Below are 56065 nucleotides of genomic sequence, written 5' to 3' on the forward strand. Positions count from 1 at the left end.
GTTGAGGGTGGTGGCACCGGTCGACAGCGGAATGCCGGCGGCGATCGCCGCCGGCATTCCGCTGTCGACCGGTGCCACCACCCTCAACAAGGTGTGCGGCTCGGGCATGAAGACCATCATGCTCGGCCATGACCTGATCAAGGCCGGTTCGGCCAGCATCGTGGTTGCCGGTGGCATGGAATCGATGTCCAACGCCCCGCACCTGCTGCCCAACTCGCGTACCGGCAACCGCTTCGGCAACTTCCAGGCGATCGACCACATGGCCCACGACGGCCTGGTCAACGCCTACGACGGCAAGGCCATGGGTGAATTCGCCGAATGCGCCGTGGACAAGTACCAGTTCAGCCGCGAGGAACAGGACGCCTATGCGATCGAATCGGTCAAGCGCGCACAGGCCGCACAGGCCAATGGGGCATTCGCCGACGAGATCGTCGCGGTGAAGGTCGCCACCCGCAAGGGTGAGGTCGAGGTCGCCACCGACGAGCAACCCGGCCGCTCCGACATCGCCAAGATCCCGACCCTGCGCCCGGCCTTCAAGAAAGACGGCAGCGTCACCGCCGCCAGCTCCTCCAGCATCTCCGACGGCGCCGCTGCGGTGGTCCTGCTGACCGAGGAAGACGCCAACGCACGTGGCATTACCCCGCTGGCGCGCATCGTCGGCCACGCCACCCATTCGCAGGAACCGGAGTGGTTCACCACCGCCCCGATCGGCGCGATCCGCACGCTGCTGGCCAAGACCGGATGGTCGCTGGACCAGATCGACCTGTTCGAAATCAATGAGGCCTTCGCCGTGGTGGCGATGGCACCGATGCGTGAACTGGGCATCCCGCACGACAAGCTCAACGTGAATGGCGGGGCCTGCGCACTGGGCCATCCCATCGGTGCCTCCGGTGCACGCCTGGTGGTGACCTTGGTCAACGCCCTGCGCACGCGCGGTGGCAAGCGCGGCATTGCCACCCTGTGCATCGGTGGCGGTGAAGCAACAGCCATCGCCATCGAATTGATTTAAAAAGATTTAACGACGATTTCGCAAAAATGAATGCGGGATCGCTTGACACCCAATCTTGGCTTGTCATCATGTTGTCGGCGCGCAGCATGCGCGTTGCCTAATTCTAACGACGAGGATTTACACAATGAGCATCAACAAGCTGCTGGTCGCGATGTCCCTGGCTCTGGCCCTGGCCGCCTGCTCGAAGCAGGAAGCTGCCCAGGACGCCGCTGCTTCGGCCAACGAAGCCGCCACCGAAGCCCAGGCTGCTGCCGACCAGGCCGCCGCTGCCGGCGCCCAGACCGCCGACGCTGCCCAGCAGGCTGCCAACACCGCCGCCACCGCTGCTGACGCTGCGACCGACGCTGCTGCCAACACCGCTGCTGCCGCGACCGACGCTGCTGCTGGCGAAGCCAAGGACGCTGCCAAGGCTGCCGAAGCTACCGCTGAGCAGGCCAAGGACGCTGCTGAAGAAGCCAAGAAGTAATAACTTCTTTCTTCAGGCTGTTCTGGAAAAGCCGCTGGTTCGCCAGCGGCTTTTTCTTTGGCCTGCTGCCTGCGCGCGCCTCGGATCGCGACCCCGTCTTCACAACGGCATGAATAGGCTGGCGTCCCCATCCATTGCAGTACCGGAGACCGCCATGAAGATTCGCCCGATCACCACCACGCTGCTGGCCGCCTCCCTGCTGCTGGCCCTGGCCGCCTGCAAGGGTCCGGAAGCCGAACAGGCCAAGCAGGACGCGCAGCAGGCCGCCGACAGCGCCGGCGCTGCCGCCCGTGACGCCGTGGACAGGGCCGCCGAAGCCACCCGCAACGCTGCCGACAAGACCGCTGCCGCTTCCGAGCAGGCCGCCGCCGATACCCAACAGGCACTGGACAAGGCCGCAGACGCCACCGCAAACGCCGCAGACAAGGCCAAGGTTGCGGCCACCGACGCCGCTGCACATGCCAGCGACGCCACTGCGGACGCCGCACAGAAGGTTGCTGACAAGGCCCGTGATGTCGCCAATGACGCCAAGGCCAACGCCGCCAGGGAAGAAGCCAAGCACTAAGGCGTACCGGCAGCCGGGCATCGGCTCGGCGCCACAGGAAAAGCCGCGGCACTGCCGCGGCTTTTCTGCTTTTCGCTCTCTGCTCTTTCTGTTGATTCCGTGCTGGACGCGTACGGAAAGTGTCCAAGGACGCGCGGGTAGGTTGCGCAGGGGCGTAAGCGCCATGGATGGCGCGCCCGAGCCTACAAGAACGTATTCACGGCGTCCCCTGCGCGACCTACCCGCGCGGCCCACCCATCAGTATCAGCGCCCACCACGAGGGGCTTCGCCGTTGGCCGCCCTACGGCAGCGCGCGCGCCAGCATTGCCGACAGATCCACACCCGCCGGCAGCGTCCCGAACACCAGCCCATGCTGCCCTTCCAGCCGGCTGCGCACGAACGCTTCAGCCATTGGACTGCCCGCCCGCAACATCAACGCTGCCTGCAGCAGCAGCGCAGTGCGCTCGCAGAAAAGCCTCGCCTGCGACTCATCCGGTGCCGGTGCCGCTGCCCAACGCTGCAATGCCGCTGCGTAGCGCGCATCACGATCGGCCACCGCTGCCAGCTCGGCGCGCAGCGCCGCCAGTGCCTCCGGTTCACGTGCCAGCGCGCGCAGTACGTCCAGGCACTGGATGTTGCCACTGCCTTCCCAGATCGAATTCAACGGCGCCTGCCGGTACAGCCGCGGCAGCATCGATTCCTCCACATAGCCTGCGCCGCCGAGGCATTCCTGCGCTTCGTTGACGAAGGCCGGTGCGCGCTTGCACAGCCAGTACTTGCCCAGTGCCGTTCCCAGTCGCGCCAGCGCGGCCTCGTTGGCATCCACGCCTGCGCGATCCACCGCGCGTGCGATGCGCATCGAAAGTACCGTGGCCGCTTCCGATTCCAGTGCCAGGTCGGCCAGCACATTGGTCATCAACGGGTGCTCGACCAGCAGCTTGCCGAAGGTGCGGCGATGGCGTGCGTGGTGCAACGCCTGCGCCAACGCCATGCGCATTTCCGCCGCTGCGCCCAGCATGCAATCCAGGCGGGTCATCATCACCATGCCGATGATGGTGGCCACGCCACGCCCCTCCTCGCCCACCCGCCATGCCTGCGCGCCGCAGAACTCGACTTCGCTGGAGGCATTGGCCCAATCGCCGAGCTTGTCCTTCAATCGCATCAGGCGGAACGCGTTGCGGTCACCGTCGGCCAGCCGGCGCGGCATCAGCAGGCAGGTCAGTCCTCCCGGCGCCTGCGCCAGCACCAGGAAGCCATCGCACATCGGTGCGGAAAAGAACCACTTGTGGCCGACAAGGCGATAGCGCTCACCATCGATCGGTTCGGCGCGCGTGCTGTTGGCGCGCTCATCCGAGCCGCCCTGCTTCTCGGTCATGCCCATGCCCAGGGTGATGCCGGCCTTGTCAGCCACCGGCACGTCGCGCGGGTCATAGACCGGCGCTGCGGCCTTGCGTGCCCACTCGGCCAGATGCGACTGCGCGTGCAGCACCGCTACTGCTGCATGGGTCATCGTCAAAGGGCAACTGGTGCCGGCCTCGGCCTGGTGGTGCAGGTAGCTCAACACCGCACGCGCGACGTGCGCGCCGGGTTGCGGTTCGTGCCAGGACAAGCCGGCGACACCGTGCGATTTCGCCGTTTCCATCAACTGGTGATAGGCCGGGTGGAACTCCACCGTATCGATGCGATGACCCTGCGCATCATGCGTGCGCAGGCGTGGGCGGTCGCGGTTGGCATCAAAGCCGAGCCGGTACAGCTCGTCGCCGGCCAGCGCGCCATAGACCGCCAGGCGTGGCGCGAAGCTGCCAGCGCCTTCGCGCTGCACAGCTTCCATCAGCGCCACGTCGTCAGTCCACAACTGGCGCCCCGCGAACGGTGGCGGCTGGTTCAACACAACATGGGTCTCGTAGGGCGCGTCGCTGCTGAAGCTCGGTCCACTCATCCGGTCCATCCTGGCGGCAAGAGGTATGCGGTCCGATTGTGCCGCATGACTTGCCAAGCCCGTGTTCAGGCCGGTTCTCACCCTGTGCACGAGCGGCAGGCCACAGTGACCGCATGGCAGCCAACGACGATCTGGTGGTGTTGCGCCCGGAAGGGCTGTACTGCGCCGCCGGCGATTTCCACATTGATCCCTGGCGACCGGTAGCGCGCGCGGTCATCACCCATGGCCACGGCGATCACGCCCGCCCGGGCATGGGCGAGTACCACTGCAGCGAAGGCAGCCTGCCGATCCTGCGCTGGCGCCTGGGCGATGTGCCGGTGCAGGCGCACGTCGAGGGCGTGCCGTTCCGCCTGGGCCGGGTACAGGTATCGCTGCATCCAGCCGGTCACGTCCTGGGATCTTCGCAGGTGCGCGTCGACGACGGGCGGCAGGTCTGGGTCGCCTCCGGCGACTACAAGCGGCAGCCTGACCCAACCTGTGCGCCGTTCGAAGTGGTGCCCTGCGATACCTTCATCACCGAAGCCACCTTCGCCCTGCCGATCTACCGCTGGCCGGACACGCCGGCCGTCGCTGCCGAAATCGTGGCGTGGCGCCGCGAATGCGAACAACGCGGCGAGGCTGCGATCCTGCTGTGCTATGCACTCGGCAAGGCACAACGGGTGCTGGCCGAGCTGCGGCCGCTGGACGATCGGCCGGCCTGGCTGCATGGCGCCATCGCCAATGGCGTGGCGGTGTACCGGCAGGCCGGCGTACCGATGCTGGAGACGCTCACCGTGGCCGAACAGGGCCGCCAGCCCGATGCCGCCGGCCAGTTGATCCTCGCCCCGCCCTCGGCTGCGGGCACGCCCTGGATGCGCCGCTTCGGCCGTCACCAGCTGGGCTTCGCCTCGGGCTGGATGCAACTGCGCGGCAACCGCCGCCGCCGCAACGTTGATCGTGGCTTCGTCATTTCCGACCACGCCGATTGGCCCGCACTGCTGCAGACGATCGAACAGACCGGCGCGCAGCGGGTGATCGCCACCCATGGCAATACCGATGCGTTGATTCCGTTCCTGCGCGAGCGCGGCGTGGCTGCCGAAGCCTTCCGTACCGATTTCGGGAGCGAGGAATGAAGGCCTTCGCAGCACTCTACCAACGCCTGGACCGCAGCACTGCCACGCTGGACAAGCGAGCGGCACTGGTCGATTACTTCGGCCAGGCAGGCGCGCACGATGCGGCGTGGGCGCTGTACCTGCTCAGTGGTGGCAAGGTGGGCGGCGCGCGCAGGAAGATCGCCGCCAGTGGCGAACTGCGCGCCTGGATTGCCGAGGAATCAGGGTTGCCACCGTGGCTGGTGGAGGACAGCTATGCGCAGGTGGGTGACCTGGCCGAAACGCTGACCCTGCTGCTGGACGACCCACCGAACCCCTCGCCTGACCGGCCCCTGGCCGAATGGATCGAACAGCACCTGCTGGCGGTGGCCAACCAACCCGAGGCGATGCGCCGTGCGGCAGTCGTGGCCGGCTGGCAGCAGCTGTGCAGCAGCGAACGCCTGGTGTTCAACAAGCTGCTGACCGGCGCCCTGCGCGTTGGCGTCTCGCAACGACTGGTGCAGCAGGCGCTGGCCGAATGGTCCGGCCTGGACATCGCACGCATCGCCCAGCGCATGCTGGGCGAGTGGGTGCCCTCGCCCGGGCTGCTGGCCCAGCTGCTGTCGCCGGATGAGCTGCCGCTGGACCGGCAGCAGCCCTACCCGTTCTTCCTCGCCTCGCCACTGGAGGGCAACCCTGCCGAACGACTCGGCGCGATCGATGACTGGCTGCTGGAATGGAAGTGGGATGGCATCCGCCTGCAGCTGCTGCGCCGGCGCGGCGAGGTCGCCTTGTGGTCACGCGGCGAAGAGCGGCTGGATGGCCGCTTCCCCGAGATCGAACAGGCGGCGATGGCGCTTCCCGATGGCTGCGTGCTGGACGGCGAGCTGCTGGCCTGGGACGAAGCCGCGGACCTGCCGCGTGCCTTCACCGCGCTGCAGACGCGTATCCAGCGCCGAAAGCCCGGTGCGGCCACCCTGCGCAACACGCCAGTGCGGGTGCTCGCCTATGACCTGCTTGAACTCGATGGCGTGGACCTGCGCGAACGTCCGCTGCAGCAGCGGCGCGCGCGTCTCGCCGAGGTCGTCGGTGCACTGAACGATGCAGGGATCCAGCTCTCACCCGGCGTTGACGCCGACGACTGGCTTCAGGCGGCGGCAATGCGCGACGTGGCACGCGAACGCGGCGTGGAAGGGCTGATGCTGAAGCGGCATGCCTCGCCCTACCAGGCCGGACGCCGCCGTGGTGACTGGTGGAAATGGAAGGTCGATCCGCTCACCATCGATGCGGTGCTCCTGTACGCGCAGGCCGGCCATGGGCGGCGCAGCACGCTGTACACCGACTACACTTTCGGCGTCTGGGACGGCGACACGCTGGTGCCGGTGGCCAAGGCCTATTCGGGCCTGGATGACAAGGAAATCCTCGCGCTCGATCGCTGGATCCGCGCCAACACCCGCGAGCGCTTCGGCCCGGTGCGCAGCGTTCGCGCCGAACACGTCTTCGAGCTGGGCTTCGAGGCGGTCAACCGCAGCAGCCGGCACAAGTCGGGCATCGCCGTGCGCTTTCCGCGCATCCTGCGCTGGCGCCACGACAAGCCCGCCAGCGAAGCCGATCAGTTGGCCACGCTGCAGGCGTTGGCACGATGAACCGCAGCCAGGCACTGCGCCGGCTTGAAGACTGGTTCGCGTCCAGAGGCTGGCGCTCACTGCCGTTCCAGCGCGCGATGTGGCGTCACTATCTCGCCGGCGAATCCGGACTGCTGCACACACCCACAGGCAGTGGCAAGACACTGGCGATGTTCGGAGGGCCGCTGCTGCAGGCCATGATCAACCCGCCGACCTCCCCCCGCCGCGCCAGCGCGGTACGCCCGCTGCAGGTGCTGTGGGTGACCCCCTTGCGCGCCTTGGCCAGCGACACTGCACGCGCGCTGCAGACCGTGGTCGATGGGCTGGGGCTGGGTTGGCGTGTCGGCCTGCGCAGTGGTGACGCCAGCAACCGAGAGCGGCGCCAGGCGCGCGAAGGCCGCATCGACGTACTGGTGACGACGCCGGAATCACTGGCGCTGCTGCTGAGCTATCCAGATACGCTGCCGCGCATGCAGCGGCTGCGCTGCGTGGTGGTGGACGAATGGCACGAACTGCTGGGAAACAAGCGCGGCGTCCTGCTGCAGTTGAACCTGGCGGTGTTGCGCGATGCCACGCCGGCATTGCAGCTGTGGGGACTGTCAGCCACCCTGGGCAATCTGCACGAGGCGCGCGACGTGCTGCTGCCCGGGCGACCGGAAGCACCGATCGTGCAGGGCGTACGGCCGCGCCCACTGAGCGTGCGCAGCCTGCTGCCAGACCCCGGCGAGCGCTTCCCATGGGCGGGGCATCTGGGCCTGGCACAGCTGCCACGCGTGCTGGAGGCGCTGATGCAGGCACGCAGCAGCCTGCTGTTCACCAACACCCGTGCACAGGCGGAACTGTGGCATCAGGCGCTGGCGGCGGTCTGGCCGGAAGAACCGGACACGCTTGCACTGCACCACGGCTCGCTGGATCCGGCACTGCGCCAGCAGGTGGAGGACGGCCTGCGCGCGGGTGCGCTGCGCTGCGTGGTTGCCACCTCCAGCCTCGACCTGGGCGTCGACTTCCCCGAGGTTGAGCAGGTCCTGCAGCTGGGCAGCCCGAAGGGCGTGGCGCGCCTGCGCCAGCGCGCCGGACGCGCACGCCACCGCCCGGGTGCCAGCGGCGCCATCCTGTGCGTGCCCAGCCATGCGCTGGAACTGGCCGAGTACGCTGCGGTGCGCCGTGCCTTGGCTGAAGGTGTGGTCGAAGCGCGCAGGCCGCCGACGCTGTCGCTGGATGTGCTGGCCCAGCACGCGGTCAGCCGCGCACTGGCGGGCGGCTTCGACAGCACTGCGCTGCTGGCACAGGTCCGGCGTACCCATGCCTTCGCGTCGCTCGGCGACGACCAGTGGCAGGCCGTGCTCACGTTCATTGTGCAGGGCGGGCAGGCGTTGGCCCAGTACCCCGATTTCCACAAGGTCGTGCGAGATGCCGATGGGTGGTACCGCATGCACGACCGCCGCCAGGCGCTGCGTCATCGGCTGTCGATCGGCACCATCAGCAGCGATGGCAGCGTGCGCGTGCAGTTCCTGCGCGGCGGCGGCCTGGGCGCCGTGGAGGAGCAGTTCGCCAGCCGCCTGCGCCGTGGCGACCGCTTCCAGTTCGCCGGGCGCCTGCTGGAGCTGGTGCAGCTGCGCGACATGACCGCCTTCGTGCGGTTGGCACGAGGGCGCGGAGACGGTGTCGTGCCACGCTGGCAGGGAGGCCAGTTGCCGCTGTCGATGCCACTCGGACGCGAGCTGGAGTGGGTACTGTCCGGTGCTGACGACAGCGCCGAATCACGCTGGCTGTCGCCCTTGCTGGCACTGCAGCAACAGTTGTCGGCGCTTCCCGGCCCGGACCACCTGCTGGTGGAAGAGGTGCGGCGTCGCGAAGGCCAGTTCCTGTTCGTCTATCCCTTTGCCGGCCGCCACGTGCATGAGGCGCTGGCCGCCCTGCTCGCGCTGCGCTGTACCCGCCGGCAGCGCAACAGCATCGGCTATGCGGTGAACGATCACGGCCTGGTGCTGGCACCGGCACAGGCCATCGATCTGGACGCGGCGCAATGGCGGGCGCTGTTCGCCACCGGTCAGCTGCTGGATGACCTGCGTGCTGCGGTGAACCTGGGCGAGCTGGCGCGTCGCCAGTTCCGCGGCATCGCACGCGTCGCCGGCCTGCTGATCCCCAGCCTGCCCGGTGGCATGCCACGGGCACTGCGCCAGCTGCAGGCGTCCGCGGGACTGCTCTACGACGTACTGCGCGAGCACGACCCGGATCACCTGCTGCTGGCGCTGGCGGAACAGGAAGTGCTGAATGACAGCCTCGACATGCCGGGGCTGCAACAGGTACTGGCCAGGATTCGGATGCAGACCCTCTCGGTGCAGCGCCCGGCGTCACTGACGCCGTTGGGTTTCCCGCTGTGGGCCGAACGCCTGCGCGGGCAGTTCAGCAACGAAGACTGGCGTACCCGGGTGCAACGCGTGGCCCAGCAGCTGGAGCGTCGGCATGGCCGATGAACTGCCGCTGCTGCGCGCAGGCGAGCCGCTGGTGCTGCTTGGCGCGCGTGCACTGTACTGGCCCGCGCGGCAGGCACTGCTGCTCGCCGACCTGCACCTGGGCAAGGCCGATGTCTTCCGCCGCGCAGGCATCGCGCTGCCCGGCGGCGGTACCGGCAAGGACCTGCAACGCCTGCAGGGGCTGCTGGACGCGCGTGCCTGCCGCGAGGTGTGGATCCTGGGCGACATCCTGCACGGCCCGGCGCATCGTGCTGCGTGGTACCAGCAATGGCTGGGATGGCGCGAACGCAATGCCGCACTGGACGTGCATGTCCTGCGCGGAAATCATGACCGGCAGCTGCCGCGTGCCGAGCTGCAGGTGCAGATCCACGACGAAGTACGGTTGCCACCGTTCCTGCTTCGGCATGAGCCGGTGCCCGATGCGGAGCTGCATGTGATCGCCGGGCATCTGCATCCACAGATCGCTTTGCCTCCGTTGCGGCGGCGCTTCCCCGCATTCTGGCTGCGTGACAGGATGACACTCCTGCCGGCCTTCTCCGCGTTCACCGCCGGAATCGTTCCTGTTCCCGCTGCCGGCGAACAGATGGTCGCCTGCGTGGACAACGGCCTGGTGGCACTGCCCCTGGCTTGAATCAGGCCGGACGGATATCCAGCTGCGGCATCAGCTGGAACTCAGGCGTGTCCTCTTCCCGTCGCCGCGGCAAGGCCTGGATCGCCGCCAGCATCTCCTGCGCGCAGGCGCGGATGCGCGTGTGGTGCTCCGGCGACGCATGACTGATCAGGCTGCCGACATGAAACTCGAACACGTCCTCCAGTACGTCGGGCTGGTCCTCGTGCAGCATCTGCAACAGACCGCGCAGCTTGCAGATTTCCGATTCCAGCTCCTCGACCGCGAACAACATGGCATCCTCCTCTTCGACAACAGGCGGCACATCCGGGCCGCAACAGGCCGCGACGGCAGCGCCTCCCGGGCCACGCGCGATGTTGATCACGGAAAGGAAAACGGGCGACGCGTAATCGCGTGCAACCTACTTCTCGCATATGCGCAGTGAGGCAACCGTTAATTCACGTGACGATGCGTTTCACGCAGTGGCTGTGATCGCGTTGATGCGAGGCACCTGCGCCGCAGTGGCCAGCGCGTCGACGAAAGCAGGATCCAGCGCGAGCGAACCGAACCAGCCATGCTGGGTACCGCTGAGCACACGCAGCATGTGACCACGTCCACCCGGCAGGCGCCCCATCGGGCCGAGCAGCACGTCGCGCGCTTTGGCCCAGGCATCGCGATCGGACTGGAACAGCGGCGTCAGCCAACGGCTCCAGCGCTGGTAGACCGCAACGTGTGCCCTGCGCTGCGCCTGGTAGGCCTGCAATGCCGCGGCACCGCCACCATGCGCGCGCAAGGCATCGCGCAGCGCCAGCGCATCGAGCAGCGCCATGTTCACGCCCTGGCCCAGCTGTGGGCTCATCGCATGCGCGGCATCGCCGGCCAGCACCATGCGGCCGTGATGCCAGCGCGTCATCACCGCGTCGCGGTAGACGGCCCGTGCCAGCTGGCCGGCGTCACGCAGATGCGCGAAGCGTGCACTGGCCTGCGGCCACAGCGCATGCAGTTCGTCCAGCCAGGGCATCATGCCGTCGGCCTGCCAACGTTCGAAATCGGCGCGTGGCAGGCTCCAGAAAAAGCTCAGGCGCGGCGTGTCATCACCGGGCCGCGTACCGACCGGCAACAGCCCGATCATCTTGCGAGCGGCCACGTAGCGCTGCCGCAGCTCCTGCAGGTGTGGCCAGTCTTCGGCCGGCAACAGGCACCACAGCGCACCCCACGGATACACGCGATCCAGTCCGTTACCGTCTTTGATCGTGCCGCGCAGCGTCGAGGCCGCACCATCGGCGGCCACCACCAGGTCGAACGCACCGTGCAGGCGCCCTTCGCTGTCACGCAGGCGGCCGTGCTCGGCATCCACTGCAGCGATGCTGACGCCGGCATGCAGCTGGCCCGCACCAGCACGCGCATCATCCAGCAACGAGAACAGGGCGCCGCGCTGCATGCCAAGGCCGTGCAGGCGCGCGTCCAGGCCGGCGTAGCGCATGTCCATCACTGCGCGTTCGCACGGCGTATCGCCGTACAGGCGATGCACCGGCGCGGCATGCGCGCGCACGGCGTCAAGCAGGCCCATCTGCCACAGCACCTGCAGGCCGCTGGGCTGCAGCAGGAAACCGGCGCCAACCGGTCCCGGCGTGGGCACACGTTCGAAGATCTCCACCTCGTGGCCATCACGGGAGAGCAGGATGGACAATGCCTGTCCAGCGGTGCCGTAGCCGATCACGGCGATGCGCAGTCGTTCCTTCATGGGCGCATTGTGCCCGAGCGCAAATCCGGATGCCCAGCGGGGCCCCGCCCACGGCAGCGCAATTCTTGTCGCAGCGCAAAAAAAACCCCGCCGGAGCGGGGTTTTCAACGCACTGTCGAGTGGATCACTCGGCCGGCGTGATGTTCGAAGCCTGGGCGCCCTTCGGGCCCTGGGTCACGTCATAGGTGACACGCTGGCCTTCCTGCAGGCTGCGGAAGCCCTTGGAGTTGATGGCGGAGAAGTGCGCGAACACGTCGGCGCTGCCATCCTCCGGCGAGATGAAGCCAAATCCCTTGGCGTCGTTGAACCACTTGACGGTACCGTTCGGCATGGTGATGCGAGACCTTATGCAATGAATGGGTGGTGTACGCTGAACCCGCGCACAAGCTGAGTATGCAAAGCTTGCTCGGGGAAGACAATCACCCCCGCGCCAATTCGCCCACCAGTTCCGGAAGTCCGTTGCTGGCCGCCTGCACATTGGCCAGCACTTCGGCCATCGTAATCTCCTCGCCATCACCGCAGCCGGCGGCCCAGTTGGCGATGATCGCCAGGCAGGCATAATCCAGCCCCAGCTCCCGCGCCAGTGCGGCTTCCGGCATGCCGGTCATGCCCACCAGATCGCAACCGTCGCGGCGCATGCGGGCGATTTCGGCGATCGTTTCCAGGCGCGGGCCCTGCGTTGCGCCATAGCAGCCACCGTCATGGACCGTGACACCGGTCACTTTGGCTGCCGCCAGGATCTTGCTGCGCAGCATCGGCGTGTACGGATGGCCGAAATCGACGTGGACCACGTCGGAGCCTTCTTCTTCACAGATCGTGCTGATGCGGCCCCAGGTGTAGTCGATGATCTGGTCCGGGCAGGCGAGCACGCGCGGACCGAAGTTCTCGGTGATGCCACCCACCGTGTTCAATGCCAGCACCCGCTGCGCGCCCAGCTGCTGCAGCGCAGCCAAATTGGCTCGGTAGTTGATCTTGTGCGGCGGCAGCGAATGCCCCTCGCCATGCCGCGCCAGGAACGCCACGCGATGGCCGAGCAGCGTGCCCACGCGCACCGGGCCCGATGGGCGGCCGAAGCGGGTGTCGACCTCGTGGGTCTGCACGTCGTCAAGCTTGGCCAGGTTGTAGACACCGGTACCGCCGATCACGGCCAGGGCGATCTGTTGCATTCGAAGCACTCCATGAAAAGACGAACGCCGGCACCCGAGGATGCCGGCGGCAGAAGAAGACGCGCCGCGGGCGGCTGCGCCGTTATTCCTTCATCGCGTAGATGGCCGGCACGCAGCGCAGGGTCTCGTTGACGTCCATGCCGAAGCCGAACACATAGCGGTCCGGCAGCTCGATGCCCGCGTAATCGGCGGTCACGTCAGGCAGCGCACGGTCGTGCTTCTTCACGGTCATCGCAGCGATGCGCACATCGGTCGCGCCCTGCTCCAGGCACCAGGTGCGAACGCCCTGCAGGGTGTAGCCCTCGTCGAGGATGTCGTCGACCAGCAGCACGCGGCGGCCGAACAGCGAGGTGGCCGGCTTGTGCTTCCAGACCAGGTCACCGCCGGTGGTTTCGCCGCGGTAGCGGGTGGCGTGCAGGTAATCGAACTGCACGTCCTGGCCGCGCGCGCCCAGTTCCAGCGCCAGCTGGCCGGCGAACGGCAGCGCACCATGCATGATCGACAGGAACAACGGCACCTCGCCCTTGTAATCGCGCGCGATGGCGTCGGCGATAGCAGCGATGGCCTTGTCGATGGTGGGGCGGTCGACCAGCAGGTCAGCCTGGGCCAGGGCCTGGGAAATGGTGAGGTTGGGCATCAGACGGTTCTTCCAAGGGTTTCAAGCAGACGGGATTGGGTGTCGCCATGGCGGGCATCGGCCAGCAGGCCGTCCCAGCCGAGCGCGCCGCGGCCGAGCAGGCCCAGCAGCGCAGCAGTATTGAGGGAGCGTCCCTGCACCGCATGCAGGGCTTCATCGACCAGTTCCGGATGGCAGACCAGCACCACGTCGCAACCGGCGTCCAGGTGCGCGTGCACGCGCGCCGGCACGCCGCCGGCGCTGTGCGAGGCGGCCATGCCGATGTCATCGGAGAACACCACGCCGCGGAAGCCGAGTTCGCCGCGCAGGATGTCCTGGATCCAGCGTGGGGAATAGCCGGCGGGCTCCGGTGCCACCTGCGGATAGATCACGTGCGCCATCATCACCGCATCGGCACCGGCGGCGATGCCGGCCTGGAACGGCACCAGGTCCTGCGCGCGCAGTTCGTCCAGCGCGCGTGGATCGATCGCGGTATCCACGTGGGTGTCTTCCAGCACGGTGCCGTGGCCAGGGAAATGCTTGAGCGTGGCGGCCATGCCGACCGCGTGCATGCCGCGCACATAGGCTGCGGTGAACGCGGCCACGACCTGCGGGTCTTCACTGAAGGCGCGGTTGCCGATGGCGCGGTTGCCGCGGCCAAGGTCGACCACCGGGGCGAAGCTGAGATCCAGGCCGCTGGCGCGGACTTCACTGGCCATCAGCCAGGCATGCTGCTCGGCCAGCGCCAGGGCCTGCTGCGGGTCGGTGGCGTACAAGGCACCAATGTCCTGCAGCGGCGGAAGATCGCTGTAACCCTCGCGGAAGCGCTGTACGCGGCCGCCCTCCTGGTCCACGCAGATCAGCTGCGGGCGCGGGGCAGCGGCACGGATGGCCGCGCTCAGATCGGTCACCTGCTGGCGCGAGGCGAAGTTGCGCTTGAACAGCACCACTCCGGCCACGGCGTCGTGCTGCAGCCAGTCACGTTCCTGGGCGGTCAGTTCGGTGCCGGCAACGCCGATCAGCAGCATGGTCGATCTCCACAACGCGCGCCCGCATGGCGCAGTGCCGCATTGTCGCAGAACCGGCCGACAGGCGCAGTGGTCAGAAAAAGGGGACGGAGGGGATTAAGGCGCAATCGGCCCCAAGAGGCTGGATACGTCTTAATCCCCTCCGTCCCCTTTTGAGGAGCCGGTCAGACCTTGCAGCCGTCCGGGCCGCAGGCCTCGTCGCCGTCAGCCGGGGTGGCCGGGGCGCCCTGTTCGGCCGCGATCTGCTGCAGGGCCTGGGCGAACGCCTCGGGTGGTTGGGCCCCGGAAATCGCCCACTTCCCATCGATGACGAAGGTCGGCACCGAAGAAATGCCCAGTGCATGGGCCTGCGCCAGCTTGGCTTCGACCTCGGCCAGCCCGCGGTCGGAGGCCAGCATCTGCGCGATTTCGCCACCGTCCAGGCCGCCCGCCACGCCGGCCTTCACCAGTACAGCGTTGTCAGCCAGGTTCTGGCCATGCTCGAAGTGGGCGCGGAACAGCGATTCACCCACCGCATCCTGCACGCCATGCTGGCCGGCCAGCCACAACACCCGATGCGCCGGCAGCGTGGTCACCCGCACCTGGCCCTGGTTGAAATCCATCGGCAGCCCCTCCGCGCGTGCGGTGGTCTGGGTCTGGCCGAGGATCTGCTCGGTGCGCTCGACGCCCCCGAACTTGCGCGCATAGGCCTCGCGCAGCGGCACCGGGGTGTCGTCCGCATCCGGGTCCAGCTGGAACGGCTGCCAGTGGATATCGAGGTCAGGCGCGTTCGGGCCCAGCAACTGCACGCCCTGCTGGAAACGATGCTTGCCGATCCAGCACGAGGGGCAGACCACGTCGGAGTAGATGTCGATTCTCATCCGAACGACATGGGGACCGCCTTCCTCGATAAAAGGGGACGGAGGGGATTAAGTCGCTTTCCGCACAGGCGGGGTAAAGCCGACTTAATCCCCTCCGTCCCCTTTTTGGGGGCTCACCACTGTGAATACGGGCGGCTGGCCAGGGCAACGTTGTAGTAGCGGGCGTCATCGGTCACTTCGGCGCCGACCCAGTCCGGCAGGTCGATGGCCTGGTCCGCGCTTTCCAGCTCGACTTCGGCCACCACCAGGCCGGCGTTGTCACCGAGGAACTCGTCCACTTCCCAGGTCAGGCCGGCGTGTTCGACCAGATGGCGGCGCTTGTCGATCAGGCCGCCGACACACAGCGCCAGCAGTGCGCGCGCGTCCTCCACGGGGATCGGGTAGTCGAACTCCTGCCGGGTGTGGCCGAGGGTGCGCGACTTCAGGTTCAGCGCGGCGTGGTCGCCTTCGATGCGCACGCGCACCGAGGCGTTCTGGGTGCCGCGGTCGAGCGCGCCCATGTCGTTGATGTAGCCCTGCGCCATCGGGATCACCCGATGCGCGGCGGTGCGCCAGCCATCGCTGCTGACCAGGAATTTGCGTTCGATTTCGATGCCCATGGCGCAATTATGCGCCACGGGTGATGACAGCTGCTCAGCGCTTTTCGAATACCGCGATGCTTTCCACGTGCGCGGTGTGCGGGAACATGTCCATGGCACCGGCGCTGACCAGGGTAAAGCCCTGTTCGTTGACCAGATAGCCGGCATCGCGCGCCAGCGAGCCCGGGTGGCAGCTGACGTAGACGATGCGCTTGAACTGCTTCAGCGGCAGCTGCTGCAGCACTTCGATCGCGCCCGAGCGCGGCGGATCCAGCAGCAGCTTGTCGAAGCCCTGGCGCATCCACGCCGTGCTGCGCTGGTCCTGGGTCAGGTCGGCGCTGAAGAACTGCGCGTTCGCCAGGCCGTTGCGCTCGGCGTTCTCACGCGCACGCGCGACGAGGCCGGCATCGCCTTCCACACCCACCACTTCACGCACACGGCGGGCCAACGGCAGGGTGAAGTTGCCCAGGCCGCAGAACAGGTCCAGCACGCGCTCGTCCTTACCCGGCTGCAGCAGGTCCAGGGCGTGGGCGATCATCTTCTCGTTGAGCTTGGCGTTGACCTGGATGAAATCCAACGGGCGGAACGCCAGCTCGACATCCCACGGCGCCAGCCGGAACGACAGCGGCACGCCCTGCCCGTCCAGCGGCTGCACGGTGTCCACGCCGCCGGACTGCAGGTAGATCACGAACCCATGCTGCTGGCCGAAGGCAGCCCAGGCCGCGCGGTCCGCATCGCTGAGCGGTTGCAGGTGGCGCACGGTCAGCACCACCGCCTGGTCACCGGCGATGAACTCGATCTGCGGGATGTCGCGCTTGCCATCGAGCGTTTCAATGAAGGTGGACAGCGCCTCGACCTGGGTGCCGATTTCCGGAATCACCGTCAGGCATTGGCTGAGGTCGGCGACGAAACGCGGATCCTGTTCACGGAAGCCGACCAGGGTCTTGTCCTTCTTCTCGACCCGGCGCACCGAGAAGCGGCCCTTGCGGCGGTAACCCCAGCTCTCGCCGACCAGCGGCGGCAGCACGGTGCCCGGCTTCACATGGCCGATCCGCTCCAGGTTGTCCATCAGCACGCGCTGCTTGGCGACGATCTGCTGGGCCTCGTCCAGGTGCTGCAGTACGCAGCCGGCACAGGTGCCGAAATGGGGGCACTTGGGGGTCACCCGCTGCGGCGAGGCCTGCAGCACCTCCAGCGTGCGCGCCTCGTCGAAATGGCGGCTGCGGGCTGTCTGTTCGGCCATCACCACCTCACCGGGCAGGGCGCCGCTGACGAAGGTAACCTTGCCGCCCTCGCCTTCACGGCGGGCGACACCGCGACCATCATGGCTGAGGTCGAGGATCTCGGTCTGGAACGGGGTACGGTCGGTGCGGGAGCGGGATCGGGCCACGTGGCAACAGGCTGCGGGCAAAAATGGGGGCGTATTGTCGCAGATCCTGACCGATGGGGCCCGGACCCGCTTGCGCCCGTGGCCGTCGTGCATGATGATTGGGACAGCTGACATGGAGGCAGCCCTGATGCAGATGACCCCGCGGGCCGCACGGCCCCGCTTCCTGCTTGTCGAGGACGACATCATCAGCCGCGGTTTTTTCAAGGCGGCGTTGGAAACGTTACCGGCGGATGTGGACACCGCAGATTCGCTGGCCAGTGCCCTGGCCAGTGCCGAGCCCGGCTCGCATGACCTGTGGCTGATCGACGTCAACCTGCCGGACGGCAATGGCGCGCAGCTGTTGCGTGAGTTGCGCCGTTCACATCCCGACACGCCGGCGCTGGCACATACCGCCGACGGCGATGCCTCCATTCACGCCCGCCTGCGCGAAGCTGGTTTCAGCGACACGCTGGTCAAGCCACTGGGCCGCGACCAGCTGCTGAAGGCCGTGCGCCGAGCGCTGGTCAACAGCCCGGCGGGGATCTTCGTGGCACAGGCCCCGGCCGCGGTCGAACTGGCCGTACAGGACTGGGACGAGACCGCAGCCCTGGCAGCGCTCAATGGCCAGCGCAACCACCTGATCGCACTGCGCGAACTGTTCCTGGCCGAGTTGCCGGGCGTGCGCGACGCGGTCGAGCAGGCGGTCGACCAGCACGACGAGCGCCAGTTGCGCAGCCAGTTGCACCGATTGCAGGCCAGCTGTGGCTTCGTGGGGGCGGCACGGTTGGGACGGGCGGTGCGCCAGCTGCATCATGCGCCCGATTCCGGGCAGGCCCAGGCGGGGTTCCGCGACGCGGTGGCTGCCCTGCTGCACTGAGGGTTGCTCGGCAGGGCTGCGCCCCTGCAACTGCCGAGGCTTCAAACCAAGGCAACAGCAAAGGCCAGAGCCAGAGCGGCTCTGGCCTTTGCTTGTTGGGCGGGCCGGTGTGGGTGGGCAGGACACGCCGTAAACTCCGCTCCGCGGTCCGGCCCAGCCGCTGGCGGCTGGGCGTTCGGGCGCTTGCGAAGCAGTGCTTCGCAAGCAAAGCGCCCTCACCCTTGGGGGCTCGATGCGCCATCCATGGCGCCAACGGTCCTGCCCACCCACACCGCCCCACCTCTGACAAATTCCTTCGGCTGTTGGTAGGTGTCGACCTTGGTCGACAGGTAGATCCACGCGTGGATGACGTTTCCGGCGGCGGCGATGGGGTCAGATCCCCTTTCCGTCGGAAAAGGGATCTGACCCCAGGGCCGTCAACCGACTTCGTACAGTTCCAGCGGCAGGCCGTCGGGGTCGGCGAAGAAGGTGAAGCGGCGGCCGGTGTATTCGTCCACGCGGATCGGTTCGCAGTCCACGCCGTGGCTGGCCAGGCGTTCGATGAACGGCTCCAGCGCAGCGACCCGGAACGCGAGGTGGCGCAGGCCCTGGGCCTCCGGGCGGCTGGGGCGGGGCGGTGGCGAGGGGAACGAGAACAGTTCCAGCTGTCCGCCGTCGGGCAGGGCCAGGTCCAGTTTCCAGGAATCGCGCGCAGCGCGGTGGTTCTCGGCCAGTACGCGCAGGCCGAGGATACGGACGTAGAAGTCTTTTGAACGCGCGTAATCGCTGCAGATCAGTGCCGCATGGTGGATGCCCAGCAGGGCGTCGGAACCAGTGTTCATTGCAGGGTGTCCAGCCAGCGCTGGGCGATCTTCAGTGCCAGCGGATAAGGTTCGGGGGCGTTGCGGTTGGTCAGCACGATCACGGTCAGGTGCTTTTCCGGGTGTCGCACGACGACATTGCGGAAGCCGATGCTTTCGCCACTGTGCCATTGCACCGGGCCGTTCAGGCGCCAGCCGAAGCCGTAGTGCGGCACATCCGGTTCGGATGTCGATGTGGCCGGGCTGAACATCGCGCGGCGCGAGGCCTTCGACAGCAGGCGGTCGTCGTACAGCGCCGCATCCCAGCGGGCGAGGTCGTCCAGCGAGGAGTAGATCCCGCCATCGCCGAGCACGGCACTGGTGGCGCTCTGGTCGGTGCGCTGCCAGCGGCCATCGATCCAGCTGTAGCCATAGGCGCGTGCGGCGATGGTATCCATGCCGTCCTGATGGGCCACAGTGTGGGCCATGCCTAGCGGGCGGAAGATGCGCTGTTGCAGGAAGGCTGCGAAATCCAGGCCGGAGGCACGGCCGACGATCAGTGCCAGCAGCGCATAGCCGCTGTTGCTGTAGTGGTACTGCGTGCCCGGCGCGAACTTCAGCCGGTCCTGGCGTGACAGCAGGGTCAGCACATCGGCGTCATGCACCTGCCGAGTGTCAGCCGGATCCATCAGGTCTTCGTAGTCGAGCAGGCCGCCGGTGTGCGAGAGCAGCTGGCGGATCGTGATGGCCGCGGCAGCCGGTGGCAGTTCGGGCAGCCACTGCCGGGCGGGTTGATCCAGCCCAAGCCGGCCATCCTCCACCAGCAGCAGCACCGCCGCAGCGGTGAACTGCTTGCTGACCGAGGCCAGCCGGAAGTTGCTGGCCGGGGTGACCGCAGTGCCGTCCTCCACCACCGCCAGGCCGTAGCCACGGCGGAACACCGCTTGCCCGTCGTGCAGCACCAGGACTGCAGCACCGGGTACCTGGCCGTCGTAGGCCTGCATCAGCCCGTCGATGCCCGCATCCGGTGGCGTCAGCACCGGTGCGGCGATACCCGTTGAAGGCAGCAGGCCCAGCACGACGGCGAACAGGGCGACGGCAGGGCGCATGGTGGCTCCGGAGGGGTCAAGGAGAAGGCGTGGGCGTAGTGCTGGCCGGCTGAACCATCCAGCGTTCCATCTTGCGGTCAAGCACGTCCAGCGGCATCGAGCCGTCCTTCAGCAGTTCGGCGTGGAAGCGGCGCAGGTCGAAGGCGGCGCCCTGGCGTGCCTTGGCCTTGTCGCGCAGGGCAACGATGGTGGTCAGGCCGGCGACATTCGACAGCGCCTGGCCGGGCTGGGCCATGATCCGCTCGACTTCGGCGTTGGCATCGTCGCTGCTCATGTCCACGGTCTTCTGCAGGTAGGTGACAGCCTGCTGCTTGCTCCAGCCCTGGGCGTTCACGCCGGTGTCGGCCACCACGCGGGCGGCGCGCAGCAGGCGCGAGTACAGGTAGCCGATGCGGTCGTAGGGATCGGTGTAGATGCCCAGATCCTCGCCCAGCGTTTCTGCGTACAGGCCCCAGCCTTCGACGAAGGCGAGATCGCCACCGAGGCGGCGGAAGCGTGGCAGCTTGGCCAGCTCCTGCTGCAGGCCCAGCTGCACGTGGTGGCCCGGGATCGCTTCATGCAGGTACTGCACCGGCACGTTCCAGCGCTTTCGGCTGGGCAGGTCGCGGGTGTTGATGTACAGCACGCCCGGTTGACCGGCCGCCGACGGCTGATAGGCGGCAGCGGCGGCGGTCAGTGCACGTTCCGGTTCCACCGCACGGACCTCCAGCGGTGCCTGCGGCAAGGTATCCAGCACCTGCGGCAGGCGTGCGCTGACCTGTTGCTGCACCTGGCGGTAGCGGTTGATCAGCGCGTTGGCGTCGCCGTACTGGAACTGGCGGTCGTTGCGCATGCTGCGCAGCAGCTTGGTGGGAGAGCCGCGCAGCTTGGCGTCCTTCATCACCGTGGCGATCTGCGCCTGCAGTTCCTGCACGCGCTGTTCGCCCAGCGCATGCAGTTGTGCGGCGGTCTGGTCGCTGGCGGTGGTCTGCACGATCAGGTTGGCGTACCAGGCCTGGCCATCGGGCAATGCGCCCAGGCCGCTGCTGGTGCGTGTGGCCGGCAGGTATTCGGTGGCGATGAAGCCGCGCAGGGCACGGTAGGCCGGCATGATGCGCAGCTCGATCATGCGCTTGTATTCGGCGCTGATGCGCGCCTTGTCCTCAGCCGGGATGGTGTTCGGCATGGTGCGGATCGGCGACCAGAAAATGCTTTCCTCGGCGGTGGGCTTGATCACCGCATCCAGCTGCGGCAGCACTTTTTCCATCAGGTCGCGTGGTTGCACCACGCCGGCCTTCATGCCCTGGCGCATGTTGTCGATGGCCTGGTCGAACAGCTCGGGAATGCCCAGCGAACGGCGTGACCAGGTGTCGTAGTCCTGCACGGTGTTGAATGGCTGTGCGCCCGCACCGGAGCCGAGGATCGCCATGATGCTGCCGATGTTGTAGTACTGGCTGATCGGCATCATCCAGCTCGGGTAGCGCTCGGCGGCCAGTGATGCGCGCGCGTCGCGCACGAAGATCTCGTAGCTGAGCAGGTCCTGGCCCTGCAGGCCGTCACTGCCGAGCTTCTCGACCTTGCCCAGCCATTGCGTGGTGAAGTCGTGCGACTGCTGGCGCCAGGCGGCGGACAGGATGTTGGGCAGCTGGTCGTTGTAGCGGGCCTCGCCCTGGAATGTGGCCTGCAGCGGGTTCAACCGCATCGAGGCATCCCAGTACTCGTCGTACAGGCGCTCCAGCTGCACCTGCTTGGGTACGGCCCGGGCCGGGGCGACCGGGCGCGGCGCGGCGCGGCGCGCCGAGCTGCCACGCGCCGGCGCGGTGACGCGGGCGGGCCTGGCCTTGGGCTTGGCAGCCTGGCGGGTCTGCGCGGCGGCAGGGCGGCTGGCCTTTTTCTTCGCTGCTTCGGCCGACGGTACGGCACTGAACAGGAACAACGCGGCAATGGCGGCGGCCAGGGCGCGGGTGCGATGCGGCATCAGGAGCTTCCGTGGAACACAGACCGTGGAGCTTGCACGATCCGGCCGCGTACGGCCAGCGTGAAGGCGCAGTCAGCTTGCCGTCGCTGGGGCTTCAGTCAGCCGCGGCGGCGGCGCGCAGCGCGGCGGCCCTGTCTGCGCCCAGGTAGCGGGTGATCGCACGCCGCATCAGGTACAGCAGTGGAATCAAGGCAACCGCAAAGCCCATCTTGTAGATGTAGTTGACGCTGCTGACGGCCAGGAACAGTGAGGTCGGCCAGTGCTGCGGGCCGAGCACGAAGGCGATCCAGATCACTACAAAGCTGTCCACCACCTGGGAGATCGCGGTGGATCCGGTCGCACGCAGCCACACGTGGCGCTCGCCGGTGGCCTGGCGGATGCGGTGGAACACGGCCACGTCGATCAGCTGGCCGAGCAGGAAGGCCACCAGCGAACCGGCGATGGTCCACATGCCCTGGCCGAACACCGCTGCGAATGCCGCCTGGTAGTCCGGCACGCCGTGGCCGTCCATCGAGGTGACCCACCAGCTGGCCGGCGCCAGCGAGATCGCTGCGAAGGCGAACAGGAAGCCATAGGCGATCAGCACCACGGCCAACCACGAGATGAAGCGCACGCCGCGCTTGCCGAAAAATTCGTTGATCGTGTCGGTCATGATGAACACCACCGGCCACAGCAGGGTACCGGCGGTGAAGCTGAGCGAACCGGTCTGGCCAAACAGGTTCCAGTTCAGCGGATCAATGCCGAGGGTGTCTTCCAGCGCGAAGATCCTCACCCCGATCAGTTCGGCCAGCACGGCGTTGCCGCAGAAGAACGCGGCCAGCACGATGAACAGCAGGACCGCGCGGTCCTGCAGCGGGCGCTCGATTGGCGCCGCGGTGGTCATTGGCTGCGTTCGCCTGCGCGCGTGAACGGAACGCTGGACGGTGCGACGGCACCGCCGGAAATGATGAAGCTCATGGCCTGGTCGACGGTCCAGTCGGTCGGGGTCAGCAGCTCCACCGGCACGATCTCCAGGTAACCCGAGGTCGGGTTCGGCGTGGTTGGCACGTACACCGCGGCCAGTTCACGGTCGGTGCCCTGTTCCTTGATCACGCGGGTGACCAGCCCGACCGACTTCATGTCGCGGTGCGGGAAATCGATCAGCACCACGCGCTGGGTGCTGCCCGGCTCGGTCTGCAGCATGTCCAGCAGCTTCTTGGCGCTGTCGTAGATGATGCTGGCCAGCGGAATGCGCTTGATCACCGCGCCGACCCAGCGCAGCAGGCGCTGGCCGAGCACGCGGCGGCTGGCCACGCCCACCGCCAGGATCACCAGCAGGGTGGCGAGCAGGGCGATGGTGTTCTGGATCCACTCGGCACGGACCCAGCCGAGGTAATGCGGGAAGCTTGTCGCGATCTGCTCGGAAAGCGGCACCACCAATGGGCTGGAAATGCCCGACAGCAGCACGAACACGAACTTGACCACGACCCAGGTCAGCCAGATCGGCAGCAGGGTCAGCAGGCCGGTCAGGAACAGGCGCTGCAGGGAGGGGCGGGGGACCAGGGCGGGGGCTTCGAGCGACATGCGCGCATTGTAGCGGCCACAGCCGGTCGATTACGCTGGGGGATCGACTGCGGCAACGATGCATGGAAGGGAAGCTGTGTTGAAGATTCTGCGCGGACTGGGCTGGGCCCTGGCAGGACTGCTGGTGCTGGCCATCGTGGCGTGGTGTGCCTCGCGCATGTGGCCCGTGCCGGAATCACGGCTGCAGGCCCAGCAGCGGTTGCAGGCCCGCCTGCCCGCTGATGGCCGCAACGGCTTTGCGCTGCTGTGGACACTCGCGTTCGACGATCTCGACCCGGGCCAGCGCGATCAGGCGCTGGTCCGGGACGTACAGCGCTGGGAGGCGGATCCGCGCGGCAATGGCGGCGCCCGTCCGCAGCTGGCAGAGGACCACGTCGAGCTGCAATCACGGCCTTCGGCCAGCTGCGGACCGACCGCCAGTGACTGCCTCGCCCAGGTGCGCGCGGACCCGCAGCGCTTCGTCGATGCCCACGCTGGCCACCAGCAGCTGCATGCGCGCCTGGACCAGCTGGCCGATGCGGATCACTTCGTGTCGCCGTTCCGGCCCAAAGGGGAAGGCATCCTCGTGCCGATGCCGACCTATGGCTTGGTGATCGACGCCACCAGCGCACGCGCGCTGGCCTATGTGCAGGGTGATATCGACGGTGCGCTGCGTGGCAGTTGCCGCGGGCTGCAGCTGGGCCGCCGGCTGGTGACGGGCGGCAGCTACCTGGTGGAGAGCATCATCGGTGCCAGCCTGGTGCAGGCCAATGCCCAGCTGCTGGCCGACATGCTGGTTGAACTGCCGGCCGACCAGCCGCTGCCTGCGGAATGCGAGCAGGCGATGAAGCCGATGCGGGCCGCCGAACAGAGCCTGTGCCGTGCGATGCAGGGCGAGTATGCGATGAGCAGGGCTGCGATCGAAACCTCGGCGCAGGAGTTCGGTGGTGTGCTGGTACTCGATCGCAGCAGCACCCTGGCGCGTGTGGCGGGCAACCTGGGCTGGGCCTGTGGCGCGGCGGCGATGACCGCGCTGGAGGCGGATCGCCCGCTGCCGGTGCCGGCACCGCCGCAGCATGACTTCGGCTGCCTGTCGAACATCATGGGGTGCGTGCTGGCCGATATCGCGGGCCCGGCCTATCCGGCCTATTCGTCACGGCCCCAGGATGCTGCCGCGATGGTGCGGCTGATCGGTGCGCAACGCTGGCTGCGACAGCAGGCCGAGGACCCTGTGGATGCGCTGAAGCGCTTGCCTGCCCAGTTCCGCTCGCAGGTGCGGACACCGCAGTTGTCGGCCGATGGCCGCCGCCTGCAGGTACCGCGGCGCTCAGCGCCGCGCAGCACCGACGAGAGCCCATGGTTGTCGGTACCGATGGTGGCGGGGGACGCCCCGGCCGCCGCCGCGCGCGACTGAGCAGCGGCGGCCAGTGCGCGCTGTCCCCGTCATCCTCGCGGCTGCCTTCGCTCCGCAGGTGCACACGCGCATACGGGCGCATCGGAGCCTCCCTGGCAGGGCAGCAGAGGACAGCGCCCGCGCCGGATCAGCGCGCGTGTGGCTTCAACCGCAGATAGACCTGCTTGCGCACCTGGGCGACCACCTCGCCGCTGTCGTCGACGACGTCGTTGCTGAACCAGCGCAGCACCTTCTCGCCGCCCGCTGCTTCGGCACGCAGTTCGGCCAGCAGCGCATCGTCGATGCGGAACGAGGTGCGCACCGTGCCCCGGCCAGGCTTGAGGAAATCGATCGCACCGGCCCGGTCCCACACGTAGTAGTCACGGCCGAGGATGTGCAGCAGGCCCAGCATCCAGAACGGGTCGGTCATCGCGAACAGGCTGCCGCCGAAATGCGTGCCGACGTAGTTGCGGTTCCACGGGCGCAGCCGCAGCTCGACGTCGATCTGCCGGTAATCGGGCGTGATGCGGGTGACATGGATGCCGGTGAACAGGAACGGTGGCCACAGGTTGATGCCGAAGCGGAACAGGCGGGCGTTCATGCGGGTCCGGGGGCGCGAGGCGAGGCGCCCAGTCTAACCATTCGCATGCGTATGTTGCACCCCGGGCGTGTGTCCTACGGCGGCGTGCATGTCCTGCCTCATGGGCCGTCGATCATGTACCCGTCGCGGCCGTTGGCCTTGGCCTGATAAAGGGCGGTGTCGGCGCCTTCCACGAAATGGTGGGGCTGCAGTTCGCCGTCGGGCACGCGGGTGAATACGCCGATGGTGAGCGTGACGGTATCGTCGCTGCCATCGCCCGGCGCCGGCAAGGCGCGCACGCAGGCAATCAGGTCCTCGATCACCTGGCGTGCGCCCTCGGCCGGTGTATCCGGCAGCACCAGCGCGAATTCGTCGCCACCGTAGCGTGCCGCCATGTCGCGCGGGCGGCGCGCATGGGCGCCGATCAGGCGGGCGACATCACGCAGCACGCGGTCGCCGACCTGGTGCCCGTGGCGATCGTTATGGCGCTTGAAGTGGTCGACGTCGATCAGCGCCAGGCTCAATGGCTTGCCGCTGCGCCGCGCTGCATCACATTCCTGCTGCAGCGACTGCTCGAAGCGGAGGCGGTTGCCCAGGCCGGTAAGGGCGTCGCGGTTGGCCTGGCGGTGCCAGGCCGAGATCCGCCACACCGCCCAGACCAGCAGTGCCAGCGTCACGCCCAGCATCGCGCTGGCCGGCGCCCACCACAGGTCACTCGTGCGCAGCAGCAGCCAGCTCAGCAGGGCAGGCATCGGCAACGAACACAGCGCGACCAGCCAGGGCAGGCGCAGGCCGAGCAGGATCACGCACAGCGCCACCAGCACACCGCTGATGGCGTGCTGCCAGGCATGCGGTAGAACATCGATCTGCCTGTGCTGCAGCAGCATCGAGGTGATGTTGGCCTGGTACTCGCTGCCGCTCATCCAGAACTCGCGGGTGGTCGGGGTCAGCAGGCGGGGCGCGATGCCGCTGGCCGTCATGCCAACTACGATGCGGCGGCCATGCAGCATCGCCATGTCCACGTGGCCATCGAGAACGTCCGCATAGGACACCTGCGGCAGCCGCTCGGGGGGGCCGGCGTAGCGCACGCGAACGTAATCGTCGCGACGCCATTGATAGGGCGAGCCCAGTTCCGGGTCGGGATCGGGCAGGCCGCGTACGGCACCGGCAGGCAGGTCGGCCAGTGCCAGGCCCAGTGCCGGCCAGTGCGGCTGGCCGATACCTGCGTGCAGATAGACGCCACGGGCGACGCCGTCGCCATCCACCTCGACATCGGTGTGGCCGATGGCGGCAGCACTGGCAGCGATCTGTGGGATCGGCAGCATCTCCTCGGCCATGCGGTCGCCGGCCGCCGGTGCGGCCAGCACCGGCAGCACCACCCGGCCATTGCGTCGGATGGCGGCCGCCAGTTGATCATCCTGTCGGCTGTCACGGCGATCCGGTTCGGACAGCATCAGGTCCAGCGCGACGCGTTCGGCGCCGGCATCGGTCAGGCGGTCAAGCAGGCGTGCATGCACCGAGCGGGGCCAGGGCCACTGGCCGATGCGCTGCAGGCTGCCTTCGTCGATGGCGACGATCAGCACGCTGGGATCGGGGCGGTAATCCCAGTTGCCGACCAGCGCGTCATAGGCCGCCTCGTCCTGCCGCCACAGCCATTGTCCCTGGCTGGCCACGATGGTCAGCACGCCGGCCAGCAGGGCCAGCAGGATCCGCTTCGACCATGGCAGCGGCGAGCGCCTCACAACAACAACCAGAGCAGCAGGGCGCCGCCACCCGCGCCGTAGCACAGGCGGCACGGCAGCGGGACCTGCTGGGCAGGCGAGAACGCGCTGGCGTGGCCGTCATCGTCGATGTACTGCACGCGTACATGCAGGGTGCCGCTCCACGGGCGCTTGAAGCTCACCTGCGGCTGGTCCACGGTTTCGTCGACCAGCGGTGCCTTGAAGTCGCCGCGGCGATCCACCTGCACCCGGTAGCGCTGGCCCTCGCTGCCGGCCTGCCAGCGCAGCGTGAGCTCGCCGTGTGCGGCCTCGGGTGGTTGCAGGGCCGGGTCCACCGGTTCGTTGCTCAGCTGCAGCGGCAACGCCTGGCCATAGCGGCCCTGTCGGCCTTCGCCATCGCGCGAGGCCACGCGCCAGTAGTACTGGCCGGGCGGCAGCGGTTGCGCCAGGCGCAGGTCGGTCGCATGGGTGGCCTGCTCCTGCAGGGGCTGCAGGAAGCTGGGTTCGGTGGCGATCTGCAGGACGCTGCTGCGCGCACCGGGGGCCTGGCTCCAGCGGAAACGCGGGCGGTCGCTGTTGATCGTCTGCCCATGCAGCGGCGATACGGTCAGCGGCGGTGGTGGCTGGTCACCGAGCTCGAAATCGGCGCTGGCATCCAGGCCTTCGACCCCCTGGGCGTCGACCGCGCGCAACAGGATGCGCAGTTGGCCAGGCGGCAGATCGCCGATCGCCAGCCGGGTGTCGGCGGTGGTGGCGGCGAACAGCAGGATCTCCGGCGTTGCCGCCTGCACCACTTCCACCCGGTAATGATCGGCGCCATTGACCGGTTCCCAGGCAAGCACGGTCGGCAGCGGCGCCAGGCGCAGCGCGTCATTGCGCAGCGCCGGCGCCGGCAGCAGTGCGGAGACCGCAGCGGGCGCCGCATCGGCACTGCTGCTGCGGGTCGCCTGGCCCGGCCGGACCAGGCGCTGGCCATGGGAGTTGCCGACCTGCACCTTGCCCTGCAGGACCTCGGTGGCACCGACGTGCCCGTTATCCCCGGCGCTGACCCGGAACACCGTGCCGCGCACGCTGCTGGTCGCGGTGGGCGCATCGATGATGTAACGCGAGGCGGGGCCGCGCGCCGGCGTCACCCGGTTGCTGGCTCGCCCCTGCTGCAGGCGCAGTCGGGTGTCGACCATGCCGGTGTGGCCGTAACGGCTCAGCTGGTCCAGGCGCAGGCGCGAGTACTCGCGAAGCTGCAGGCGCGAGGCATCGGCGAATTCCAGGGTGATGCTGGAATCGCCTTCGGTCTCCACGGTGTCACCGATATGCAGCTGTTCGCCGGCCTGGAGCGCGCGGGTCGCCGTGCCATCGGCGCCTGCCAGCGCGACCTTGCCGCGCACGGACAGCACCCGGGCCGGCGCCGGTTCGGTGCGCAGCCAGCTGATCGGGAAGCGCAGCAGCTGGCCCGGCGGCAACTGGTAGGGGTTGTCGATGCGGTTGTGCTGCTGCAGCTGCTGCCAGCGTACCGAGGGCTTCAGGTAGAGCCCGCCCAGGTCCCACAGGGTATCGCCGGGCCGGACCCGGTAGTTCCAGTCCTGGGCGCCGGCAATGGCGGGCATCAGGAAGAGGGCGCAGAGCAGAGCGCCCGTTAAATGCATGGCGAACGACAGAGAGCGGACGACGGTCACAGTTTGCAATCCCGGCAATGCGGGGGTGCAGCTGCAAGACCCCATGGCCCCGACCTCATCCCCCCGAACGGATCGTGGCGACCGCGTGGCCACCAGCGCGGGCATTATTGCCCGCGTTCAGTGCAGGGATTCTGAACGGAGCGGGTTCCCGTTCAGAACAGCAGCGACGCCATCCTGCGGCGGTACTGGCCGACCAGATCCTCGTCGGAGATCACATTGAAGGCGTCGATCAGCGCCTTGCGCGGCAGGCCTTCCTCGAATCCGCGGTCGATCCGCAGCATTTCCAGGAACTGGGCCAGCGCGGCCTCGTCATGACCGCCGAGCAGCAGTTGCACGCCGCGCAGGTGGCGGGCCTTGAGGTCCTTGCCGTCAGCGGCGATGCGTGCGTCCAGTACCTCGGCGGCCGGTGCATCCTTCAGCGCGGCGGCGAAGGCCAGGCGGGCGCGGGCACGCACGGCGCGGTCGTCGGTGGCCAGGTTGGCAGGCAGGCCGTCGATCAGGGTGCCTGCCTCGTCCACGCCACCGATCTGCAGCAGGGCCAGGGCCAGGTCGAGCTTCAGTTCATCCTTGTCCGGCTCGGCGGCGATCTGCGCACGCAGCACATCGACCTGCGCCTGCGGATCCAGCGGGGTGTCATCTTCGGGGACAGCATCGCCCACATCGGCCGGTACGATGCCGTGCTGGGCCAGGAACTCACGCAGCTGGCCTTCCGGAATGGCGCCGGGGAAGCCGTCCACCAGCTGGCCGCCCTTGACCAGGAACACGGTCGGCACCGAGCGGATCTGGAAGGCCGCAGCGATCTGCTGTTCCTTGTCGACATCGACCTTGGCCAGCTCGAACGCACCGTTGTACTCGGCAGCCAGCTTTTCCAGCATCGGGCCGAGGGTCTTGCACGGCCCGCACCAGGTGGCCCAGAAGTCGACCAGCACCGGCGTCTGCAGCGACTTCTGCAGGACTTCGGCCTCGAAGGTCGCAGTGGTGGCGTCGAATACGTAGGTCGTCTCGGTCATGGGGAAAGCATCGCTTGGCATCTGGAGACCGATTCTATGGTGACGATCGATGTCCGTCTCAACCCTGCCATCACATCGCGCGCGACGGCCTCGGGGGCGTGGCACGCAGTACAGCTCGTGGATCACCCGCTTTCCGGAGCTGACCGGCGTAGTGGTCGCGGTGCGCCGGAAGCACCCGGCCTCGGTCGCGCGCTTGGCGCACCGCGTCGCTGCCGCGACAATGCGCTGATCCATTCTTTTCCGGGTGACTGCGCGCAATGTCCATGGTCCGGCTTGATCGTTGGTTGGGACTGCTTGCTGCAGTCGTGTTCGTCCTGGCTGTGTCTGGCTTCGGTGCCGGCCTGGAGGGTTATGCACAGGCGCGCCACCCGGTGGCGCTGCTGGGTGCGCGGGGTGTACCGCATGCGCTGGCCTTCAATCTGCTTGGATTTGTGCTGCCCGGCGTGCTCGCCGCGGTGGTGGCTGAGCGCCTGCGCCGCAGCCTGCCCGCCACTGCCGGCTGGGCATCGAGGGTCGGCAGCCAGATGCTGCTGCTGGCTGGCCTGGGCTTTGCCGCGATGGGCTTGCTGCCGCTGGACGTGGACGATCTGCATGGGCCGGCCAGCCAGCTGCATGCCAGTGCCTGGATGATCTGGGTGCTGGGCTTCGTCGCCGGAACCCTGTTGCTGGGCACGACACAGCTGCGTCAGGCGCATGGCCGCGCCCTGGGCGCCTTGGCCCTGGGCTGCGGCATGCTGGCTGCGGTGGCCGCGTTTGCCCTGCAGGGCGTCCTGCCGGCGCCGCTGGCACAACGGCTGGCGTTCGCCTGCTGGGTGGCCTGGCTGGCCACCGCACTGCCGCTGTCGCGCCAACGCTGAGACGGCTCCCGGGGCATCGCGGCGCCCACCCCCAGCAGGCAGGATTGGAGACGTTTGCCGCACTGCGGTACGCTGTACCGCTTTGCCGCCGCATCCGCGTGTTCCATGACCAGCGCTGAAACCAACGCCTACGACCCGCAGCAGGTTGAATCCGCCGCCCAGCAGTACTGGGACGCCACCCGTGCCTTCGAGGTCGACGAGACCTCGGACAAGCCGAAGTACTACTGCCTGTCGATGCTTCCGTACCCGTCCGGTGCGCTGCACATGGGCCACGTGCGCAATTACACGATTGGCGACGTGATCAGCCGCTACAAGCGCATGACCGGCCACAACGTGCTGCAGCCGATGGGCTGGGACGCGTTCGGCCTGCCGGCGGAAAACGCCGCGATCAAGAACAAGACCGCGCCGGCGGCGTGGACCTACAAGAACATCGACCACATGCGCAGCCAGCTGAAATCGCTGGGCTATGCCATCGACTGGTCGCGCGAGTTCGCCACCTGCCGTCCGGACTATTACGTCCACGAGCAGCGCATGTTCACCCGCCTGATGCGCAAGGGCCTGGCCTATCGCCGCAACGCGGTGGTGAACTGGGACCCGGTCGACCAGACCGTGCTGGCCAACGAGCAGGTCATCGACGGCCGCGGCTGGCGCTCCGGTGCGCTGGTGGAGAAGCGTGAGATCCCGCAGTGGTTCCTGCGCATCACCGACTACGCCCAGGAACTGCTGGATGGCCTGGACGAGCTGGACGGCTGGCCGGAATCGGTCAAGACCATGCAACGCAACTGGATCGGCCGCTCGGAGGGCCTGGAAATCCAGTTCGACGTGCGCGACGTCGATGGTGGCGTGCTGGATCCGCTGCGCGTGTTCACCACCCGCCCGGACACGGTGATGGGCGTGACCTTCGTGTCGATCGCCGCCGAACACCCACTGGCGCTGCACGCAGCGAAGAACAACCCGGAACTGGCCGCGATGCTGGCCGACCTGAAGCAGGGCGGTGTGTCCGAGGCCGAGCTGGAGACCCAGGAAAAGCGCGGCATGGACACCGGCCTGCGCGCGCTGCACCCGGTCACCGGCGAGCCGGTCCCGGTGTGGGTCGCCAATTTCGTGCTGATGGGCTACGGCACCGGTGCGGTGATGGCGGTGCCGGGCCATGACCAGCGCGACAATGAAGTGGCCAACAAGTACGGCCTGCCGATCAAGCAGGTCATCGCGCTGAAGGACCCGCGTACTGAAGAAGAACGCAACTGGGACGGCAGCCGCTGGCAGGACTGGTACAGCGACAAGAACCGTGCCTTCGAACTGGTCAACTCGGCCGAATTCGACGGCTTGGACTTCCAGGGCGCGTTCGAAGCGCTGGCCGAACGTTTCGAGCGCAAGGCCCAGGGCCAGCGCCGCGTCAACTACCGCCTGCGCGACTGGGGCGTGAGCCGCCAGCGCTACTGGGGTTGCCCGATTCCGGTGATCTACTGCGCCAAGTGCGGTGCGGTGCCGGTGCCGGAGGAGCAGCTGCCGGTGGTACTGCCGGAGGACGTGGCGTTCTCCGGGACCGGTTCGCCGATCAAGACCGACCCGGAATGGCGCAAGACCACCTGCCCGGAATGCGGTGGCGCCGCCGAGCGCGAGACCGACACCTTCGACACCTTCATGGAGTCGAGCTGGTACTACGCCCGCTACACCTCGCCGGGTGCCCGTGACGCCGTCGACAAGCGCGGCAACTACTGGCTGCCGGTCGACCAGTACATCGGTGGCATCGAGCACGCGATCCTGCACCTGATGTATTTCCGCTTCTATCACAAGCTGCTGCGCGACGCGCGGATGGTGGACAGCAACGAGCCGGCGCGCAACCTGCTGTGCCAGGGCATGGTGATCGCCGAGACCTACTACCGCCCGAATCCGGACGGTTCGAAGGACTGGATCAACCCGGCCGATGTGGAAGTGCAGCGTGACGAGCGCGGCCGCATCACCGGCGCCACCCTGATCGCCGACGGCCAGCCGGTGGTGGTCGGTGGCACCGAGAAGATGTCCAAGTCGAAGAACAACGGCGTGGACCCGCAGGCGATGGTCGGCAAGTACGGCGCCGACACCGTGCGCCTGTTCTCGATGTTCGCCGCGCCGCCGGAGCAGTCGCTCGAGTGGAACGAGGCCGGCGTGGACGGCATGGCGCGCTTCCTGCGCCGCCTGTGGGCCCAGGTGCAGAAGCATGCTGCCGACGGTGCCGCCCCGGCGCTGGACGTTGCAGCACTGGATGCCAACCAGAAGGCGCTGCGCCGCAAGACCCATGAAACCATCGGCAAGGTCGGTGACGACTACGGCCGCCGCCACAGCTTCAATACCGCCATCGCAGCGGTGATGGAGCTGATGAACGCGCTGGCCAGGTTCGAGGACGACAGCGAGCAGGGCCGCGCGGTGCGCCAGGAAGCGCTGCAGGCCGTCGTGCTGCTGCTGAACCCGATCACGCCGCATGCCAGCCACGCCCTCTGGCAGGTGCTTGGCCATGGCGAGACGCTGCTGGAAGACCAGCCGTTCCCGCAGGCCGACAGCAGTGCGCTGGTACGCGATGCGCTGACCCTGGCGGTGCAGGTCAACGGCAAGCTGCGCGGCACCATCGAGGTGGCGGCCGATGCCGCGCGCGAGCAGGTCGAGGCGCTGGCGCTGGCCGAGCCCAACGCGGCCAGGTTCATGGAAGGCCTGACGGTGCGCAAGATCATCATCGTCCCGGGCAAGATCGTGAACATCGTCGCCGCCTGATGTACCTCGCACCGGCCACCCGCGCGGTGGCCGGTGCCTTTCCAGAAGCAGGGCCGGGTGCTTGATGGCCCTGCATTCACGCGGCTTCGGGCACGCTGTGTGTTGCCGTGATCGCCCGGCTCCGCCAGACTGTCTCCATGACCCGAATCCTGCTTGCCCTCGTTCTTGTCCTCGGCCTTGCCGGCTGCGGCTTCCATCTGCGCAACAAGCTGATGCTGCCGACCGACACCGCCCCGGTGAAGGTGGTCTCCACCGCCCCGTACAGTGAACTGGTCAAGCTGCTCAATCGCAGCCTGCTGGCCTCCGGTGCCAGGCTGGCCGATGAGGACAGCAAGGAACCCAGTACCCAGCTGCAGGTGTTGTCCGAGCGCTGGGGTGACCTCCCGATCGCCATCGACTCGCAAGGTCGTGCGCAGGAGTACAGCCTGCGCTATGCGGTGATCTTCATCTTCCGCCGCGAGGATGGCAGCGAACTGGTGCCGCAGCAGGTGATCGAACTGTCGCGCGACTACGTGTCGCCGCCGACCGACGCCACCGGCACCACCACCGAACGCGAAATCCTGGCCACGGAGCTGCGCCGGGAAATGTCCGCCTCGATCATCCGCCGTATCGACAGCGTGGTCCGCGCCGAGATCGAGAAGGGGGGCAGCCTGTCCGCGCCGAAGGCCAAGCCGATCGAGGGCGCGGTGCCGGCAGAGCCGGCCGCCGCCGTCAAGCACTGAGCGGCAGCGACGATGGAACTGCGTCCGGAGCAGCTGGCCAGCCAGGGCGCTGACACGGCGTTGGCGCCGGTATACCTGATCGCAGGCCCGGAAACACTGCGCGTGCTGGAGGCCGCAGATGCCATCCGCGCGCGTGCGCGCGCCTCGGGCATCGGCGAACGCGAAGTGTTCGACGCCGACGGGCGTGATTTCGACTGGAACCAGCTTGACGCCAGTTTCAATGCGCCCAGCCTGTTCAGCGCCCGCCGCCTGGTCGAGGTGCGCCTGCCCAGCGGCAAGCCGGGCAAGGAGGGCGCCGAGGTGATCAGCCAGTTCTGCGCCAACCCGGCGCCGGACGTGGTGTTGATGATCACCGCCAATGAATGGAGCAAGGCCCACCAGGGCAAGTGGGCCGAGGCGGTCAACCGCATCGGCGTGCTGTCGGTGGCATGGGCGATCAAGCCGCATGAACTGCCGGACTGGATCGAGCGCCGCCTGCGCGGCAAGGGCCTGCGTGCCGACCCGGCTGCCGTGCAGCGCCTGGCCGAGCGGGTGGAGGGCAACCTGCTGGCCGCCGCCCAGGAAATCGACAAGCTGGCGCTGTTGGCCGACGGCCAGCCGTTGGATGTGGAACGGATGGAGTCGCTGGTGGCTGACGCTGCCCGCTACGACGTGTTCCGCTTGGTGGAGGCGACGTTCTCCGGCCAGCCGCCGGCGGTGCTGCGCATGCTGGCCGGCCTGCGCGGTGAAGGGGAGGCGGTGGCCGCATTGATGCCGATCGTGATCCGCGAGCTGCTGGCGGGCGCAGGCCTGGCCCGCGTGCAGGCGCGTGGTGGCAACCTGGCCGCTGAAATGAAATCGCGCGGCATCTGGGAATCGCGGCAGGCGCCTTACAAGCGCGCGCTGCAGCGGCACCCGGAAGGCAAGCGCTGGGAGCGCTTCGTGGCCGAGGCGGGGCTGGTCGACCGCATTGCCAAGGGGCGCGCTGACGGCGACGCCTGGCTGGCGCTGGAACGCCTGCTGGTGGCCGTGGCCGAGCCGCGTGCCGTGCGCCTGCTGGTGCGGGCCTGAGTGATGAGCCTGCGGATCTACTACGGGGGCACCTTCGATCCGGTGCACCTCGGGCACCTGGCGATCGCGCGTGCGGCCCGTGATGAACTGCAGGTCGCCGTGCGCATGCTGCCGGCCGCCGATCCGCCGCACCGCGCGGTGCCCGGTGCCACTGCTGAGCAGCGCTGCACGATGTTGTCGCTGGCCATCGGCGACGAGCCGGGGCTGCTGCTGGACCGTCGCGAACTGGATCGTGCCACCCGCTGCCCCGGTCGCCCGTCGTACACCGTCGACACGCTGCGCGAGCTGCGTGGCGAGCTGGGCCCGAGCCGGCCGCTGGCCTGGCTGGTGGGCGCCGACAGCCTGCTGGGGCTGTCCGGCTGGCATGAATGGGAGGCCCTGTTCGGTCTGGCCCACTTCGTGGTGGCCGAACGGCCGGGCAGTCCGTTGCAGGCGTCGATCGATGGCGAGCTGGGGCGCGCCCTGCAAGGGCGCTGGGCCGACAATGAGCAGGCCCTGTTCGCCAGCCCGGCCGGGCGCATCCTGCGCCTGCACCACCCACTGCGCGAGGAATCGGCCAGCGCCGTGCGCTCGCAGATTGCCGCTGGCGGTCCCTGGCGCGCACTGCTGCCACCGGCCGTGGCCGACTATGTCGCTGCACACGGGCTGTACCGCCCGGCCACGGCGTGAATGGCGCGGCCGCGCCATCCCCGTATAATCGCCCCCACGTTTATCGAGTCGATCCATTTTGAGCAACCAGACCCAGCCCCAGACCATCAAGGTCGATCTGCCCAGCCCGCCGCCGTCCGTGCCGGAACTGCTGGCCAGCGTCCGCCAAGCCACCGAAGACCTGAAGGCCAAGGACCTGGTCGAGATCGACGTGCGCGGCCGGTCCAGCGTTGCCGACTACATGATCGTCGTTTCGGGCACTTCGACCCGCCACGTCAAGTCGATTGCCGATGAAGTCGTGCGCTTCGCCAAGAACATCGACGTGATGCCGCTGGGTGTTGAAGGCGAGCGCGAAGCGGAGTGGGTGCTGGTCGATCTGGGCGACGTGATCGTCCACGTGATGCTGCCGCGCGTGCGTGAGTTCTACGCGCTCGAGCGCCTGTGGACCGTCGGCGACCAGCCGCCGTCCAGCGACGACGAAGTGGCCTGAGCCGCACGTTGACGCATCCCTTCGACGGCGCCGATGGCGCCGTCGACGTTTTGGAGGACCGTTGATGAAAGCCCGCCTGATCGCCACCGGTGAACGCGCGCCCAGCTGGGTCGCGCAGGGGTTCGCCGAATACCAGAAGCGGCTGTCGCATTGGCTGCCGTTCGAGCTGGTGGAAATCGAACCCGGCCTGCGCGGCAAGGGGCGCGATCCGCGCCGTGCCACCGAGGATGAAGGCAAGCGGGTCATCGCCGCGCTGCCGAAGAACGCTTACGTGGTGGCACTGGACGTGCCGGGGCGGCAGTTGAGTTCCGAGCAGCTGGCGCAGCGCCTGGAGCATTGGCGCGGGCAGGGCCGGGACCTGGCGTTCCTGATCGGTGGCCCGGAAGGGCATTCGCCAGAGGTCTCCGCGCTGGCCGACGAAAAGTGGTCGATCGGACCGCTGACGCTGCCGCACATGCTGGTGCGTCTGGTGGTGGCCGAGCAGCTGTATCGGGCTGCCGCAATGATTGCCAATCACCCCTACCATCGCGCGTGAAGAGTGGTTATACTAGTCGTCTGCCCGAATAGCTCAGCCGGTTAGAGCACTTGACTGTTAATCAGGGGGTCGTTGGTTCGAGTCCAACTTCGGGCGCCACCTTGCAAAACCTGCATCGCGAGATGCAGGTTTTTTTTTGCCGTGTTGTGGCGGCGAGCCCATGCTCGGCTGCATCCTCCAAGCCGGGCACGCGCTCGGCGCTACAGCGTGATCCGGCCCTTCCAGAACGCTGCCAGCGTGGCGATCGCTACTGCCAGGATCGCGCCGAACAGCGCCCACTCCCAGCGCGTGAAAACCGGCTCGCCGCGCTGGCGCCGGGTCTGCGCAAACAGAACAACGCCGGGCACGTACAGCAGCACCGACAGCAGCAGGTTGTTCAGGCCGCCGGCATACACCAGCCACAGCGCGTAGGCGCTGGCCAGCAGCGCGACGACGAAATCGCGCCAGCGCTCGCGTGGCTCACCCGCGTAGGACTGCCCGCGCCAGGCCAGTTGCACGCCGAACGCGGTGGACAGGAAGTAGGGCACCAGGCTCATCGATGCGGCCAGCAGCACCAGGCCGGTGTAGCTGCCCGCATTGAACAGCACCAGCAGCAGGAACAGCTGGATCAGCCCGTTGCTCAACCACAATGCATTGGCCGGCACGCCACGCGCATTCTCGCGTCCCAGGAAGGCGGGCATCGTGCCGTCGCCAGCGGCGGCATACAGCACTTCGGCACACAGCAGCACCCAGGCCAGCAGCGCGCCCAGCACCGAAATGATCGAACCGGCGATGATCACCGTCGCGCCCCATTCGCCGACGATGGCGCGCAGCACGTAGGCCATCGACGGGTTGGGCAGCCCGGCCAGTTCGGCCTGCGACAGCACGCCCATCGACAGCAGGCTGACCAGGACCAGCAGCAGCCAGACCCCCAGGAAACCGATCACCGTGGCACGGCCGACGTCGGCACGGCGCGCGGCTCGCCGCGAATAGATGCTGGCGCCTTCGATGCCGATGAACACCCACACGGTGACCAGCATCATGCCGCGCAGTTGCTGGCCGAGGTCGCCGAGCGCAGGCGTGCCGAAGAAGTCGGCGCGGAACACCTCCATGCGGAACGCGCCGGCGGCCAGCACCAGGAACAGTGCGATGGGCAGCAGCTTGGCCACTGTCACCAGGCCGTTGACGATGGCTGCTGTGCGCAGGCCGCGCAGCACCAGCAGGTGGACGGTCCACAACAGTACGGACGAAGCGGCCACTGCGGCTGGCGTGTTGCCTTCGCCGAACACTGGCATGAAATGGCCCAGGCCGCTGAAGATCAGCACGAAGAAGCTGGCATTGCCCAGTACCGAAGCGACCCAGTAGCCCCACGCCGCGGAGAAGCCGATGTAGTTGCCGAAGCCTTCGCGTGCATATGCGTAGATGCCGGTGTCCAGGTCCGGACGGCGGTTGGCCAGGGCCTGGAACACGAAGGCCAGCATCAGCATGCCCGCACCGCTCAGCGCCCAGCCGATCATCGCGGCGGCCGGACCGGCACTGCGCGCGACGTTCTGCGGCAGCGAAAAGATACCGGCGCCGACCATCGAGCCGACTACCAGTGCAGTCAACGCCGGCAGGCCGAGGCGTTGCGATGTCGTGGCCATTGAGATCCCCTGCGGCCCGGATGCCGCGAGCACACCCTAGCCATGTACTCGTGAACATGGCTGCAAGGCCGGGTGTGCGGGAGCCGGCATGGACAACGAACAGCCAGGAAACGACGAAGGCCCGGGCAACAGCCCGGGCCTTCGAAGCAAACACAGCAGCGGGATTATTTGAACGTGTACTTGGCGCCGACAGTGAAGTAGCGGCCAATCGCACCACTGAAGTGCAGCGGGTTGTAATTGACTGCACCGTAAGTGCTCGGGTCGAGCGGCGCGATGCGGTCGAACACGTTCTGCACCGAAGCGTTCAGCTCGAAGGCTTCGGTGATGTTCCAGCGGCCGGACAGATCGAAGGTGGTGAACGAGGAGATCTTCTCTACCGGCTCGCCGTCTTCATAGAAGGCCAGGTAGTCACCGCCGCGGCGGTCCTTGTTCTCCAGCTTGCTGATGTAGTTGGCCACGCCGCTGATGCTCCACGGGCCCTGCTTCCAGGTGGTGCCGAAGTTGATGCGGTCCTTCGGCGTGCCGATGCAGTTGGTCACGTCGCAGTTGCCGTGGGTGCCCACATAGTCGACGGTGGTATCACCCTCGGTGCGCTCGAACTTGAGCACGTGGCTCCACTGCAGGTCCATTTCCAGCTGGCCCGGGCCGATGTCGAAGGTCTGGCGGATGTCGGTGTCGATACCGCGGACGCGCGAGGAGTTGGCATTCACGTAGGCGGTATTGACGGCCAGGATGGTGCCGCTGTTGGCGACTCCGCCGATGTTGTTGGCATCGCGGAGAACGTTGCCCGCGGCGATGGCGTCGGCCGTGCTGCCCTGCGCGATTTCGTTGGTGCGCTTGATTTCCCACGCATCCACAGTCAGCGAGGTGGTCGAGGTTGGCTGCAGCACGATGCCCACCGAGTAGCTCTTGGACTCTTCCGGCTTCAGGTCCTTGTTCGGCCGCGTGATGATCGCCACCGAGCGCGCGGTGCATTCGTTGGCCGGGTCGATGGCGCAACGCACCGGATCGCGGGCGTTGGAGAAAGCGGCCAGGCCACCGTCACCGTTCTCGGCCGGGTTCGGCGCACGGAAGCCTTCAGCGTAGCTGGCGCGCAGTGCGATCCAGTCGGCCGGGGTCCACTTCACGCCCAGCTTCGGCGTGGCCTTGCCTTCGCCGCTTTCGTACTTGTCGTAGCGGACCGCAGCGCTCAGCTCCAACTGCTCCAGCACCGGTGCGGACAGTTCGGCGTAGCCGGCATACACATTCTGCGTGCCGTCGTAGGCCGAGTAGCCCAGGCCGATGATCTGGCCGATATCGGTGAAGGTCTGCGGCGTCAGGCTGTTGCTCGTCTTGCGCCACTCCGTACCGAAGGCCAGGCCCAGCGGACCGCCCTTGAGATCCATCAGGCTGCGCGAGATGGTGAAGTCGAACATGTCCAGGCTCGACTTGGCACGCGCGCTGATGGTCGGGCTGATGGCATCGTAGACCGACTGCGGCGTCTGCGAGGCATTGTCGCCGATGCGCCAGGTGCCATAGGGGCAGGCCGGATTGCCCAGCACGCAGCGTACTGCGTCATAACGCAGGAAACCCGTGCGCTTGTTGACCAGGTCGGTGCCGGAATGCAGGTAGGCGGTGTCGTAGCTCCAGTCGCCCCAGTTGCCCTTGACACCCACCAGGAAGCGGTTGAACTCATTGGTATTGTCGGTCACGCGCGGGCCCACGTCCCACGCGCTGTAACGCAGGCGGGCCGCGGTGGGCAGCGGGTTGTCCGGATGACCTGCATACAGCTGGGTCGCACCGGCACCGCTGTTGGCGTTGACCGGGCCGCCAGGGTAGCCCCAGCCGCCGGATACGCCGGATGGCGTATTGCTGAAGATCGTTTCCTTCTTCGAGTAACCGATCTCGGTATAGACCTCGCCGCCTTCACCAAACGCGAAGCTGGCGCGGCCGAACACGTTCACGTACTTCTCTTCCGGGCTCAGGTCGCGGTACTGCTGCGCCGGATCCCACAGGCAACCCTGGGCCTGCGCGGTCGCGTCACTCTGCCCGGGAATCGTGGTCAGCCCGGCGCAGCCCGGCAGGGCAACCAGATGGCCGGTGGCATCGAACACCGAGCCATTGGGACCCACGCCGCCGGCGGTACCGCCCGACAGGTAGGCACCGCCCAGGAACTGCGCGTCTGCAGCGTCGTAACCCCAGCGCCGGATATCGCCGGTGCCGATCCACTTGCGGTTCTTGCGGTCGCTGATCTTGATCGCGTCGGTCTTGCCGACGTCCAGGCTGAAGAACGCATTCCAGCCATCGCTGGACAGGTCGCCGGTGCCGGCAGTGAGGGTCGCCTTCTTCGCGTCGCCATCGCCGTCACCGGAAATGCCGTAGGAACCGCGCAGGATGGCGCCTTGGAAGTCGCTGCGCAGGATGATGTTGACGACGCCGGCGATGGCGTCGGAGCCATAGATCGCCGAGGCGCCGTCCTTGAGCACTTCCACGCGCTCGACGGCATCGAGCGGGATGGTGCTGAGGTCGGTGAAGACCTTCTGGCCGTCATCGGCCAGGCCGTAGGTGGCCATGCGGCGGCCGTTCAACAGCACCAGCGTCGAGCCGGCGCCCAGGCCGCGCAGCGAGATGCCGGCGCCGCCACCGGCGAAGCCGTTGCCGAAGGTCTTGGGAATGGAGCCTGCGCCGTCGGCGGTCAGGGTCTGCAGGTACTCGGCGACCGTGGTCTTGCCGGTGCGGTCGATTTCCTGGCGGGTCACCACCTGCACCGGCGACGGTGTCTCGGTGTTGGTGCGCGGGATGTTGGAGCCGGTGACCGTGATGCGGTCGAGGTTGGTGGCCTGCTCCTGTGCAAAGGCTGAGGAAGAAGCCACGGCGCCGACCAGCAGCAGGGTGCTGCCAGCAAGGATATGGGTGATGGACGATGCCAGGGTGGTGCGGCGGCGGCTGGCGGGCCGTTGGATCGGGTGTTTCACAGCTTCTCTCCTAACTGGAAAACCGTAGCGTTGAGGGCTGTCGCCGGATCGATACCGGGACGCGCCAATCTAGGTTTCCAGCAGGTGACGAAGACGTGAATTTTTGCTTAATCAGTAACGCTTGGCTCGGGCATGTCCGCATTTGTCGGGCAGTGGCAGGGGCCGGCCCGGCGCGGGGCCGGGCCGGTGGGACGCTCAGTCCGGCAGCGAGAACTGCACCGGCACCATGCCGATGGCCGGAACCGCCACGCCGTCACGCTGGGCAGGCTCGAAGCGCCAGTGCGGGCGGCCTGGTCCAGGTTGCGCGAGCCGCTGCTGCGCTCGACGCTGACCGCGACCGGCTGGCCACGGGTGTCCACTTCCACCCGCAACAGCACCGTGCCCTGTTCGTGGTTGCGCAGGGACTGGATCGGATAGGTCGGCGGCGGAGCACTGCGGTACTGCAGCTGGGCGCCGGCCAACGGGGTGGAAGTGTCGATGCTGGGCGCCAGCTGCGGCGGAGCCGGTTCGGCGGCCGGCAATGCGATGCCCTGGGTCTCTTCCACGGTCGCGGTGGGTGCGGGCAGTGGCGGTACCACCGGCTGCGTCCGCGGCTTCGGTACCACCTGGACGATCTCTTTTGGCGGGACTGGAGCCGGCGGCGTCGGCGGTGGCGGGATCTTCTCGATCAGCCGGACCGGCGTCTTTTCACGCGGGGCCTGCACGGCCTGGTAGGTCGCAGGGATGAGCAGCAACAGGAAGGCCAGCAGGTGCAGGGCGATCGCTGCACTCCAGGCCGCTACGCGGGCGGGGTCGAAGTGCGGGGATGCAACGGGATAGGTACGAACCATGATCCACCTCCATGCCAGTGACGAAGTCCTCAACACACCAGGGTCCGTGGCGGGGTTGCCGCACGCGGCTGGCAGTCCATCAGTAGCGCGGCATGGCGGCCACTGCCTAGAGGCAGGGGCATGCGCGTTGGGCTGGCCTTCAGCCAACGCCGCCGGAATACACGAAAAAGGCGGGCCCCTGCGGGACCCGCCTGCGTCGGCCCTGCCGGGCGCGATCAGCGGCCCAGTTCGAACACCACGTCCAGGTTGACCGAGACGGTCGATTCACCCGGTGCGACCGGGGTAGCCTTGTCCATCGCCGCGCCGGCGGCCATGGTGCGCATCATCGGCATCGGGCGGAAACCGCCGTTGCTGTTTTCAGAGATGCTGACGATGCGGCGCACCTGCAGGCCCAGCGATCTGGCATAGGTCTGGGCGCGGGCCTGGGCCTTCTTCAGGGCGGCCAGGCGGGCTTCGTCATAGACCGGTTCGGGCTGGTCGATCTCAAACTGCGGACCGTTGATCTGGTTGGCCCCCTGCGCGGCCAGCGCGTCGAGCACCTTGCCGAGCTTGGCGATGTCGCGGACCTTCAGGCTGACCGTGTTGCTGGCCTGGTAGCCGGTGATCTTCGGTGCCTCATTGTCGGCATAGCGGTACTGCGGGTTGAGGCTGACGCCGCTGGTCTGCACGTCGCGCTCGGCGATGCCGGCGGCCTTGATCGCGGCCAGCACCTTGTCCATCTGCTGGGCGTTCTGGCGCATGGCGCTGTTGCCGTCGGCAGCCTGGGTGACCACACCGGCCGACAGGGTGGCGACGTCCGGCACGCGGGTGGCCTCGGCGTTGGCCGAGATGTTCAGCAGGGTGCCTTCGGCCGCGGCGGCGATCGACGGCGACGACGGAGCGGCATGAGCAGTCATCGAGGTTCCAAGGGCGAGGGACAGGGCAAGCAGCAGCGGGGTGGCGGTCAGGCGCATGGGATCTCCTTGTTGTGCCGGTGAGGGTGGTGTCGTAGCGATGAACGCGCTGTGAGCCTGTTCGGGGTTGTACGCGTTCCGTAACGGGTTGCCGACGATTCAGGTGGCGGCGTCAGGTTATGCTGTGCCGATGCTCTATCTTGCTTCCCGCTCCCCCCGACGCAACCAGCTGCTGGCCCGACTCGGACGCCCCTTCCAGGCCCTTGACCTGGAGGTCGTCGAGCAGCGCGCGGCCACTGAAAGCGCCGAACAGTATGTATGCCGGGTCGCCGCCGACAAGGCGCGCGCCGGGCTGGCCCGGGTGCTGGCCGACGACCCGCAGGCGCGGGTGCTTGGTTCGGATACCGAGGTGGTCCTGGACGGCGAGGTCTTCGGCAAGCCGGTCGATGCCGCTGACGCGCGGGCGATGCTGGCGCGGCTGGCCGGGCGCACCCACCAGGTGATGACCGCCGTGGTGGTGGTCGGCGCGGGCGGCCTGGACAGCGAGCTGGTCATTTCCGAGGTGACCTTCGCCCCGATCGACGCCGCCGACATCGCCGCCTATGTCGCCACCGGCGAGCCGCTGGACAAGGCCGGCGCCTACGCCATCCAGGGTGGGGCCGAACGCTGGATCGAACACCTTTCCGGCAGCTACTCCGGCGTGATGGGGCTGCCGCTGCTGCATACCGATCGTCTGCTGGCGCGCTGTGGCGTGCCGGTCCCCACTGCCGATGCCGCCAGGGAGGCTGCCGATGTCTGAGGAAATCCTGGTCAATGTGACCCCGCGCGAGACCCGTGTCGCGGTGATCGAAAACGGCATGCTGCAGGAACTTCACATCGAGCGCGGTTGGCGCCGTGGCGTGGTCGGCAACATCTACAAGGGCAAGGTGCAGCGGGTCATGCCCGGCATGCAGGCCGCCTTCGTCGAAGTCGGCCTGGAGCGCGCGGCGTTCCTGCACGCCAACGACGTGGTGCGGCCGGCGCCGGTGGCCAGCGCCGACACCGAGAATACCACCCTGCCGCCGCCGGCCAGCGTGCCGATCGTCGAGCTGCTGCGTGACGGCCAGGACATCGTGGTGCAGGTGGTGAAGGACCCGATCGGCACCAAGGGCGCGCGCCTGACCACGCAGATCAGCATTCCCTCGCGCTACATGGTGCTGCTGCCGCAGTCCAAGGTGGTGGGCGTGTCGGCGCGCATCGAAGACGAAACCGAGCGCGCCCGCCTGAAGGCGCTGGTGACCGAACTGTCGGCGCAGCACGGTGGCTACGGCTACATCGTGCGGACCAACGCCGAAGGGCAGCCGGCCGAGGCCATCGCCGAGGACATCGCCTACCTGTCGCGCGTGTGGAACGTGGTCGAGCGCCGCGGCCGCGAGGCGCCGTCGTGCAGCATCATCTATGAAGACCTGAGCCTGCCGCTGCGGTCCGTGCGCGACCTGATCCGCAAGGACGTGGACAAGGTGAAGGTGGACTCGAAGGAGACGTTCGGCCAGTTGCAGGCCTTCGTCGCCAAGTACATGCCGGTGCTGGCCGAAAAGCTGGAGCTGTATTCCGGCGACCGCCCGATCTTCGACATGTTCGGCGTGGAAGACGAGATCGGCCGCGCGCTGGACAAGCAGGTGCCGTTGAAATCCGGTGGCTACCTGGTGATCGACCAGACCGAGGCGATGACCACCATCGACGTCAATACCGGTTCGTTCCTCGGCCAGCGCAACCTGGAAGAGACGGTGTTCCGCACCAACCTGGAAGCGGCGCAGGCAGTGGCGCGTCAGCTGCGGCTGCGCAACCTGGGCGGCATCATCATCATCGACTTCATCGATATGGATGATGCAGAGCATCGCCGCCAGGTGCTGCGCACGCTGGAAAAGGCGCTGGCCCGCGACCATGCCAAGACCACGGTGTACGACTTCTCGCCGCTGGGCCTTGTGGAAATGACCCGCAAGCGCACGGTCGAAAGCCTGGAGCGCCAGCTGTCGGAAACCTGCCCGCAGTGCAGCGGCCGCGGCAGCATCAAGACCACCGAGACGGTGACCTACGAGATCTTCCGCGAGATTACCCGCGCCGTGCGCCAGTTCGATGCCGCGCGGCTGCTGGTCATCGCGTCGACCAAGGTGGTCGCGCGCATCACCGACGAGGAGTCCTCGGCGGTGGCTGAGCTGGAGGAATTTCTCGGCAAGAGCATCCGCTTCCAGGCGGACGAGCAGTACCTGCAGGAGCAATTCGATGTTGTTCTGCTCTGATCCTCGCCGGCTGCGGGCCGGCGGTGGCCGATGAGCGCGCCGCCGCGCCTGCGACTGCGAAGGATCCGCCGTCATTTCATTGCCGCCTGTGCGGTGGGCCTGGTCGGGCTTGCACTGCTGGTGGGCACCTTCAGCCAACTGCTACCGCTGGCCGAGCGTCATCCCGACAGGATCGCCGCCTGGCTGAGCGAGCGGGCTGGCCAGCCGGTGCGTTTTGACCAGCTGCAGACGACCTGGACCCGTCGTGGCCCGCTGCTGCAGCTGAAGGGCCTGCGCATCGGTGCCGGGCAGGGCCTGGCGATCGGTGAGGCCGAGGTGCTGGTATCGATGTACAGCGGGCTGCTGCCCGGGCGCTCGTTGACCGAACTGCGCCTGCGTGGCCTGGCCCTGGACCTGCAGCAGGGCGACGACGGACGCTGGTCGGTGCGCGGGCTGCCGCAATCCGACAACGGGGGGGATCCGCTGGATGCGTTGCGCCGGCTCGGCGAGCTGCAGGTGATCGGCGGCCGCCTGGGCGTGCACGCGCCGGGGATCGGCATCGACACCACGCTGCCGCGCATCGACCTGCGCATGCGGGTCAATGGTGATCGCCTGCGCGTGGGTGTACGCGCCTGGGCCGATGCGCAAGCGCTGCCGCTGACGGCGGTACTGGACGTGGACCGTGCGCGCGGCAACGGCCAGGCCTGGCTCGGCGCCGACCCGGTCGATTTCCATGCCTGGTCGCCCTTGCTGGCGGCCGGCGGCGTGCGCCTCCGCGAGGGCAAGGGCGAGCTGAACCTGTGGCTGACCCTGCGTGATTTCGCGCCGGTCGCGCTGACCACCGATTCGGACCTGCGGGACGTGCGCGTCGACGGTGCACCGCTGCCCGGCGTGGCAGCGCCGCAGCTGCAGCTGCAGCGGCTGCAGGCCCGCCTGCGCTGGCAGCGCCAGGCCGATGGCTGGGCGTTGCAGGTGCCGCGCCTGCGCCTGAAGACCGAAGATGGCGCACAGCAGCTCGATGGCCTGCAGCTGCAGATCGGCAAGCAGCTGCGGGTGAACGCCGGTGCGGTGCAGGCCGGCACCGCGCTGCGAGGGCTGGCCCTGAGCAATCTCCTTGAACCGGGTCTGCGGCGCTGGCTGTTCCTGTCCAGGCCGCAGTTGGAGATGCGCCGATTGCAGTTGGCCGGCGAGCGTGATGGCCCGTTGCGGGCACAGGGCGAACTGCAGTCACTGGGCTTTGCCAGCGTCGGCAATTCTCCGGGCCTGCGCGGCCTCGGGGGGCGTTTCGAAGGCGATGCCGATGGCTTCAGCCTGCAGCTGCAGCCGCAACGGCAGCTGCAGTTCGATTGGCCGACCGGCTTTGGCGTGCGGCATGACCTGCATCTGGCCGGACAGATCGTGGGGTGGCGCGACGAGGGCGGCGGTTGGCGGATCGGAACGCCGGCGATGCGCGTGGAGGGCACCGACTACGCGGCCGACGTGCGCGGCGGCGTCTGGTTCCAGGGCGACGGCACGCGGCCGTGGCTGCAGCTGGCCGCCAAGCTGGACGACGTGCCGATGACGGCAGCCAAGCGCTTCTGGATCCACTCCAAGATGAGCAAGGGCGCCACCGACTGGCTGGACATGGCACTGGCCGGCGGCCAGGTGCGTGGTGGTGTCGGCCTGGTCACCGGTGACCTGGACGACTGGCCGTTCGACAACAACGATGGCCGCTTCGAGGCCACCGGCCACATCAGCAATGGCGACATCCGCTTCCAGCACGATTGGCCGCTGATGCGCCAGGTCGATGCCGATATCGCCTTCATCGGCCCCGGCTTCGAGATGCGTGGACGTGGCGACCTGGCGGGCGTGGCGGTGCAGAAATTCGAAGCCGGCATTCCGGACTTCGGCCACCAGCCGCTGTACGTGCGCGCCGACGCGCCGAGCGAGGCCGGCAAGCTGCTGGCGATGCTGCGCCAGAGCCCGTTGCACAAGGACTATGGCGATACCCTGGACAACCTGGTCGCCAGTGGTCCGGCACATGTGACTTTCGATCTGCTGCAGCCGCTGCACCACGATGAAGGCGGTGGTCATCTGCAGGGGACGGTCGACTTGACCGGCGTGAAGCTGGTCGACAAGCGCTTCCAGCTGGCCTTCGACAACATGCGAGGGCAGGCGCGCTACAGCAATGGCGGCTTCGGCGCCGACGAACTGGCGGTGCGCCACCTCGGCCAGGATGGCCGCCTGAGCCTGCGCGCTGGCGGCTACGTGCACGACAGCACGCAGGCCTTCGAATCGAAGCTGACGGCGCATCTTGATGCGGGCGTACTGATCGACCGCGCACCGGAAATGGCCTGGCTCAAGCCCTACATCACCGGCACTTCAGCGTGGACCATCGCGGTCAACCTGCCCAAGGTGGCCCCGGGGGCGCCCGCGCCGCCGAGTGAACTGCGGTTGAGTTCGGATCTGGTCGGCACGCGGCTGGACCTGCCGGCACCGCTGGACAAGCCGGCCGCCGAAGCGCTGGCGACCACGGTGGCCGCGCAGTTGCCGATGGGCGCCGGCCGCATCGATGTGGCCTTCGGCCAGCGCCTGGCCCTGGCCGCACGCAGCCACAACAACCAGACCGGCGTGCAGGTCACGTTGGGCAGTGATCATGTTGATCGTGAGCCGCCGCCGAGCGGGCTGACGGTCAATGGCCGCAGCGCGACCCTGGATGCGCTGGAGTGGATCGGCCTGGCGCGGGGCGGCGGTGACGACGATGCGATGCCGCTGCGAGCGGTGGACGTCCAGGTCGGCCAGTTGAAGCTGATCGGCGGCGTGTTCGAGCAGACCCGGCTGCAGCTGCACCCGGGTCCACAGGCACTGGATGTGCGCCTGGACGGCCCGTCGCTGGCCGGACGCCTGACCGTCCCCAATGCGGACGGTGGCACGATCAGTGGCCAGCTTGACCGCGTGCACTGGCAGTCACTGCCGGCGGCACCGGGTGCGCCGGCTGCACCGGCGCGGGTACAGGCCGGTGCCAACGACATGGACCCGGCCAAGCTGCCGCCGTTCGCGCTGGACATTGCCGACCTGAAGTTCGGCAAGGTGGTGCTGGGCCAGGCGGTGCTGCGCACGCGGCCGCTGGCCAACGGCCTGAACGTGGATGAGCTGCGTTTCCGTGCGCCGGACCAGGAGATCGACATCAGCGGTCGCTGGCTGGGCCGGACCGGCGGTGCCCGTACCGAGTTGACCGCACAGGTGCGCAGTGAGGATCTGGGTGGGTTGATGCAGAATCTTGATTACGGTGGCCAGTTGCGCGGCGGTTCCGGCCAGGCGCAGTTGCAGGCCTCGTGGAGCGGAGGCCCGTCGGACTTCCAGCTGGGCAATCTGCAGGGCAGCCTCGACCTGCACGCGCGCAATGGCCAGCTGCTGGAGCTGGAGCCAGGCGCCGGCCGCGTGCTGGGCCTGCTCAGCGTCGCGCAGCTGCCGCGGCGCCTGATGTTCGACTTCCGCGACTTCTTCTCCAAGGGCTTCGCGTTCAACCAGATCGACGGCAGCATGCAGTTCGGCCAGGGCATGGCGCGCACCGACAAGGTGCTGATCGAAGGCCCGGCGGCCAACATCACCATCCGTGGCCAGGCCGACCTGCGCAACCAGCGGTTCGACCAGACCATCGACGTCAACCCGCGCGCGGGCAACCTGCTGACCGTGGTCGGTGCGGTGGCCGGCGGCCCGGTGGGGGCCGCGCTGGGCGCGGCCACCAATGCGGTATTGTCCAAGCCGCTGGGCGAGATTGGCGCCCGAACCTACAAGGTGACCGGTCCATGGAAGGAACCTAAGGTGGAAGTGATCGAGCGCAGCCGCGACAAGACCCCATCACCGCCCGAGCCGGCGTCTGCACCGGCCATTCCGCCGACCGTCACCGACCTGCCGCGCTCGCGCTGAGCGCGGTTCCCTGTTCACGGGGCTTGCCTGAGCGCCCCCGCACCCCCAGATCGAGACCATGACTGATATCGCCCTGACGCTTGCCCAAGACCGCCTGCTGCGCCCCGGCGGCCTGGATACCGCTGGCCTGGAGCGCACCTTCGGCCAGTTGCTCGGCCCCGGTGTCGACTTCGGTGACCTTTATTTCCAGCACGCCCGCCGCGAGAGCTGGAGCGTGGAAGACGGCATCGTCAAGGACGGTGCCCATTCCATCGAGCAGGGCGTGGGCGTACGTGCGATTTCCGGCGAGAAGACCGGATTTGCGTACTCCGATGACATCCATGCCGACGCGCTGCTGGCGGCGGCGCAGTCGGCGCGCGCGATCTCGCGTGAGGGCGGTGCGCAGTCCGGGCGATCGCTGCTGCGCGGCAATGCGCGTGCACTGTACCCGGCGCTGGACCCGATCGATGGTATCGGCAACGAAGCCAAGGTCGAGGTGCTCAAGCGCCTGGATGGTTACCTGCGTGCCGCCGACCCGCGCGTGAAGCAGGTGATGGTGAGCCTGTCCGGCGGCGTCGATACGGTGCTGATCGCCCGCAGCGACGGTGTGCTGGCGGCCGATGTGCGTCCGCTGGTACGCCTGAATGTGCAGGTGATCGTCGAGCACAACGGCCGTCGCGAGTCCGGCTATGCCGGGGGCGGTGGCCGCTATGGCTACGAAGACCTGTTTGCCAGCGGCCGCCCCGAAGCCCTCGCCCAGGAAGCGCTGCGCCAGGCGCTGGTGAACCTGGAAGCGGTGCCGGCGCCGGCCGGCATGATGCCGGTGGTGCTCGGCCCGGGTTGGCCGGGCGTGCTGCTGCACGAAGCGGTCGGCCACGGCCTGGAAGGCGACTTCAACCGCAAGGGCACCAGCGTCTACGCCGGCCGCATCGGCGAGCGTGTGGCGGCACCGGGGGTGACCATCGTCGACGACGGCACCCTCGACGGCCGCCGCGGTTCGTTGAACATCGACGACGAAGGCCACCCCAGCCAGTGCACCCCGCTGATCGAGGACGGCATCCTGGTCGGCTACATGCAGGACAGCCTCAATGCGCGGCTGATGGGCATGGCCCCGACCGGCAACGGGCGCCGTGAATCGTTCGCGCACCTGACCATGCCACGCATGACCAACACCTACATGCGCGCCGGCGAGCACGACCCGCAGGAGATGATCCGTTCGGTGAAGAAGGGCCTGTACGCGGTCAACTTCGGCGGTGGCCAGGTCGACATCACCAATGGCAAGTACGTGTTCTCGGCCACCGAGGCCTACCTGATCGAGGACGGCCGCATCACCACGCCGGTGAAGGGCGCGACCCTGATCGGCAACGGCCCGGAAACCATGCAGAAGGTGCGCATGGTCGGCAATGACCTGGCCCTGGACGAGGGCGTGGGCATCTGCGGCAAGGACGGGCAGAGTGTGCCCGTGGGTGTCGGCCAGCCCTCGCTGTTGATCGAGGGCATCACCGTCGGCGGTACCCAGGCCTGAGCGTGGCGATGGCCACAGCAACCGCCCGGGCCGACGGGGACTCAGTCCTCGTCGGCCTCGCCGGTCCCGATGTGGTCGGCGTCTTCGGCGCCGGCCTTCAGGCCCAGCGCGGCTGGCAGCATCAGGCCGCGCAGCACCTGGAAGATCTCGCGGTAAGCGCGCGGCGGCTTGTTCCTGGCCTTCTCGGCCTGCGCGTTGCGTACCAGCGTGCGCAGCTGCTGGCGGTCGGCCTGCGGATAGTCATCGAGCAGAGCGGCCAGCGCCTTGTCTCCCTCGGCCAGCAGGCGGTCGCGCCAGTCTTCCACACGGTGCATCATCGCCACTTCGCGGCGGCCGGTTTCGCTGTTGGCGTCGAGCGCATCGCGGATCGCATCCAGCGTGGCCTCTTCTTCGCGGCGCATGTGCTTGGCCAGGAACGCCAGTTGGCGCTTGTGGGCGATGTGGGCGGTGATGCGCTTGCACTCGGCGATGTGCGGCAGCAGGTCTTCCGGAATCGGCAGGCGCGCCAGCTGGGCCGGGGTCAGCGACACCAGCTTCTCACCCAGGGCCAGCACGTCGAGTGCATCGCGCCGGTTCTGGCTGCGGCTCTTGTCGTGGAATTCACCGGTTTCTTCGTCGCGTCCGCGCATCGTCCCTACCTGATTTCAAAAAAAGTCGCCCGGCGTGATGCCGGGCCCAACCCGTACAGGATAAAGCATTGAACGTGATCGCCCCTGAAGTGGCCGTCGGCGACGACAGCCTGGCCCGGCTGGAACGGCTGGCCGACCTCTCCCAGCAGCTGCTCGACCGCGCCCGCGCGCTGGGCGCCAGCCAGGCCGAGGTCAGCTGCAGCGAGGACCGCGGCCTGGAGGTCAATGTCCGCCTCGGCGAGGTCGAGACCGTGCAGTCCACCCGTGACCGTGGCATCGCCGTGACCGTCTATTTCGGGCAGCGCAAGGGCAGTGCCAGCACTGGCGACCTGAACGAGGCCAGCCTGGCCGCTACGGTCGAGCAGGCCTGCGCGATCGCACGGCATACCGAGGATGACCCGGCCGCCGGCCTGGCCGAGGCCGCACTGATGGCCACCGACTTCCCGGACCTGGATGGCTGGCACCCGTGGGCGCTGCAGGCCGATGAGGCGGTGGACCTGGCGCTGGCCTGCGAGGCCGCTGGCCGCGAGGCCGATGCGCAGATCCGCAATTCCGATGGCGCTTCCGTGTCGAGCATGCAGAGCCTGTCGGTGTACGCCAATTCGCATGGCTTCTTCGGCCGTGAGCGCGGCACCCACCATTCGATCGGTTGCGCGCTGATCGCCGGGCGGGGCGACGGCATGCAGCGCGATGGCTGGTACACCAGCGCGCTGGCGCAGGGGGACCTGGAAGACGTGGGCCTGGTCGGCCGTCGCGCCGCCGAGCGCACCATCGCCCGCCTGCAGCCGCGTTCGTTGGCCACTGGCAGCATGCCGGTGCTGTTCGCCCCGGAAGTAGCGCGCAGCCTGGTTGGCCACCTGCTGTCGGCAGTGTCCGGCGGCGCCTTGTACCGCCAGGCCAGTTTCCTGCTGGACAGCGTCGGCCAGCGCCTGTTCCCGGAGTGGATGCAGATTGACGAACTGCCGCACCTGCGCCGCGGCCTGCGCTCAGCCGCCTTCGACGGCGACGGCGTGGCCACCCGTGCTTCGGCGCTGGTCCGTGACGGCGTGCTGCAGCGCTATGTGCTGGGCAGCTATTCGGCGCGCAAGCTGGGCCTGCAGACCACCGCCAATGCTGGCGGCGTGCACAACCTGCAGCTGGCGGCCAATGCCGGCTCGCTCGAAGAGATCGCCCGGCAGATGGGTGACGGCCTGCTGGTGACCGAGCTGATGGGGCAGGGTGTGAACGGGGTGACCGGCGACTATTCGCGCGGCGCCGGCGGCTTCCGTGTCGAGAACGGCGAGATCCAGTACCCGGTGGACGGCATCACCATCGCCGGCAACCTGCGCGAGATGTTCAGCAGCATCGAGGCGGTCGGCAGCGACGTCGACCCGCGCTCGCACATCCGGACCGGCTCGATCCTGCTGGGGCGGATGACCATTGCCGGTAATGATTGATGGCATCGATGGCGTAAGCTATGCCCGCCTGACGCATCCAGCTTGGTGCTGGTGGGTCAAGACCACCCAATGAAAAGGAGTTTTGTCGTGAGTGAATTCGATAACGTCCCGCCGCCGCCGGCAACCACCAATGCCCCGGCCGACCAGCGCACGATGGCGCTGGCCGCGCACCTGCTGGGCATCTTCACCTGGTTCATCGGCCCGCTGATCATCTGGCTGATCAACAAGGATGACGCCAGCAAGTCCTTCGTGACAGACCAGGCCAAGGAAGCGCTGAACTTCCAGATCACCATCACCATTGCGATGCTGATCTGCATCGTGCTGACCATCGTGATCATCGGCGGCATCCTGGCGCCGATCGTCGGCATCCTGAACCTGGTGTTCTGCATCATCGCCGCTGTGAAGGCCAACAACGGCGAAGCCTACCGCTACCCGTTCGCGCTGCGCCTGGTCAAGTAATACCGTCTGCGTGCGCAAACAGGAACGCCCGGCATTGCCGGGCGTTCCTGTTTGGCGCCAACGTCACGCCAGCGATCAGTGATCGCGTTCCACCGCCAGTGTTGCCAGCGCGCGCAGCGCATCGGCTTCTTCGCCATAGTCGGCCAGCGTGGCCTGCATGCGTGCGGCCAGTTCGCGCAGCTGCGCCTTCGCACCGTCCATGCCGAGCAGCGCGGGGAAGGTGCTCTTGTCCTGCGCCTGGTCCTTGCCGGCGGTCTTGCCCAGCTGTTCGGAACTGGCTTCGACATCGAGGATGTCATCGCGGACCTGGAAGGCCAGGCCGAGCGCGTCGGCGAAGCCGTCCAGCTGGGCCAGCTGTGGTTCGTGGGCCTGGCCGCACAGCGCGCCCAGGCGCACTGCCGCGCGGATCAGCGCGCCGGTCTTCAGCGCATGCATGCGGGTCAGTGCCGCCAGCGTCTGCTGCTGGCCGGTGGCGTCGATGTCCAGCGCCTGGCCACCGCACATGCCGGAAGCGCCGGAGGCGTGGGCCAGGGTCTGCAGGCAGGCCACGCGCAGCGTGGCCGGCAGCGGCGCATCGGCCAGCAGACCGAAGGCGCGGGTCTGCAGGGCGTCACCGGCCAGGATCGCAGTGGCTTCGTCGAAGGCGATGTGGGTGGTCGGCTTGCCGCGTCGCAGCGCGTCATCGTCCATCGCCGGCAGGTCGTCGTGCACCAGCGAATAGGCGTGGATGAGCTCGACGGCCATCGCCGCTGCGTCAAGGTGTTCAGGCTGCGCGCCAAACAGATGGCCACTGGCGTACACAAGCAGCGGTCGCATGCGTTTGCCACCGCCCAGCACCGAATAGCGCATGGCCTGGTGCAGGCGCTGCGGTGCTTCGGCGGGCGAGGGCAGGGCGGCGTCGAGCTGGCTTTCGATACGGTCGCGCCAGCGCGCGAACAGAACCTCAGCCGTCATGGCTGGGCGGATCGAAAGGCTCGGATGTTTCCGGCTGCGCCGGATCGCTGAGCAGGCGCACGCGCAGTTCGGCCTGTTCCAGCGCCTGCTGGCACTGGCGGTACAGACCGACGCCGCGTTCGTAAGCACTGAGCGAGGCTTCCAAGCTCAGCTCGCCGGTTTCCATCTGCTCCACCAGCTGTTCCAGCGATTCGAGCGACTGCTCGAACTGGGCGACCGGGGAGACGTTTTCGGGGGACTTCTTGGCCATGCGGCAAGTGTGGACGGGCTGCGCGCGGGGGTCAATTCACCAGCCGCCGGGACGCCACTGCAGCTGAGCATCCTGGGCCTGCAACCAGGCTTGCAGAGGGGCCGCAATGACCACGTCGGCGGCAGCGAGCAACTGTGGCCCATCGAAGATCAGCGGCAGCTGGGCGCGCCGCCAGGGGGCCAGGTGCTCGCGTTGCAGGCAGTCCTTCAGAGCATGCGAATGCGGGCGACCGGGCAGCACGATGCGCTCGCCGCCCACGCGCGCACGGACCTGAAGCGGGCGTTCGAAGGCCGCGGCGCCCCGCAGGCGCAGTTGACCACCATCGGGCAGCGGCAGGGGGGCACGCCCATCCCATTCGGCCTGCCACCCGCGGGGCAGCGATGGCAGCTGTGCGGGCAGCAGATAGGCGTGATCGCGCCATTGCTGGATGGCATGCTCGTGCCAGCGCACCCGCGCGTGGCGATCGTTGCCGGCCGGCAGCAGTTCGTGCAGACCCTGCTGCAGTACCGTGGCCGGCAGTGGGGCGGCACCGTGGCCGATCACCCAGGCGCGCAGCACGCGCGCGGCACGCCCCGGTGACACCTGGCGCAGCAGTTGCAGCGAAAGCACGCGTGGTGCCACTTCCAGGTGGGCGATCAGCTCGGCGTCTTCCTCGTCCAGCAGAGCACGGGTCTGCCCGCAGTGCATTGCGCTGCCCGCCAATGCCGCAGCCGCATGCGGCCAGCGCTGGCGCAGCAACGGCAGCACCTGCAGGCGCAGGAAGTTGCGATCGGCGTGGTCGTGGCCATTGCTGGGGTCTTCGATCCAGCGCAGCGCGTGCTGGCGCGCGTAGTCGAGCAGCGCGTTGCGCGTTGCCGGCAGCAGGGGGCGCCATAACGGATGCCCGCCAATGTGGCTGTGTGCGGACATCGCCGCCAGGCCGTCAATACCGGAACCGCGCAGGGCACGCAGCAGGAAGGTCTCGGCCTGATCGTCCTGGTGCTGCGCCAGTGCCAGCGTTTCGCCGTCGCGCAGTTCGGCCGCGAAGGCGGCGCGTCGCGCCTGCCGCGCCGCGCCTTCAAGGCCGAGGCCCGCGCGATTGTCGATCTGCACGTGATGCACGGCCAGTTCAATGCCCAGTGCCGCGCATTGCTGCTGGCAATGCAGCACCCAGCCGTCCGCATCGGCCTGCAGGCCATGGTGTACGTGCACCGCACGCAGCGCCGTGCCGGAGGCCTGTGCGCAGCGCCACAGCCAGTGCAGCAGCACGGTCGAGTCGACACCACCGCTGTAGCCCACCAGCAGTGGCGCATCCAGCGGAACGAGGGCAGGGAAGGCAGTCACGCCGGCAAGTATAGGGTTGCTCGGCAGGGCTGCGCCCTGCACCCGCAGAGGCCACGGCCACGGCAGGAGCCGAAGCAACAGCAGAAGCTGGTTTCCTGCGCGTCGGCGCGGTGGGTCCGGTTGCGGGGGGGGTGAGGCCGCATGGATGCGGCGACCGAGCTTACATGGACGTACTTGCAGCGCCCCCCGCAACCGGACCCACCCCGCCTTCGACAGTTTCCTGCGGTCTGTTGGACATGTTGATGGGGTCAGATC

General features: G+C 68.0%; 49 protein-coding genes, 1 tRNA gene and 1 pseudogene. 24 read left to right on the forward strand and 27 right to left on the reverse strand.

Going from position 1 to position 56065, the window contains the following annotated elements:
- The 3 genes from A7X97_RS01715 to A7X97_RS01725 form a co-directional block, all read left to right on the forward strand.
- Positions 1-1009: thiolase family protein (locus tag A7X97_RS01715; RefSeq protein ID WP_111007542.1), on the forward strand; the 1009-nt coding region annotated here is incomplete at its 5' end.
- Positions 1010-1133: 124 nt separating this feature from the next.
- A complete protein-coding gene (locus A7X97_RS01720) occupies positions 1134-1475 on the forward strand; it encodes a hypothetical protein (RefSeq protein WP_005418203.1) in 342 nt (113 codons plus the stop codon).
- 154 nt (positions 1476-1629) lie between these two features.
- Complete coding sequence (locus A7X97_RS01725) at positions 1630-2040, forward strand: hypothetical protein (RefSeq protein WP_088496748.1); 411 nt, start codon at positions 1630-1632, stop codon at positions 2038-2040.
- Positions 2041-2320: 280 nt separating this feature from the next.
- Here the strand turns inward: A7X97_RS01725 and A7X97_RS01730 are convergent, their stop codons facing one another.
- On the reverse strand, positions 2321-3958 hold the full coding sequence (locus A7X97_RS01730) for an acyl-CoA dehydrogenase family protein (RefSeq protein ID WP_111007543.1): 1638 nt from the start codon (positions 3956-3958) through the stop codon (positions 2321-2323).
- A 113-nt stretch (positions 3959-4071) separates the two neighbouring features.
- On the opposite strand from A7X97_RS01730, the gene A7X97_RS01735 reads away from it, so the two are divergent.
- The 4 genes from A7X97_RS01735 to pdeM are packed head-to-tail and all read left to right on the forward strand — an operon-like array spanning position 4072 to position 9761.
- Complete coding sequence (locus tag A7X97_RS01735) at positions 4072-5070, forward strand: ligase-associated DNA damage response exonuclease (RefSeq protein WP_088496750.1); 999 nt, start codon at positions 4072-4074, stop codon at positions 5068-5070.
- The gene (locus A7X97_RS01740) at positions 5067-6674 is read left to right on the forward strand and encodes an ATP-dependent DNA ligase (protein ID WP_111007544.1); all 1608 of its coding nucleotides are present in this window, start codon (positions 5067-5069) and stop codon (positions 6672-6674) included. Before A7X97_RS01735 ends, A7X97_RS01740 begins: the two co-directional genes overlap by 4 nt.
- Positions 6671-9130, forward strand: a complete 2460-nt coding sequence (locus A7X97_RS01745) for a ligase-associated DNA damage response DEXH box helicase (RefSeq protein WP_088496751.1) — start codon at positions 6671-6673, stop codon at positions 9128-9130. Before A7X97_RS01740 ends, A7X97_RS01745 begins: the two co-directional genes overlap by 4 nt.
- Positions 9120-9761 carry a ligase-associated DNA damage response endonuclease PdeM gene (gene pdeM / locus A7X97_RS01750; RefSeq protein ID WP_072169094.1) on the forward strand — a complete coding sequence of 214 codons (642 nt, stop codon included), beginning with the start codon at positions 9120-9122 and terminating at the stop codon, positions 9759-9761. The genes A7X97_RS01745 and pdeM overlap by 11 nt, the downstream gene beginning before the upstream one ends.
- Position 9762: 1 nt before the next feature.
- On the opposite strand, the gene A7X97_RS01755 is transcribed toward pdeM, so the two are convergent.
- The 9 genes from A7X97_RS01755 to rlmD form a co-directional block, all read right to left on the reverse strand.
- The gene (locus A7X97_RS01755; RefSeq protein WP_088496771.1) at positions 9763-10032 is read right to left on the reverse strand and encodes a hypothetical protein; all 270 of its coding nucleotides are present in this window, start codon (positions 10030-10032) and stop codon (positions 9763-9765) included.
- A gap of 180 nt (positions 10033-10212) precedes the next feature.
- The gene (locus tag A7X97_RS01760) at positions 10213-11481 is read right to left on the reverse strand and encodes an FAD-dependent oxidoreductase (protein WP_088496752.1); all 1269 of its coding nucleotides are present in this window, start codon (positions 11479-11481) and stop codon (positions 10213-10215) included.
- Positions 11482-11605: 124 nt separating this feature from the next.
- The gene (locus A7X97_RS01765; RefSeq protein ID WP_005410590.1) at positions 11606-11812 is read right to left on the reverse strand and encodes a cold-shock protein; all 207 of its coding nucleotides are present in this window, start codon (positions 11810-11812) and stop codon (positions 11606-11608) included.
- 88 nt (positions 11813-11900) lie between these two features.
- A complete protein-coding gene (locus A7X97_RS01770) occupies positions 11901-12647 on the reverse strand; it encodes an S-methyl-5'-thioinosine phosphorylase (RefSeq protein ID WP_005418222.1) in 747 nt (248 codons plus the stop codon).
- An 82-nt stretch (positions 12648-12729) separates the two neighbouring features.
- Positions 12730-13284 carry a hypoxanthine-guanine phosphoribosyltransferase gene (locus tag A7X97_RS01775; RefSeq protein WP_005418223.1) on the reverse strand — a complete coding sequence of 185 codons (555 nt, stop codon included), beginning with the start codon at positions 13282-13284 and terminating at the stop codon, positions 12730-12732.
- Positions 13284-14291 carry a beta-N-acetylhexosaminidase gene (nagZ, locus tag A7X97_RS01780; RefSeq protein ID WP_061479808.1) on the reverse strand — a complete coding sequence of 336 codons (1008 nt, stop codon included), beginning with the start codon at positions 14289-14291 and terminating at the stop codon, positions 13284-13286. Before nagZ ends, A7X97_RS01775 begins: the two co-directional genes overlap by 1 nt.
- A 164-nt stretch (positions 14292-14455) precedes the next feature.
- Positions 14456-15151, reverse strand: coding sequence for a DsbA family oxidoreductase (locus A7X97_RS01785; RefSeq protein WP_088496754.1), 696 nt, complete (start codon positions 15149-15151; stop codon positions 14456-14458).
- A gap of 113 nt (positions 15152-15264) precedes the next feature.
- Positions 15265-15750 (reverse strand): CYTH domain-containing protein, encoded by a 486-nt coding sequence (locus A7X97_RS01790; protein ID WP_053500339.1) that lies wholly within the window; start codon positions 15748-15750, stop codon positions 15265-15267.
- Between the two features lie 34 nt (positions 15751-15784).
- Positions 15785-17119: a 23S rRNA (uracil(1939)-C(5))-methyltransferase RlmD gene (gene rlmD / locus A7X97_RS01795; protein ID WP_088496755.1), complete on the reverse strand. Its 1335-nt coding sequence runs from the start codon at positions 17117-17119 to the stop codon at positions 15785-15787.
- A gap of 127 nt (positions 17120-17246) precedes the next feature.
- Here rlmD and A7X97_RS01800 point away from each other — a divergent pair, with 127 nt between their 5' ends.
- The gene (locus tag A7X97_RS01800; protein WP_072169087.1) at positions 17247-17975 is read left to right on the forward strand and encodes a response regulator; all 729 of its coding nucleotides are present in this window, start codon (positions 17247-17249) and stop codon (positions 17973-17975) included.
- Between the two features lie 416 nt (positions 17976-18391).
- Here the strand turns inward: A7X97_RS01800 and gloA2 are convergent, their stop codons facing one another.
- The 5 genes from gloA2 to A7X97_RS01825 form a co-directional block, all read right to left on the reverse strand.
- Positions 18392-18796 (reverse strand): SMU1112c/YaeR family gloxylase I-like metalloprotein, encoded by a 405-nt coding sequence (gene gloA2, locus A7X97_RS01805; RefSeq protein ID WP_072169114.1) that lies wholly within the window; start codon positions 18794-18796, stop codon positions 18392-18394.
- Positions 18793-19863 carry a serine hydrolase domain-containing protein gene (locus tag A7X97_RS01810; protein WP_088496128.1) on the reverse strand — a complete coding sequence of 357 codons (1071 nt, stop codon included), beginning with the start codon at positions 19861-19863 and terminating at the stop codon, positions 18793-18795. The genes gloA2 and A7X97_RS01810 overlap by 4 nt, the downstream gene beginning before the upstream one ends.
- Positions 19864-19879: 16 nt before the next feature.
- On the reverse strand, positions 19880-21820 hold the full coding sequence (locus A7X97_RS01815; protein WP_088496127.1) for a DUF885 domain-containing protein: 1941 nt from the start codon (positions 21818-21820) through the stop codon (positions 19880-19882).
- A gap of 94 nt (positions 21821-21914) precedes the next feature.
- A complete protein-coding gene (locus A7X97_RS01820) occupies positions 21915-22703 on the reverse strand; it encodes a queuosine precursor transporter (RefSeq protein ID WP_111007545.1) in 789 nt (262 codons plus the stop codon).
- Positions 22700-23383 (reverse strand): DUF502 domain-containing protein, encoded by a 684-nt coding sequence (locus A7X97_RS01825; RefSeq protein WP_088496126.1) that lies wholly within the window; start codon positions 23381-23383, stop codon positions 22700-22702. Before A7X97_RS01825 ends, A7X97_RS01820 begins: the two co-directional genes overlap by 4 nt.
- Before the next feature lie 76 nt (positions 23384-23459).
- Between A7X97_RS01825 and A7X97_RS01830 the strand changes: the two genes are divergently transcribed.
- Positions 23460-24776: a hypothetical protein gene (locus tag A7X97_RS01830; protein WP_088496125.1), complete on the forward strand. Its 1317-nt coding sequence runs from the start codon at positions 23460-23462 to the stop codon at positions 24774-24776.
- A gap of 127 nt (positions 24777-24903) precedes the next feature.
- On the opposite strand, the gene A7X97_RS01835 is transcribed toward A7X97_RS01830, so the two are convergent.
- From A7X97_RS01835 to trxA, 4 genes are all read right to left on the reverse strand, one after another.
- Positions 24904-25356, reverse strand: a complete 453-nt coding sequence (locus A7X97_RS01835) for a DUF4442 domain-containing protein (RefSeq protein ID WP_072168538.1) — start codon at positions 25354-25356, stop codon at positions 24904-24906.
- Between the two features lie 98 nt (positions 25357-25454).
- Positions 25455-27077 carry a CHASE2 domain-containing protein gene (locus tag A7X97_RS01840; protein ID WP_061479663.1) on the reverse strand — a complete coding sequence of 541 codons (1623 nt, stop codon included), beginning with the start codon at positions 27075-27077 and terminating at the stop codon, positions 25455-25457.
- The gene (locus A7X97_RS01845; protein WP_088496124.1) at positions 27074-28774 is read right to left on the reverse strand and encodes a FecR family protein; all 1701 of its coding nucleotides are present in this window, start codon (positions 28772-28774) and stop codon (positions 27074-27076) included. Before A7X97_RS01845 ends, A7X97_RS01840 begins: the two co-directional genes overlap by 4 nt.
- Positions 28775-28881: 107 nt before the next feature.
- A complete protein-coding gene (gene trxA, locus A7X97_RS01850; RefSeq protein ID WP_069139614.1) occupies positions 28882-29739 on the reverse strand; it encodes a thioredoxin in 858 nt (285 codons plus the stop codon).
- 49 nt (positions 29740-29788) lie between these two features.
- On the opposite strand from trxA, the gene A7X97_RS21650 reads away from it, so the two are divergent.
- The 9 genes from A7X97_RS21650 (at position 29789) to A7X97_RS01890 (ending at position 36888) form a co-directional block, all read left to right on the forward strand.
- Positions 29789-29968 (forward strand): hypothetical protein, encoded by a 180-nt coding sequence (locus A7X97_RS21650; protein ID WP_141653594.1) that lies wholly within the window; start codon positions 29789-29791, stop codon positions 29966-29968.
- Positions 29969-29996: 28 nt separating this feature from the next.
- Positions 29997-30596, forward strand: coding sequence for a DUF998 domain-containing protein (locus A7X97_RS01855; protein WP_072168536.1), 600 nt, complete (start codon positions 29997-29999; stop codon positions 30594-30596).
- Positions 30597-30701: 105 nt separating this feature from the next.
- The gene (gene leuS / locus A7X97_RS01860; RefSeq protein WP_072168545.1) at positions 30702-33344 is read left to right on the forward strand and encodes a leucine--tRNA ligase; all 2643 of its coding nucleotides are present in this window, start codon (positions 30702-30704) and stop codon (positions 33342-33344) included.
- Positions 33345-33481: 137 nt separating this feature from the next.
- Positions 33482-34066, forward strand: a complete 585-nt coding sequence (locus A7X97_RS01865; protein WP_005418114.1) for an LPS-assembly lipoprotein LptE — start codon at positions 33482-33484, stop codon at positions 34064-34066.
- Positions 34067-34078: 12 nt separating this feature from the next.
- Entirely contained in the window at positions 34079-35116 is a 1038-nt protein-coding gene (gene holA / locus A7X97_RS01870) for a DNA polymerase III subunit delta (protein ID WP_072168535.1), read from the forward strand.
- A 3-nt stretch (positions 35117-35119) separates the two neighbouring features.
- Positions 35120-35785, forward strand: coding sequence for a nicotinate-nucleotide adenylyltransferase (nadD, locus tag A7X97_RS01875; RefSeq protein WP_072168534.1), 666 nt, complete (start codon positions 35120-35122; stop codon positions 35783-35785).
- Between the two features lie 58 nt (positions 35786-35843).
- Positions 35844-36254 (forward strand): ribosome silencing factor, encoded by a 411-nt coding sequence (gene rsfS, locus A7X97_RS01880; RefSeq protein ID WP_005418109.1) that lies wholly within the window; start codon positions 35844-35846, stop codon positions 36252-36254.
- 64 nt (positions 36255-36318) lie between these two features.
- The gene (rlmH, locus tag A7X97_RS01885; RefSeq protein WP_005418108.1) at positions 36319-36789 is read left to right on the forward strand and encodes a 23S rRNA (pseudouridine(1915)-N(3))-methyltransferase RlmH; all 471 of its coding nucleotides are present in this window, start codon (positions 36319-36321) and stop codon (positions 36787-36789) included.
- 22 nt (positions 36790-36811) lie between these two features.
- Positions 36812-36888 (forward strand) — tRNA-Asn (locus tag A7X97_RS01890).
- Between the two features lie 101 nt (positions 36889-36989).
- Here A7X97_RS01890 and arcD read toward each other — a convergent pair.
- The 4 genes and pseudogenes from arcD to A7X97_RS01910 form a co-directional block, all read right to left on the reverse strand.
- Positions 36990-38411: an arginine-ornithine antiporter gene (gene arcD, locus A7X97_RS01895; RefSeq protein WP_072168533.1), complete on the reverse strand. Its 1422-nt coding sequence runs from the start codon at positions 38409-38411 to the stop codon at positions 36990-36992.
- 164 nt (positions 38412-38575) lie between these two features.
- Positions 38576-41365 carry a TonB-dependent receptor gene (locus tag A7X97_RS01900; RefSeq protein ID WP_061479655.1) on the reverse strand — a complete coding sequence of 930 codons (2790 nt, stop codon included), beginning with the start codon at positions 41363-41365 and terminating at the stop codon, positions 38576-38578.
- A 195-nt stretch (positions 41366-41560) separates the two neighbouring features.
- Positions 41561-42195, reverse strand: a pseudogene (locus A7X97_RS01905) (energy transducer TonB).
- A gap of 215 nt (positions 42196-42410) precedes the next feature.
- Positions 42411-43148 (reverse strand): SIMPL domain-containing protein, encoded by a 738-nt coding sequence (locus A7X97_RS01910; RefSeq protein ID WP_005418081.1) that lies wholly within the window; start codon positions 43146-43148, stop codon positions 42411-42413.
- 130 nt (positions 43149-43278) lie between these two features.
- Between A7X97_RS01910 and A7X97_RS01915 the strand changes: the two genes are divergently transcribed.
- From A7X97_RS01915 to tldD, 4 genes are read left to right on the forward strand one after another with little or no spacing between them, the layout of a single operon-like run.
- Entirely contained in the window at positions 43279-43887 is a 609-nt protein-coding gene (locus A7X97_RS01915; RefSeq protein WP_065179231.1) for a Maf family nucleotide pyrophosphatase, read from the forward strand.
- Positions 43880-45367, forward strand: a complete 1488-nt coding sequence (gene rng / locus A7X97_RS01920; protein WP_005418079.1) for a ribonuclease G — start codon at positions 43880-43882, stop codon at positions 45365-45367. The genes A7X97_RS01915 and rng overlap by 8 nt, the downstream gene beginning before the upstream one ends.
- 30 nt (positions 45368-45397) lie before the next feature.
- The gene (locus tag A7X97_RS01925) at positions 45398-49255 is read left to right on the forward strand and encodes a YhdP family protein (RefSeq protein ID WP_088496584.1); all 3858 of its coding nucleotides are present in this window, start codon (positions 45398-45400) and stop codon (positions 49253-49255) included.
- Positions 49256-49313: 58 nt separating this feature from the next.
- A complete protein-coding gene (gene tldD / locus A7X97_RS01930; protein WP_072168528.1) occupies positions 49314-50759 on the forward strand; it encodes a metalloprotease TldD in 1446 nt (481 codons plus the stop codon).
- Positions 50760-50800: 41 nt separating this feature from the next.
- Here tldD and yjgA read toward each other — a convergent pair whose 3' ends face one another.
- A complete protein-coding gene (gene yjgA, locus A7X97_RS01935; RefSeq protein ID WP_088496583.1) occupies positions 50801-51388 on the reverse strand; it encodes a ribosome biogenesis factor YjgA in 588 nt (195 codons plus the stop codon).
- Between the two features lie 68 nt (positions 51389-51456).
- Here yjgA and pmbA point away from each other — a divergent pair, with 68 nt between their 5' ends.
- Complete coding sequence (pmbA, locus tag A7X97_RS01940) at positions 51457-52824, forward strand: metalloprotease PmbA (RefSeq protein WP_088496582.1); 1368 nt, start codon at positions 51457-51459, stop codon at positions 52822-52824.
- A gap of 87 nt (positions 52825-52911) precedes the next feature.
- The gene (locus A7X97_RS01945) at positions 52912-53283 is read left to right on the forward strand and encodes a DUF4870 domain-containing protein (RefSeq protein ID WP_005418071.1); all 372 of its coding nucleotides are present in this window, start codon (positions 52912-52914) and stop codon (positions 53281-53283) included.
- A 75-nt stretch (positions 53284-53358) separates the two neighbouring features.
- Here the strand turns inward: A7X97_RS01945 and A7X97_RS01950 are convergent, their stop codons facing one another.
- Genes A7X97_RS01950 through tilS form a run of 3 tightly spaced genes read right to left on the reverse strand, consistent with a single transcriptional unit; the run spans position 53359 to position 55810 of the window.
- Positions 53359-54237 (reverse strand): polyprenyl synthetase family protein, encoded by an 879-nt coding sequence (locus A7X97_RS01950; protein ID WP_072168525.1) that lies wholly within the window; start codon positions 54235-54237, stop codon positions 53359-53361.
- The gene (locus A7X97_RS01955; RefSeq protein ID WP_072168524.1) at positions 54227-54487 is read right to left on the reverse strand and encodes an exodeoxyribonuclease VII small subunit; all 261 of its coding nucleotides are present in this window, start codon (positions 54485-54487) and stop codon (positions 54227-54229) included. Before A7X97_RS01955 ends, A7X97_RS01950 begins: the two co-directional genes overlap by 11 nt.
- A gap of 36 nt (positions 54488-54523) precedes the next feature.
- On the reverse strand, positions 54524-55810 hold the full coding sequence (gene tilS / locus A7X97_RS01960; RefSeq protein ID WP_172412115.1) for a tRNA lysidine(34) synthetase TilS: 1287 nt from the start codon (positions 55808-55810) through the stop codon (positions 54524-54526).
- Positions 55811-56065 lie beyond the last annotated feature (255 nt).

The sequence above is a fragment of the Stenotrophomonas sepilia genome (genome assembly GCF_003244875.1).
In the GTDB taxonomy this organism is placed as follows: domain Bacteria; phylum Pseudomonadota; class Gammaproteobacteria; order Xanthomonadales; family Xanthomonadaceae; genus Stenotrophomonas; species Stenotrophomonas sepilia.

What these genes read in the sequence shown, in the direction of transcription:
- A7X97_RS01720 (WP_005418203.1), top strand. Translation starts at nt 1,134, where the DNA reads ATGAGCATCAACAAGCTGCTGGTCGCGATGTCCCTGGCTCTGGCCCTG.
- A7X97_RS01725 (WP_088496748.1), top strand. Translation starts at nt 1,630, where the DNA reads ATGAAGATTCGCCCGATCACCACCACGCTGCTGGCCGCCTCCCTGCTG.
- A7X97_RS01730 (WP_111007543.1), bottom strand. Translation starts at nt 3,958, where the DNA reads ATGAGTGGACCGAGCTTCAGCAGCGACGCGCCCTACGAGACCCATGTT.
- A7X97_RS01735 (WP_088496750.1), top strand. Translation starts at nt 4,072, where the DNA reads ATGGCAGCCAACGACGATCTGGTGGTGTTGCGCCCGGAAGGGCTGTAC.
- A7X97_RS01740 (WP_111007544.1), top strand. Translation starts at nt 5,067, where the DNA reads ATGAAGGCCTTCGCAGCACTCTACCAACGCCTGGACCGCAGCACTGCC.
- A7X97_RS01745 (WP_088496751.1), top strand. Translation starts at nt 6,671, where the DNA reads ATGAACCGCAGCCAGGCACTGCGCCGGCTTGAAGACTGGTTCGCGTCC.
- pdeM (WP_072169094.1), top strand. Translation starts at nt 9,120, where the DNA reads ATGGCCGATGAACTGCCGCTGCTGCGCGCAGGCGAGCCGCTGGTGCTG.
- A7X97_RS01755 (WP_088496771.1), bottom strand. Translation starts at nt 10,032, where the DNA reads ATGTTGTTCGCGGTCGAGGAGCTGGAATCGGAAATCTGCAAGCTGCGC.
- A7X97_RS01760 (WP_088496752.1), bottom strand. Translation starts at nt 11,481, where the DNA reads ATGAAGGAACGACTGCGCATCGCCGTGATCGGCTACGGCACCGCTGGA.
- A7X97_RS01765 (WP_005410590.1), bottom strand. Translation starts at nt 11,812, where the DNA reads ATGCCGAACGGTACCGTCAAGTGGTTCAACGACGCCAAGGGATTTGGC.
- A7X97_RS01770 (WP_005418222.1), bottom strand. Translation starts at nt 12,647, where the DNA reads ATGCAACAGATCGCCCTGGCCGTGATCGGCGGTACCGGTGTCTACAAC.
- A7X97_RS01775 (WP_005418223.1), bottom strand. Translation starts at nt 13,284, where the DNA reads ATGCCCAACCTCACCATTTCCCAGGCCCTGGCCCAGGCTGACCTGCTG.
- nagZ (WP_061479808.1), bottom strand. Translation starts at nt 14,291, where the DNA reads ATGCTGCTGATCGGCGTTGCCGGCACCGAACTGACCGCCCAGGAACGT.
- A7X97_RS01785 (WP_088496754.1), bottom strand. Translation starts at nt 15,151, where the DNA reads ATGAGAATCGACATCTACTCCGACGTGGTCTGCCCCTCGTGCTGGATC.
- A7X97_RS01790 (WP_053500339.1), bottom strand. Translation starts at nt 15,750, where the DNA reads ATGGGCATCGAAATCGAACGCAAATTCCTGGTCAGCAGCGATGGCTGG.
- A7X97_RS01800 (WP_072169087.1), top strand. Translation starts at nt 17,247, where the DNA reads ATGCAGATGACCCCGCGGGCCGCACGGCCCCGCTTCCTGCTTGTCGAG.
- gloA2 (WP_072169114.1), bottom strand. Translation starts at nt 18,796, where the DNA reads ATGAACACTGGTTCCGACGCCCTGCTGGGCATCCACCATGCGGCACTG.
- A7X97_RS01810 (WP_088496128.1), bottom strand. Translation starts at nt 19,863, where the DNA reads ATGCGCCCTGCCGTCGCCCTGTTCGCCGTCGTGCTGGGCCTGCTGCCT.
- A7X97_RS01815 (WP_088496127.1), bottom strand. Translation starts at nt 21,820, where the DNA reads ATGCCGCATCGCACCCGCGCCCTGGCCGCCGCCATTGCCGCGTTGTTC.
- A7X97_RS01820 (WP_111007545.1), bottom strand. Translation starts at nt 22,703, where the DNA reads ATGACCACCGCGGCGCCAATCGAGCGCCCGCTGCAGGACCGCGCGGTC.
- A7X97_RS01825 (WP_088496126.1), bottom strand. Translation starts at nt 23,383, where the DNA reads ATGTCGCTCGAAGCCCCCGCCCTGGTCCCCCGCCCCTCCCTGCAGCGC.
- A7X97_RS01835 (WP_072168538.1), bottom strand. Translation starts at nt 25,356, where the DNA reads ATGAACGCCCGCCTGTTCCGCTTCGGCATCAACCTGTGGCCACCGTTC.
- A7X97_RS01845 (WP_088496124.1), bottom strand. Translation starts at nt 28,774, where the DNA reads ATGGGGTCTTGCAGCTGCACCCCCGCATTGCCGGGATTGCAAACTGTG.
- trxA (WP_069139614.1), bottom strand. Translation starts at nt 29,739, where the DNA reads ATGACCGAGACGACCTACGTATTCGACGCCACCACTGCGACCTTCGAG.
- A7X97_RS21650 (WP_141653594.1), top strand. Translation starts at nt 29,789, where the DNA reads ATGTCCGTCTCAACCCTGCCATCACATCGCGCGCGACGGCCTCGGGGG.
- A7X97_RS01855 (WP_072168536.1), top strand. Translation starts at nt 29,997, where the DNA reads ATGTCCATGGTCCGGCTTGATCGTTGGTTGGGACTGCTTGCTGCAGTC.
- leuS (WP_072168545.1), top strand. Translation starts at nt 30,702, where the DNA reads ATGACCAGCGCTGAAACCAACGCCTACGACCCGCAGCAGGTTGAATCC.
- A7X97_RS01865 (WP_005418114.1), top strand. Translation starts at nt 33,482, where the DNA reads ATGACCCGAATCCTGCTTGCCCTCGTTCTTGTCCTCGGCCTTGCCGGC.
- holA (WP_072168535.1), top strand. Translation starts at nt 34,079, where the DNA reads ATGGAACTGCGTCCGGAGCAGCTGGCCAGCCAGGGCGCTGACACGGCG.
- nadD (WP_072168534.1), top strand. Translation starts at nt 35,120, where the DNA reads ATGAGCCTGCGGATCTACTACGGGGGCACCTTCGATCCGGTGCACCTC.
- rlmH (WP_005418108.1), top strand. Translation starts at nt 36,319, where the DNA reads ATGAAAGCCCGCCTGATCGCCACCGGTGAACGCGCGCCCAGCTGGGTC.
- arcD (WP_072168533.1), bottom strand. Translation starts at nt 38,411, where the DNA reads ATGGCCACGACATCGCAACGCCTCGGCCTGCCGGCGTTGACTGCACTG.
- A7X97_RS01910 (WP_005418081.1), bottom strand. Translation starts at nt 43,148, where the DNA reads ATGCGCCTGACCGCCACCCCGCTGCTGCTTGCCCTGTCCCTCGCCCTT.
- A7X97_RS01915 (WP_065179231.1), top strand. Translation starts at nt 43,279, where the DNA reads ATGCTCTATCTTGCTTCCCGCTCCCCCCGACGCAACCAGCTGCTGGCC.
- rng (WP_005418079.1), top strand. Translation starts at nt 43,880, where the DNA reads ATGTCTGAGGAAATCCTGGTCAATGTGACCCCGCGCGAGACCCGTGTC.
- A7X97_RS01925 (WP_088496584.1), top strand. Translation starts at nt 45,398, where the DNA reads ATGAGCGCGCCGCCGCGCCTGCGACTGCGAAGGATCCGCCGTCATTTC.
- tldD (WP_072168528.1), top strand. Translation starts at nt 49,314, where the DNA reads ATGACTGATATCGCCCTGACGCTTGCCCAAGACCGCCTGCTGCGCCCC.
- yjgA (WP_088496583.1), bottom strand. Translation starts at nt 51,388, where the DNA reads ATGCGCGGACGCGACGAAGAAACCGGTGAATTCCACGACAAGAGCCGC.
- A7X97_RS01950 (WP_072168525.1), bottom strand. Translation starts at nt 54,237, where the DNA reads ATGACGGCTGAGGTTCTGTTCGCGCGCTGGCGCGACCGTATCGAAAGC.
- A7X97_RS01955 (WP_072168524.1), bottom strand. Translation starts at nt 54,487, where the DNA reads ATGGCCAAGAAGTCCCCCGAAAACGTCTCCCCGGTCGCCCAGTTCGAG.